We start from the raw sequence: 55,381 nt of genomic DNA, 5'->3' as shown, positions 1-55,381 counted from the left end.
GGCAGCTTCTGGAACGTGACCCGTTCCTCGACGGCCGCACGCAGTGGTGTGAACAAGGTTTCCCCCGCCTCGGCGAGACCGCCACCGATGATGAGCGTGCGAGGGTCCAGCAGGGTGAGCGCGGTGACGAGTCCCGCGGCGAGCGCGTCGACGGCGTCCTCCCACACGCGAAGGGCCGCGGGGTCGCCCGAGGCCACGGCCTTCGCGCAGTCCGCGGCGTCCGCGTCGGGGTCGCCGGACGCGGCGGCCCAGGCCCTGGACACCGCGGAGGCCGAGGCGAGGGTCTCCAGACAGCCGCGCTGCCCGCAGCCGCAGTCCGGGCCGTCCGGCCGGACCACGACGTGGCCGATCTCGCCCGCGTAACCGTGGGCTCCGGCCTCGATGGTGCCCGCGATACCGATGGCGCCGGCGATCCCGGTGCCGAGCGGTACGAACAGGAAGCGGTCCGCGTCCCGGCCCGCGCCGATCCGTCCTTCGGCGAGGCCGCCGGTCCGGACGTCGTGACCGAGTGCGACGGGCACGCCGCCGAGCCGCTCGCCGAGCAGCTTCCGCAGGGGGACGTCGCGCCAGCCGAGGTTGGCGGCGTACACGGCGATCCCGCGTTCCGCGTCGACGATGCCGGGCACGGCGACCCCGGCGGCGACGGCGCCCTCTCCGAAGTGCTCCTCGCCGTGGGCGTACAGATCCGCGGCGAAGCCCAGGATCGTCTCCACGACGGCCTCGGCGCCGCGGTCCCGGCCGGTGGCCCGGCGTGCCTCGTGGAGCAGGGTGCCGTCGGCCCCGACCAGAGCGGCCTTCATTCCTGTGCCGCCCACATCGAGGGCGATGACGTGTCTCACGGAGACAGTTTCGCCCGGCGACCCCTAAAAGGTCTAGTCCACTATCGAGGTTTGTTGAGCACCCATACAAAACGGCCCTGCTAGATTGCCGAGTCGCCGCACGGGTGGTGTAGACCTTCTTGTGGTGCAGACCTTCGTCCGGAGGTCGTACAGGATCGCGGGCCCGTCACAGGAAACAGTGGCGCCCGCGCCGAAGGATGTAGGGATGGGCAGGGCTGTGCAGCGGCGCTTGGTTGGTCTGACCGCGGTGGTGGCCGCACTCGGTATGACGGCGACGCTGTCGGGGTGCGGTTCGGGCAGCGGGGACGGCGACGTCACCCTGAAGCTGGTCGCGGCCGACTACGGCACGGGCGCGGAGAACAGTTCCGAGAAGTACTGGGACGACGTCGCCGGAAAGTTCGAGAAGGAGAACCCCGGCATCAAGGTCGACGTCAGCGTCTACTCCTGGAAGGACGTCGACCGCAAGGTCGCGGAGATGGTGAAGGCCGGCGAGGCCCCCGACATCGCGCAGATCGGGGCGTACGCCGACTACGCGAAGGCGGGCAAGCTCTACACCGCCGACGAGACGATAGCCATCCGCACCTCGGCCAACTTCCTGCCCTCGCTCACCGACGCGGGCGAGGTCGGCGGCAACCTGTACGGCCTCCCGTTCGTGGCCAGCACCCGGCTCCTCTTCTACAACAAGGGCCTCTTCGCCAAGGCCGGTCTCGGGGCCCCGCAGACCTGGGACGACATCCGCAACGACGCCACGGCGCTCGACAAGCGCGGTGTGACCTACCCCTTCGCGCTGCCCCTCGGCCAGGAGGAGTCCCAGGCCGAGACCCTGATGTGGCTGCTCAGCGGAGGCGGCGGCTACACGGACGAGGCCGGCAACTACGCCATCGACTCCGAGGCCAACATAGCCACGCTCGAGTGGCTGAAGGACAACCTCGTCGGCAAGAAGCTCACCGGCCCCGTCCCGCCCGGGAAGCTCGACCGGGCGAAGGCCTTCGACGCCTTCACCGACGGTGAGGTGGGCATGCTCAACGGCCACCCGACCCTGATGCAGGAGGCCGAGAAGAAGGGCGTGCAGGTCGGCATGGTCCCGCTCCCCGGCGTCGACGGGCCGACCAAGGGCTCGATGGGCGTCGCCGACTGGATGATGGGCTTCAAGCAGAACGGCCACCGGGTCGAGATCGGCAAGTTCCTCGACTTCGCCTACCAGGACGACAACGTGCTGGCCTTCGCCGACCAGTACGACCTGCTGCCCGTGACCAGCAGTGCCTCCGCCGCGATGGAGGCGGACGACAAGCACAAGTCCCTGCACGAGTTCCTGTCGGCGCTGCCGAACTCGCAGCTCTACCCGTTCGGCAAGACGTCGTGGGCGCAGGCCAGCGAGACGATCAAGGAGCGGATCGGTTCCGCGGTCGAGCCCGGCGGGAATCCGGAGAGCGTCCTCGTGGACATCGCGACCAAGGCCCGGCAGGCGGAGAGCGCGGAGTAGGGCTGCCCGGTCCGCGGCCGCACCGGACCCTGGGTAGGTTGGTTCATATGACCGCCGCCGGCCCCACCGACCCGCTCCCCGACCAGCAGCGCGCCGTGCTGGCCCTGGAGCGGCGCTCCTGGCCGGGCCCCGGTGCGAAGGAGCGGGCGATCCGCGAGGAGCTGGGGATCTCACCGGTCCGCTACTACCAGCTGCTCAACGCACTCCTCGACGACCGACGGGCGCTGGAGGAGGACCCGGTCACCGTCAACCGCCTCCGACGGGTCCGCGAGGCGCGGCGCGACCGCCGCTGAGCGGGACCGCCGAGGGCGGGCAGCCGGGCGGCGGGGCGGTCCGCCCGCTACGCTCACCCGCATGGGCAACCCGGCACACCCCCTCCCGACCCCGTCCACCCAGGCCGGCCGCGACGGCCTCGCCGCACTCCTCGCCCGCCCGGACCGCGCGGTCGTCGCGCTGGACTTCGACGGCACGCTGGCCGACATCGTCCCGGACCCGGAGCAGTCCCGCGCCCACCCCGACGTCGTCCCGGCCCTGTCCGCCCTCGCGCCCCGGGTCGCCGCCGTCGCCGTGATCACCGGCCGGCCGGCGGACACCGCCGTGCGGTACGGCGGCTTCGCCGGGGCGCGGGGCCTGGACCACCTCGTCGTCCTCGGCCACTACGGAGCCGAACGCTGGGACGCCGTCACCGCCGCCGTCCACGCCCCCGACCCGGACCCCGGGGTGGCGGCCGTCCGCGCGGAGCTCCCCGCCGTGCTCGCGGAGGCCGGTGCGGACAGCGGTACCTGGATCGAGGAGAAGGGCGACCGCGCGGTCGCCGTGCACACCCGCCGGGCCGCCGACCCGCAGGCCGCCTTCGAGGCCCTGCGCACCCCGCTGGACGATCTGGCCGCGCGCCACGGCCTGATCGTCGAACCGGGCCGTCTGGTCCTGGAGTTGCGTCCGCCCGGCATGGACAAGGGCGTCGCGCTGGAGGCGTACGTCGAGGAGACCGGCGCCGAGACGGTGCTCTACGCCGGTGACGACCTCGGCGACCTCGCCGCGTACGCCGCCGTGGAGAGGCTGCGCACCCGGGGGATCAACGGGCTGCTGGTCTGCAGCGGCACCGGGGTCCCCGAACTGGCGGACCGCGCCGACCTGTTGCTGCCGGACCCGGCGGCGGTGGCGGAGCTGCTCGCCACGATCGCGCGGCAGGCGGCCGACGCCGGTTCGTGAGCGTCAGCTCCGCAGCGCGTCCAGCTGGTCCAGGAACCACTGCTGCGGCGGCAGCGCGGTCGCCGCGTCCGCCAGGCGCTTCGACCGGGCGCTCCGCTCGCCGGGCTCCATCGTGAGTGCCTCGTGCAGCGCCGCCGCCGTGGCCGAGACGTCGTACGGGTTGACCACGAGGGCGTCCTCGCCCAGTTCCTCGTACGCGCCCGCCTCGCGGGACAGCACGAGCGCGCAGCCCTGGTCCGAGACGACCGGGACCTCCTTGGCCACGAGGTTCATGCCGTCACGGATCGGGTTGACCAGGGCCACGTCCGCCAGCCGGTACGCCGCGAGGGAGCGGGCGAAGTCGTCGTCGACGTGGAGCAGGACCGGGGTCCATCCGGCCGTGCCGTACTCCGCGTTGATGCCGTCGGCGACGCGCTGGACCTCGGCCGTGTAGTCGCGGTAGACCGCGAGGTCCTGCCGGGAGGGGTAGGCGAACGCGATGTGGACCACGCGCTCGCGCCACTCGGGGCGCTCCTCCAGCAGGGCGCGGTAGGCGTGCAGCCCGCGGACGATGTTCTTGGAGAGCTCCGTGCGGTCCACCCGCACGATCGTCCGCCGGTCGGCGCCGACCTGCTCCCGGAGGATCTCCATGCGCTCGTCCACGTCCGCCTCGCGTGAGCGGCGGCGCAGGAACTCCGCGTCGGCGCCCAGTCCGTGCACCCCGATCCGGGTCCGGCCCGTGCCGCCGAGGATCTCCGTGCAGCAGCCGATGAAGGCGTCCGCCCAACGACGGGTCAGGAACGCGGCGCGGTCGGCGCCCAGGATGCCCTTGAGCAGCTGCTCGCCGATGTCGTCGGGCAGCAGCCGGAAGTAGTCGACGGGCGCCCAGGGGGTGTGCGAGAAGTGCCCGATGCGCAGGTCGGGGCGGAGCTCGCGCAGTATGCCGGGGACCAGGGAGAGGTGGTAGTCCTGCACCAGGACCGCGGCGCCCTCGCCCGCCTCCTCGGCCAGGGCCTGGGCGAAGGCCTGGTTGTACGCCTCGTAGGAGGCCCACTGCCGGCGGAACTCCGCGTCGAAGACGGGCTCCACCGGGGTCTGGTAGATCATGTGGTGGACGAACCAGAGCACCGAGTTCGCGATGCCGTTGTAGGCGTCGGCGTGGACCGCGGCGTCGATGTCGAGCATCCGGACGCCGGGCTCGGACACCCCGCGGCGCACCGCCTCGCGGTCGCCGTCGCTGAGGGCGGCGCACACCCACAGCTTGTCGTCGACGGCGCTGAGGCCGGAGACGAGCCCGCCGCCGCCCCGTTTCGAGTCGAGCGTGCCGTCGTCACGTCGTGTGTACGACACCGGGCCGCGGTTGGACGCGACGAGAACCTGGGCGGCGTGCTCGGAGACCATGTACCCGAACCTAGCCCGTTCGGGAACCCTCCAAACGTGAAGTGGGCACCGGGCCCCGCGCGAGGAACCGCTACGCCGCGTCCCGGGCCGCGTACTCCGCGATGTCCCGCATCGGCGGCCGTTCCTCGGTGTCCACCGCATGGGTGTGCGGGACGAACCCGTCGGGTCCACGCTCGAACTGGGTGATCTCCGGCCGCACGAGCGGTCCGCGGGAGAGCCGCAGCTGCGCCGTGCGGTAGATGGTGGCGGCCATCCTGCCGAGGGCCTGGCCGTCCTGATGGCGGTGCCTGCGCACGCCGACGTCCACCTGCGCGAGCGCGTCCAGGCCGACCGTGTGCAGCGCGTCGACGAGCAGACCCAGTTCCACTCCGTACCCGACGGGGAAGGGGAGCCGCTCCAGCAGGGAGCGTCGTACCGCGTACTCGCCGCCGAGCGGCTGGACGAAGCCGGCCAGCCGCGGCCAGTGCAGGTTGAGCAGCGGGCGGGCCACCAGTTCCGTCACCCGGCCGCCCTGCCCCGCGGTGTCGCCCAGCGGGCGGTCGTACATGGCCTTCACGAACTGGACCTGGGGGTCGGTCAGCAGCGGACCGACGATCCCGGACACGAAATCGGCGGAGAAGTCCTTCAGGTCGGCGTCGACGAAGCAGACGATCTCCCCGGTGGTCACCAGCAGCGAACGCCACAGGACCTCGCCCTTGCCGGGGAGCGCGGGTATCCGGGGGAGTACGGAGTCCCGGTGCACGACCCGGGCGCCGGCCCGGCGGGCGACCTCGGCGGTGGCGTCGGTGGAGCCGGAATCGATCACCACCAGTTCGTCCACGAGCCGGACCTTCTCCATCAGCTCGCGCCGGATCACCGTCACGATCTCCCCGACCGTCGCCTCCTCGTTCAGCGCGGGCAGGACGACGCTCACACGCGAGCGGTTCGGATCCTTCGCCCGGGCGGCCGTGAGGCGCTCGATCGGGCGGTCGGCAGCTGACCAGGAACGCCTGGTCAGCCAGCGTTCCACCTCTTCCAGCACGGTCGATACTCCCTGTATGTGATCCATCTCGCGGTTCGGACGACTATCTCAACCGTCCAGTGCTTCGGTTACAGTCTTGAACAACGCGGATGACCCTCGCATGTCGGGGTCGGTCCGCGAATAAACGCCCGGATCCATGGTCCGGTGCCATAGCGCTCATCCAGAGGGACTGAGGGAACGGCCCGTTGAAGTCCCGGCAACCCTCCTGCCGACCGCGAGGTCACGGTGGGGAAGGTGCCAATTCCGTCTTGCGGCGAAATACGTCGCGAGGAAGATGAGGAGAAAGGGCCTCCGCCATCATGGCCGTGCAGACAGTTGCAGAGAACACCAATTCTTCCGCCGTGGACCTCGGTCCCGCCGCCGCGCTTTCCTGTCGCGAATGCGGCGAGCGTTTCGAGCTCGGCCCCATCTTCGCCTGCGTGTCCTGTTTCGGGCCGCTCGAAGTGGCGTACGACCTGCCGAGCGGCTCCCCCGAAGAGCTGAAGAAGCGCATCGCCGAGGGTCCGGACAACATCTGGCGGTACGCGCCGCTGCTGCCCGTCCCCTCCGATGTCGCGGACAAGCCCAACATCAACCCCGGCTTCACGAAGCTGGTCAAGGCCGACAACCTCGCCCGCGAGCTCGGCGTGACCGGCGGACTGTACGTCAAGGACGACTCCGGCAACCCGACGCACTCCTTCAAGGACCGTGTCGTCGCCATCGCCGTCGAGGCGGCCCGCGCCTTCGGGTTCACCACCCTCTCCTGCTCCTCCACCGGCAACCTGGCGGGTGCGGTGGGTGCCGCCGCCGCCCGCGCCGGCTTCCGCTCCTGCGTGTTCATCCCGCACGACCTGGAGCAGGGCAAGGTCGTCATGGCCGCGGTGTACGGCGGTGAGCTCGTCGGTATCGAGGGCAACTACGACGACGTCAACCGCTTCTGCTCGGAGCTCATCGGCGACCCGCTCGGCGAGGGCTGGGGCTTCGTCAACGTCAACCTGCGGCCGTACTACGGCGAGGGCTCCAAGACCCTGGCGTACGAGATCTGCGAGCAGCTGGGCTGGCAGCTGCCCGACCAGCTCGTCATCCCCATCGCGTCCGGCTCACAGCTCACGAAGATCGACAAGGGTCTCCAGGAGCTGATCAAGCTCGGTCTCGTCGAGGACAAGCCGTACAAGATCTTCGGCGCCCAGGCCGAGGGCTGCTCCCCGGTCTCCACCGCCTTCAAGGCCGGCCACGACGTGGTCCGTCCGCAGAAGCCGAACACCATCGCCAAGTCCCTGGCGATCGGCAACCCGGCCGACGGCCCGTACGTCCTGGACATCGCCCGCCGCACCGGCGGTGCCGTGGAGGACGTGAACGACGAGCAGGTCGTCGACGCGATCAAGCTGCTGGCCCGCACCGAGGGGATCTTCGCGGAGACCGCGGGCGGGGTGACGGTCGGCGTGACGAAGAAGCTGATCGAGGCCGGTCTGCTCGACCCGTCCCTGACCACCGTCGTCCTGAACACCGGCGACGGCCTGAAGACGCTGGACGCGGTCGCCCCGACGACCGGCCTGTCGGCCACGATCCGGCCCAGCCTGGACGCGTTCCGCGACGCGGGCCTCGCTGCCGCCAACTGACCACCCGAGACCCGAGGAAGGCACCCACATGAGCGTCAAGGTCCGTATCCCCACCATCCTCCGCACCTACACGGGCGGTCAGTCCGAGGTCCCGGCCGAGGGGGCGACCCTCTCCGAGGTCATCGCGTCCCTGGAGCAGAACCACCCGGGCATCGGTGCCCGCGTCCTGGACGACCAGGGCAAGCTGCGCCGCTTCGTCAACGTGTACGTCAACGACGACGACGTGCGCTTCGAGGGCGGTCTGGACGCGGTCACCCCGGACGGCGCCGGCGTCTCGATCATTCCCGCCGTCGCCGGCGGCTGACGGCGGGACGTCACGGGCCGCCGTCGCGGTCCGGCCGCACGGTATTCACGCGATGGCCCTCTCCACGGCAAACGGAGGGGGTCATTCTGCATGGTTGAGCGCGGTACAGTTGGGGAAGTCCCCGCAGTTGCCCGCGCGATCCACATATGAGAATGCGCCCTGCCGCGACAAGAAGTAGCCAAAGTGCGTGAACGCCTTGAGGCATAAGTCGCCTTTGTCAGGCCCGACTTGCCCTGGAATCGTATGAATTCCCCCTATCCGCGTGGTCGCGTGCGCCCAGAATTCTCGTCCGATTGACCTGTTGCAGAGGGCAGTTGGGCAGATACATTCGGCCGCGGTCGACGCGTTCCGGCGCACGCCACCCTCTCCTGTCGGAGGGTGAGTTCTGACCCGGGACCGCGAAGTGCGGTCTCGTGCAAGGGCCAGTAATAGGGGAGTTGGGCATGGCTCAGGGCACCGTCAAGTGGTTCAACGCGGAGAAGGGGTACGGCTTCATCGCGGTCGACGGTGGTGCGGATGTTTTCGTCCACTACAGCGCGATCCAGATGGACGGGTACCGCACCCTCGAAGAGGGTCAGCGAGTTGAATTCGAGATCTCGCAGGGCCAGAAGGGGCCGCAGGCGGACATGGTCAAGCTCGCCGTCGGCTGAGCTCGGCGCGGTCGGCCACCGACACCACTCACACACGCGAGGCCCGTACTCCTACCGGGGGACGGGCCTCACGTGCGTCTCCGGGCCCCCGTCGTGACCTGCGGCGGAGTCCCGAGGTTGTCCACATCCCGAAGAGGACGCTTGCACTCGCAGGGGTCGAGTGCTAATCATTGGCGTTAGCACTCTCCAGGTGAGAGTGACAGAAACTTGGACCGGGCCGGTGAGGCCCGCACGCGTGGTGGGGCAAGGAACCACCACGCACGCAGGCCGTCCGTCGCGGGCGCCTCTCGGTCCGGAGAATCCACCCCTGTCCGGGAGGACCACTTCACATGGCCAAGATCATCGCGTTCGACGAGGAGGCACGGCGCGGTCTCGAGCGCGGGATGAACCAGCTCGCCGACGCCGTCAAGGTCACCCTCGGCCCCAAGGGCCGTAACGTCGTCCTCGAGAAGAAGTGGGGCGCGCCCACGATCACCAACGATGGTGTTTCCATCGCCAAGGAGATCGAGCTCGAGGACCCGTACGAGAAGATCGGTGCGGAGCTGGTCAAGGAGGTCGCCAAGAAGACGGACGACGTCGCCGGCGACGGTACGACCACCGCCACCGTTCTCGCCCAGGCGCTCGTCCGCGAGGGCCTGCGCAACGTCGCCGCGGGTGCCAACCCGATGGCTCTGAAGCGTGGCATCGAGAAGGCCGTCGAGGCCGTCTCCGCCGCTCTGCTGGAGCAGGCGAAGGACGTGGAGACCAAGGAGCAGATCGCTTCGACGGCCTCCATCTCCGCTGCCGACACCGAGATCGGCGCCAAGATCGCCGAGGCGATGGACAAGGTCGGCAAGGAAGGCGTCATCACCGTCGAGGAGTCCCAGACCTTCGGTCTGGAGCTGGAGCTCACCGAGGGTATGCGCTTCGACAAGGGCTACATCTCGGCGTACTTCGCCACCGACATGGAGCGTATGGAGACGTCGTTCGACGACCCGTACATCCTGATCGTCAACTCCAAGATCAGCAACGTGAAGGACCTCCTTCCGCTGCTGGAGAAGGTCATGCAGTCGGGCAAGCCCCTGCTGATCATCGCGGAGGACGTCGAGGGCGAGGCTCTGTCGACGCTGGTCGTCAACAAGATCCGTGGCACCTTCAAGTCCGTCGCCGTCAAGGCCCCGGGCTTCGGTGACCGCCGCAAGGCCATGCTCGGTGACATCGCCATCCTCACCGGTGGCACCGTCATCTCCGAGGAGGTCGGTCTCAAGCTGGAGAACGCCGGCCTGGACCTGCTCGGCAGCGCCCGCAAGGTCGTCATCACCAAGGACGAGACCACGATCGTCGACGGTGCCGGTGACAGCGACCAGGTTCAGGGTCGCGTCAACCAGATCCGTGCCGAGATCGAGAACTCCGACTCGGACTACGACCGCGAGAAGCTCCAGGAGCGTCTCGCGAAGCTGGCCGGCGGCGTGGCCGTCATCAAGGCCGGCGCCGCCACCGAGGTGGAGCTCAAGGAGCGCAAGCACCGCATCGAGGACGCGGTGCGCAACGCCAAGGCCGCCGTCGAGGAGGGCATCGTCGCCGGTGGTGGCGTGGCTCTGCTCCAGGCCTCGGCCGTCTTCGAGAAGCTCGACCTGACGGGCGACGAGGCCACCGGTGCCAACGCCGTCAAGCTCGCGCTGGAGGCCCCGCTCAAGCAGATCGCCGTCAACGGTGGTCTCGAGGGTGGAGTCGTCGTCGAGAAGGTGCGCAACCTGCCGATCGGTCACGGCCTCAACGCCGCGACCGGCGAGTACGTCGACATGATCGCCGAGGGCATTCTCGACCCGGCGAAGGTCACACGCTCCGCCCTGCAGAACGCCGCGTCCATCGCCGCGCTCTTCCTCACCACCGAGGCCGTCATCGCCGACAAGCCGGAGAAGGCCTCCGCGGCCGCTCCGGGCGGCATGCCGGGCGGTGACATGGACTTCTGATCCTCGGATCAGTCGCTCCAGGCAGTACCCGCAGTATCCGTGCGACGCCGGCCCCCGGGAGGAATCCCGGGGGCCGGCGTCGTGCTGCCCCGGGGAGGACGTGCCGGATACTGATCGCTCCTGTCCTCAGCGAGAAGGAGCGTGGCCCATGACCGACGATTCCCGTACGGGTCCGCCTCGTTCCGGCGGGGAGCGAGAGACGCTGCGGGCCTTTCTCGACTACCACCGCGCCACCCTCGCCATGAAGTGCGAAGGGCTGGACGACGAGCAGTTGCGGCAGCGGTCGATGCCCCCTTCGACGCTCTCCCTCCTCGGTCTGGTGCGCCACATGGCAGAGGTGGAACGGGCCTGGTTCCGCCGGGTGTTCGAGGACCACGAGGCGCCGATGGTCTGGTCGGACCGCATCGACTTCCAGGCCGCGTACGACGCGAGCGCCTCCACGCGCGCGGAGGCGTTCGGCGCCTGGGAGGCCGAGGTGGAGCACTCGCGCCGCATCGAGCGGCAGGCCGACTCCCTGGACCTGACCGGGCTCCAGCCGCGCTGGGGGCAGGAGGTCTCGCTGCGCATGGTGATGGTGCACGTGCTGCTGGAGTACGGACGCCACAACGGTCACGCGGACTTCCTCCGGGAGGGCGTCGACGGAACGGTGGGCGCCTGAGCACACCCGGCGGTGCACTGACAGGGGACCGTCAGCGCGTGCCGGTGCCGCGCGCCTTCGTGATGCCCCGCGCCCGCTCGGTCCGCTCGGACCGGGGGACCAGGCCCGCCCGTACGGTCGCCATCCGGTCCCGCACCCCGTCGGTGGGGACGGTGCCGGGGGGACGGGCGGCGATGCCCGTGCTCTCGCCCCGGCAGATCCCGCAGAGCCCGCCGCGCAGGGCGTCGGCGCTTCCCGGCGCACGGCACTCGGCGCATTCCAGGGTGCGCAGCACGACGGTCGGCGGCCGGGGCGCGAAGCGCTCGGGGGGCAGCTTGTCCACGAGCCGGCGGCGCACGAGGGACGCGGCGTGGTGCACGGTCGCTGGCAGGCCGTGGGTGAGGGCGCGCAGGGTCTCCTCCTCGGTGGCGCCCCGCTCGAACCACTCGTCGACCAGCGGTTGCAGGCTCAGGCAGTCCGCCGCCGACAGGCTCAGCGAGGGCGCGGTGCGGCCGAGGGCGGCCAGCAGGACGAAGGCGCGCGAACGGGTCGGCCGTCGCGTCTCCCGGGGTGCGTCACCGCGTGCGAAGGCGGCCCACCAGGCGTCGTCCCGCGCGGTGCGGGAGAAGAAGGTCCGGGTCACCCAGAGCATGACCTCGTCGGTCGCGACGCATTCGCTGCCGCGCCGCAGATGTCCGGCGGCCTGCAGCCGGTTGAGCGCGGTGCGCAGCGCGCACTGCCCGTACGGGAGCCACTTGGCCAGGGTCTTCACGGAGATGTCGGAGCCGTCCGGCAGCCGGTCGATGTAGGAGGCGACGGCGGCTTCACGGGGCGGCAGATGGGAGAAGTCGCGGCTCTCGCGCGGGCGCTGGTCCGGGGCGGAACGCTTGCCGTAACCGGGGTTCGCCATGGGGTGCGTGGACTCGTACGGGGCGCAGGGGGCGGCACTAAGCTGGTCGACAGCCATCAGATCGGGTTCCTTTGGTCGATCTCGTTGGTCAGACCCCTGTCAGGTGTTCCCGCACCGGCGGGGGTCGTCTGTTGTTCGGCACGCTAGAACGTCGCGACGGTCCGTGGCAAGTCGGTCACAAACGGTCAACTGGGCAGGTGGGGAGGGTGGGTGGGAAGAGTCCCTCCACCCATTCCTCTGGAAGAGCGCTCGGAGTCCAGGGCTTGAGCCCCGGCTCCGTGGCTAGGCGGGGAGCCGGTCGAGTCCGAGCGGTGCGGGTGGTGGCAGAGGGGCTGCCGCCTCGGCCCGGAAGGACTGGAGGAGGTAGCCGACCAGCCTCCGGGAGGCTGCGGGCCCGTCCTCACCGGCTCCGGTCGCCGCACCGCAGTTGGCCAGCATCAGCAGCGTGATGTCGTGCACGTCGAAGTCCTGGCGCAGCCGCCCGCAGTCCTTGGCCCGCCGGATCAGCAGGGCGAGGCCCTCCTCGGCGCGGCTGCGCTCCTCGGCGAAGCCGACGTGGTCGGGGAACTGGGACAGGAACGCCTCCGTGAAGCCCCGTTCCGCCGCCTGCATCATGCAGACCTTCTCGACGACCGAGCAGAAGCCGCGCCACGGGTCGGGGTCCTCCAGCCCTTCGTCGAGGACCGCGGCGCAGTGGGCGAGCTGCTCGGAGAAGGCCTCGGTCACCAGCGCGGCACGTGTCGGGAACCGCCGGTAGAGCGTGGCGACCCCGACCTTCGCGCGCCGGGCGATCGCCGCCATGGGCACGTCGATCCCGTGGAGGGCGTACGCCTCGCGGGCCGCGGCGAGGATGCGCTCACGGTTCTCCCGGGCGTCGGAGCGCAGGGCTTCCGGAGGTTTCCGATACGTCTGATCAGCCATGTTTCTCACTTCGGTCCAAATGGAGGGTGTCATCCACTTCCCCGTCTAGCGTGGGACGTATGGACGATATGCGCGCGGCGCTCTACGACAGGTACGGCCCTCCCGAGGTGCTCCGCGAAGGCCGGGTCCCCGTTCCGGAACTCCAACAGGGCGAGGTGTTGGTCCGCGTCCACGCGCTGAGCGTCAACGGCGGTGAGCTGTACGGCCGGGCCGGGCGGGTCCGCCTGGTGACGGGCAGCCGCTTCCCCCTGCGCACGGGGATGGATTTCACCGGCGAGATCGCCCGAGTCGACAGCGCGGTGAAGGGGCTGCACGAGGGCGACCGGGTGTGGGGGATCCTGGGCCGCACCTTCGGGAGTGCCGCCGAGTACGTCGCGGTCCGGCCCCGCCAACTGTCCTACGCCCCGGCGAACATCTCGCTCGTCGAGGCCGCGTCACTGCCCGCCGGGACGACCGCCATCACCGCGCTGGAGACCAAGGCCCGGCTGAAGGCGGGCGAGCGCCTGCTCGTACGCGGCGCCAGCGGCGGAATCGGCAGCGTCGCCGTCCAGCTCGGCAAGACGCTGGGGGCCCGTGTGACCGCCCTGGCCGGTGGGAAGAACCTCGACTTCGTACGTGAACTGGGGGCCGACGAGGCGTTCGACTACAGGACCACCGGGCCGGAGGACCTTGGCCGCTTCGACGTCGTCCTCGACACCGTCGGCACCGAACACCGCGCCTTCCGTAAGCTTCTCGCCCCCGGCGGACGCATGGTCTCGATCGCCTTCGACATCGACCACCTGGCCGCGAGCCTCTCCTATCTGCTCGCCTCCACCGCCCACGGACCGCGCCGGGTCCGCTTCTTCAGCGGCAACCCGAAGCACGACCTCTTCGCCAAGCTCACCGCCTACGTGGAGAGCGGCGCGATCCGCCCCGTCGTGGACACCGTCCACCCGCTCTCCGACATCGCCGCCGCACACCGGGCGCTGGAGGCGGGGGGAGTACGGGGGAAGCACGTGGTGCGGGTGGTGTGAGGCGTGCGGGTCACGCTCGGCGAGCCGCGCGAGCCTCGCCACGCGGTCGGTTACGGGCGCTTGAGGTCGGTGACGAACGCTGACCAGGCGGCCGTCCGGAACACGAGCGCCGGGCCGCCGGTGACCTTGGAGTCGCGGACGGGGACGATGCCGGGGTTGCCGGTGGCGACTTCGAGGCAGTTGCCACCGCTCCCGTCGCTGTAAGAGGACTTGTGCCAAGTGGCCACTTCGAGACAGTTGCCGCCGTCGCCGCCACTGTATGAGGACTTATGCCAGGTCGCCGCGGCGAGGTTGTAGTCAATGCTGCTGATCTTCATGGGGCGTAATCCTCCGCAACCGACTCGATCAAGGCCAGGGACGCATCAGGTGACAATGCGCTGGCCACCAGCAAATCGTAGGTCAGTTCGTAAGACTGCACCTGTGCCGGATCGTCGAGCAGTTGGCCGGAACCGAGCCCGTCCAGGTAGGCGAGGGGTGGCGCATCCGGAAAGGTCATGAGCTTGAGTGGCCCGCCCATCGCCGGATGCCCGCCCGCGCAGAAGGGCAACACCTGCACGATGACGCGTCTTTGTCGCATCAACCGCGTGAGGTGGGCGAGCGCGTCGCTCATGACTCCAGGGCCGCCGACTGTTCGTCGCAGCACTGCCTCGTCCAGGACTGCCCAAACCAGGGGGGTTGTTGGATGCGCCAGCAGACTCGCACGCTCGATCCTCGCCTCGACCAGATCGTTCACCTCATTCTCAGGTGTAGTCGGCCGATAGCCCAGGAAGACGGCTCGTGCGTACGCCTCTGCCTGCAGTAGCCCAGGGATGAGCAGCGGCGAGAACTCCTTGATCGTCTGCGCTGCGGCCTCCGCCTCAGCTGCTTCCGCGAAGTGGTCCGGGTACTTCGACGCCTTCAGCGCCGCGCAGTTCCGTACGAAGAACCCGTCCCCGCCCAGGACCTCGTCCAGTCGCGCGGCCTGGTCCGCCTGCATCCGGCGGGTGCCGGCCTCCAGTTGTCCGATGAAGGAGCCGCTGACGAACAGGGGCGCCCCCAGGTCCTCCTGTGACAGGCCTGCCGTCTCTCTCCGGTGGCGGAGTTCCGCGCCCAGAAGGGCGCGGGGCGAGGCGGAAGGGTCCAGCTTCTTCGGTCCGGGCAAAGCGACTCCCCGTGGCACACGTGCGGATGTTGGAACTGCACCTCTTCCACGGTAGCGACGAATTGGCCACGCTGAGTAGGCATAGCCACTACTCAGCGTGGAAATGGGGAAGATCATGATGACGGCTACGGAACGGCGCCAAGAGGCAGCGGGCAGAGTGCGTGCGGCAGAGGACGCGGTGGCACTGCTGCGGTCAGGGCTCGCAGGGGTCGGCGTGAAACTCCCCTCGCTGCGGATCGACCCGGTGTCGTGCGCGGGCAACGAGCCCGCACCGCTCGTCGACCTCGGCCGGTGCTCGATCGAGACGGCGCTGCGCCTGAGTGTGCAGCTGGAAGCGGCGGCGGCCCATGACAGTTGAAGGACTGGAGCCGTGTATGCCGGAGCCCGGGACGTTCGCGGTGGACGGCCGGGACGGCCGGGTGGGGCGGGTCATGGGCCGCGTCGGGCCCTATGTGCAGCTACGCCCGCCGGGTGGCGGTGCGGAGTGGGACTGCCCGCCGGAAGCCGTCCGGCCGGCCTCGCCGGGGCTCGTGCTGCGGGCCCGGGTGACGGAGATCAACCGCGAGGGCAGGCTGCCGTCCTGAGCGGGAGCCGCCTGCCATGAGGTCCGCCCCGGCGGTCACGCCGGGGTGACCGCCGGGGTCGGGGACTGCCGCTCCCCGGTCCGGGCGAGCCGCTGGTGGAGTACCGCCAGGGTGGTGTGAGCCGGCGGGAGGACCAGGGCGCCGGTGAGCAGCAGGGCGGTGGCGATCGGGGCGAGGACTCCGGCGACGTAGGCACCGTAGGCGTTGTCCGGACCCCACTCCAGGAACAGGGAGGCCGCCCAGGAGCGCGTGGGCCGGGCGGCGGCCTGGAGCAGCAGGTACAGGCCGACGGTGAGCCCGCCCAGGGGCAGCGCGACGGCCAGGGCGCGGAGCCAGGAGGCCGCCCGGCCCCAGGTGAGCGACCAGGAACGGCGCAGCGCGGCCAGGGGTCCGAGGCCTTGGTTCGCGGAGGCCGCCGGTGCCAGGGCCCAGCCGAACCGGAGCAACAACGTCAGGGCCAGGCCCAGCAGAGGCGGGCCGTACTCCAGCAGCGGGTTCAGACGGGGGTACTCCCACAGCGGGACGAGCACGGTGTACTCCCGGAACGTGGTGGTGGTGAAGTACAGCTGCACCAGGATGCCGAGCACCAACGGGGCCCACACGAGGACCCCGCGCACCGCGTACACCCCCAGGACCGTACGGAAACGGCCTCGCGGGCCGCTCCCTCCCGGTTCGGCCGCAGCTCGGACGCACGCCGTCTGGAGCGCGGTGCACGCCAGGTGCAGCAGCAGGATCAGGAACGGCAGGCAGGCGAGCAGGATGAGCCACATGGTGTTCACGCGGCGACCGTCGGGGGCGTAGGAGTCCTCGTCGATACGGGCCTGTATCGCGCCCAGCCGTATCTCGTCGAACTCGGGCCAGGCGGCGACGAACCCCACGACGGTCAGCAGCAGTCCGCCCAGCGCGACCAGGCCGGTGACGCGGGCCGCCCGACCGTAGAGGCGGCCCCCGTCGCGGCGCATGACGGCGAGTGTGGTGCGGACGATGCCGGGCTCAGCCGTGTACGCCCCCTCCGCCGGCCGCTCGCCTCCCGGGGCCGTTCGGTGCGTGCTGCCTCCACGTGTCTGGCCGTTCGTCATGTCTGGAGAGATGCGTGAGAACGGGTGGCCGGTTCCTCGGGCTCGACGAGCGCGGGGACACCTGCGGTGAGGTCACTGCGAGCGTCACACGATCGTGGGACGCTGAGGGGAGCGGCGGACCGCCGCGAACAAGTCGATCTACGCTCCCGCGTACGGCCACAGGAGGAGGGACCTGCGATGACCGCCGCGATGGTCGAAAGCGATCAGGGCTCTGAGGGCCGCCCGTGGGACTACCTGCTGCGCACCTGGCAGGAACTGGACGTGCCCGAGGGATGGCGCGCAGAGATCGACGAAGGGCAGATCGTCTTGGTACCGCCGCCTCATGCGCACCACAACGGCATCGCCGCGAAGGTGCAGCGAAGGCTCTACACGAATCTGCCGGAGGAACTGGAGATCTACCAGACCCTCGGTGTCCACGTAGCACCCCTCGACAAGCTGTACGTCCCGGACCTCGTCGTGATGCCGGCAGAACTCATCGAGGCCGCCGATCCGGAGACCAGTGCGCCGATGGACGCATCGGAGGCCTTGCTGATCGTCGAGATCACCTCCAAGGGCAACGCCCGGGAGGACAGGACGAAGAAGTACCGCGCCTACGCGCGGGCCGGGGTCCCGATGTATCTGCTGCTGGACAGGTTCGACACCCGTGGGGCGATGGCGACGCTGTTCACCGAGCCGAACGAGGACGGAACGTACAAGCGTTCCGACCCCGTGCCCTTCGGGAAGCCGCTCCTGCTGCCCGCGCCCTTCGACGTCACCCTGCCCACGGACGGCTTCCCGGCCCGATGATCCGGCCTCAGAACCATGGGGCCGCGGCGTCCCGCAGCGCTCTGACGGACTCGGCGAGCGAGGCGACCGAGGCCAGCGCGCCGGAGACGGTGAAGAAAGCGTTCCGCACGCGGCCCTGACCTGCTTCGCTCCCGTCGGGCAGGGCGTCCTCCACCTCGGCGAGTGCCGACTCAGCGGCTGTTCCCTCCGCTGCTGACAGTTCGTCCGGGGCCAGGTCACGGATGCGGGCGCGGAGAGCCTCGACGGCCTCTCGCAGGCGTACGATCTCGGCCGACTCCCCGGCGTCCGCCGGCCCGGGGCCGCCGGTGAACGAGGCGCTGCTGCGGTCGCCCGTCTGGGCGTTCCCGGTGAAGGTGCCGTGGCCGCTCACATGGATCCCGCGGTCCTGCCCGGCCGGTGTGCCGGTCATGGCGTCAACTCCTCTGGTTGGAAGCGGTGGTACCGCCGCCGGCCGTCGGGCCGACCTGCGGTTGTGGCGTCGTGACGTTCCGGTGGTCCGCCCGGCTGTGGTCGCCCGTCTGGACGTTGCCGTGGAGCGTCCCGTGGACGTGCACCGAGCGGTCGAAGAGGACGGTGGTGCGGGCGTCGTACTCACTCGTCCGGTAGCCCGCATCGCTCAGGCTGAGGCGTACCGCTGTCACCGTCCTGGTCTGGACGCTCTTGAGGAAGCGGTGGACGTCCATCTCCTGGAACAGCTGCTGGTAGTGGGGTTCGGCGGCCAGTTCGCGGACGGAGTAGGCGGGGCCGTGGTCGACCGGGCGGTCGGTCTTGCACATGCGGTCGTACCAGAACGTGGATCGGGCGGTGCGGGTCTTCGTGCGCGAGGAGGCGCTGAGATCGGCCGGGGCGTCGGCGACCATGGAGAACGCCGACGTGAACGCCGAACCGATCAGGTCCGTCCAGTCCTTGGTGTCCCTCGGGGGAAGGATGTCGTCGATGAGGTGGTAGGCGCGCGCGATCGGCGGCAGCAGGAAGGCCCGCGACTCCAGGAACAGCAGGCCCCCCTGCATCTGCACACGGCTGAAGACGGTGAGCACCACCTCGTCGCCCCAACTCCCCACCCGCACGGTCAGGTAGTGGCGCAACCGTTCCTCGGCGAACACGTCGAGGCTGTCCGGCCACCATGTCTCACCGGCCGGTCCGTCCTGCGATGTGCGGAGCATGTCGGCGGCCTCCCGGCGGGCCGCCGGGGCCATGGCGTGGAAGGGGGTGCCGGGGCCCGATCCGCTCCAGTCCGAGGAGGGGCCCAGGCGCTTCCCGCTCTTCATGACGTAGTCGTCCACCTGGAGCCCGCGCAGCCGGTCGCCCGGGTAGCTCTCCCCCTCGCCGAACCGGAGCAGCTCACGGCGTATCCGGGCGTGGACCTCGGGGACGTTGAAGGCCGCCCGGCGGTCGGTGACCCCGTCTCCCCTCTTCTCCAGGTCCGGCACCAGCTCGATGGCGAACGACCAGTGGTCCAGCTCGATCCCGGCGCCGACGAAGGGCGCGTAGTCGCTGTAGACGACGTCGGGGTCGGCCTGCTGGGCGCGGATCTCGGCGAGCCGGGCGGCTGCCGCGGGCGGGTCGGGGTGTTCGGTGCCGCGGCCGACGGCGAGGGCGTACAGGCGGTGTTCCATGCGGTAGCGGTACACGGAGGCGACGGCGGTCCAGCCGGCGAGGACCAGGAGAATCGCGACGAGGTGCCTGCTCTCGCCGGCGAAACCGCTGGCCAGGGCGTTCAACGCCGCCTGGGAGAGCCTGATCACGTTCCACAGGGCCCACACGAGGACGAGAAGCAGCAGGAGTGTGACGACCCCCTGACCGGACCGGGACCCAGGGTCGCCGTCCGGCTCCCGTCGCCTGCCCAGCGTGTCCTTCAGCCGGCGTAGGGCTGTCCTGACCAGTTGGACGAACAGGACCAGCAGGAGGGGCACGATCGACCCGGCCGGGCTGACGGGGAGCATCAGCACGGGTGGGACGAGCAGGAGAAGCGCACGTGTCGCCACCTCCCTGCGCGCCAGGAAGCACTCCTTGAGCACTGCGGCCAGATCCATCCCGTACGACGGGGGCGGGAGGCGGTGCGGGTTCTCGGCGAGCTCCTTGATCACGGCGTCCCGGAACCACCGGTCCAGGTGCGCGGCGCCCCGCAGATAGTCCGTGGCGCTCCCGGGCCGGTTCCCGGCCTGGGAACGGACCAGTTGCCGCAGTGTGCTGCCGGGGCCCGACGGCGGAGGGGCCGGTCGGCGTGGTTCCGGGACGGGGGAGGGTGGTGGGCCCTGAGGATCGGTCATGGGAACCGGCTTTCCGACGGGACGGAGTTCGGTGAGGGTGGTGCGGGGCGGGGCTTCGTCGACGCCCCGAGATGACGTCAGAGCTCGGCAGTGTCGCGTTCCGGCAGCCCGTGGTCCATGGCGATCGGTTTCCAGAGCGTGAGGAACTCTTCCTTGGAACCGGTGGCGAGTTCGCTGCTCCGCACACCCTTGTCGTAGGAGGGGGTGTGCGGGACGGCGCCGGGCGAGCAGCCCTGCGCGTCGTCGGCCCAGTCGGCGAACGCCCGGTCGGCGTCCGCCGAGTGCTGCCAGCCGGTGCGCAGACTGTCCGTCGCGCGTGAACCCGAGGGGAGCGCGCCCACGTCGAGTGCGCTGAGGTTGGTGATCAGCTCCTCGCGGCGGACGGCGGCGTCGGCCAGGGTCTGCCCGGCGGTGTCGACGGAGTCGTCCGAGGCGCAGGCCTCCACGGCGTTGACGGCGTCGACGACCTGCTGACGGTCGGCCTCGCTCCGCTCCAGGAGCGCGTCGACGGCGGCGGCCTGCTCCTCGCCCGAGGCGGCGGGCGGGTCCGACGGCTCGGACTCCGACGCCGAGGAACCGGTCAGGGCCCGCGACGGTGACCCGGAGGGCGAGGAGCCGGCGGCATGGCCGGACTCGGAGGGAGAGGGGCGGAGGACGTGGGCGACGGTCAGGATCACGGCGGCGACCACCAGCCCACCGCCCACCGCCAGCAGGAGGTACTTCCTCGGCAGGGAGGGGCGGCCGTCGCCCGGGCCGGGGCTCGGTTCAGGGGCCGGTCCGCCGGAGTGTTCCGTACCGGCGTCGGACGCGTGTACCCAGCCGCCCGCGCCTCCGCGCGCGTGCTCGTCCCAACGCATCGGTCCCGTGCTGTGGTTCTCGCTCATGAGCGCCCCCCGACACCGCAAGAGGGGCAACCATCCCACGCGCGACCGGGGGAGCCAACGGGGCTGCTGGGAATTGGCCGAAGACGGCCCTGCCCGGGTACGCCGGCCGCGGCTCCGCGCACGCGTACGGCGGGGCCGGCTCCAGGGGAGCCGGCCCCGCCTCTGTTCGTGGAACTGCCGGGATCAGACGATGCGATAGCTGTCGTAGTAGCCGCCGACCTGGGCGTGGTAGCCCGGATCGCTCGCATGCTTGTGCTTGTCGAACTCCGGGGAGTCCTTGATCTGATCCTTGGTCAGGTCGACGAAGACCGTCCGGTTCTCCGTGTCGATCCTCTTGACCGTGCCTGCCGGGAGCAGGACGTCCTTGCCGAAGATCCAGACACCGGTGTCGACGACCAGATAGGCGGAGCCCACGTCGTCGGAGTGCTTGTCGACCTTGCCGATGCTTCCGTCCGTCGCCTCGACCGAGAATCCGGTCAGATCGGCGCCCGCGGTGTGACCGCTCGAAGGCTGGTATCCCCACAGGTTGTCGCTCATAATCGGCTCCTTCCTCGACGGTTCATCCGGCGCGGCGAATCCCGTCGTGATGAGGACGAGTGCCGCTCGGTTATCGGCTGCCCGGTCATTTCCCGTGTATGCGCCGGGAATTCGGAGAACACGCAAAAACGCGGGTGGCGCACGGTCCGAAGACCGTGCGCCACCCGCGTCAATGCTGGTCGAGGCCGTTTACCAGCGGTACCAGCGGCCGCGCTTGCCACCGCTGGCTGCCGGACGCACGAAGAATCCGACGAGCCACACCACGAGCACGATCACTGCGATCCACCAGAGTGCCTTGAGGGCGAAACCGGCACCGAAAAGGATCAGGGCGAGCAGAAGAACAAGAAGCAGGGGAACCATAGTTATCAACCTCCGTGACCTCTGGTGCCCTGCAATCAATTGCCTACACACACGTGTGCGTACGGAAAATGACGCGTACTTCTTGTGATCGTCCGTGTCTGCGGAGTCACCGTTCCGGCGGCGCCGCCGGGCGGGTCAGACCCCGGCGGGCTCCTTGGCCTGGCTGTCGCCCGAGGCGGCTGCCGGGCCGCTGGCCGCGACCGTGGAGGGGGCCGGTTCCTGGGAGACGTTGAACTCGGCGAGCAGGGACTTGCTGAAGCCGAAGAAGTACGTGGCGACGAAGCCGGCGACGTAGCCGACCAGCAGACCGCCCGCGTAGATCGCGATCGTGGAGCCCAGGCCGTGGTTGCCGTCGAGCAGCGGGAACAGGGCCCACCCGGACGGGCCGATCGCCGTGGATCCGACCGAGTCGCCGAGCTGGTTGAACAGGCCCACGAAGCCGCCGCCGAACGCGCCGCCCACACAGGCCGTGATGAAGGGGCGGCCCAGGGGGAGCGAGACACCGTAGATCAGGGGCTCGCCGACACCCAGCAGGCCCGCGGGCATGGCGGACCTGATGGTCCTGCGGATCGACTCGTTACGGGGGAGACGGAGGTAGACCGCGGCCGCCGCACCGACCTGGCCCGCTCCGGCCATGGCGAGGATCGGGAGCAGGACCGTGAAGCCCTGCTGCTCGATCAGCGTCGTGTGGATGGGGATCAGCGCCTGGTGCAGGCCCAGCATCACCAGGGGCAGGAAGAACCCGCCGAGCAGGAAGCCCGCGCCCGCGCCGCCCGTGGAGAGCAGCCAGTCCGCGAAGGTGCCGATGGCGGAGGAGACCTCACCGGCCACGTACATCAGGCCGAAGATCGTGACGAGGCCGGAGATCAGCACCGTGAGCGTCGGCGTGACCAGCACGTCCAGAGCCTCGGGCACCCAGCGGCGGCACCACTTCTCGACGTACACCGCGAGGACCGCCGCACCCAGGGCGCCGAGGACGCCGCCCTGGCCCGGGGCGAGGGTCTGGCCGAAGGCGTCGATGTTCGCGACACCGGGGAAGACGATGATCGCCGCGACCGCGCCACCGAGGATCGGCGTACCGCCGAACTCCTTCGCCGTGTTGTAGCCGACGAAGACCGCGATCAGCGCCATGAAGCCGGAGGCCATCGCCGCGAGGGCGGGGGTCACCGAGGTCAGCCAGCCGAGGTTCACCAGCAGCCCGTTGAGGCCGGCGATGATGCCGCAGCCGATCAGGGCGGGGATCAGCGGGACGAAGATGTTCGCGATCCTGCGCAGGAACAGCTTGAAGGGCGTCGAGTTCTTCGCCTTCTGCCGCGCCTTGAGGGCGGCGCCCTTGTCGGCCAGTTCCTCGGCGGTGTGGACGGGCGCGGGCGTCTCGGACGACGCCCGGCCCTCCTCGACCAGCTGCTCGAACTCCGGGGTGACGCGGGCGACCGTGCCCGGCCCGAGGACGATCTGGTAGGTGTCGTCCTCGACCACACCCATCACGGCGGGGACCGCCTTGAGTGCCTCGTCGTCGACGAGGGAGCGGTCGTGCAGACCCAGCCGGAGCCGGGTCATGCAGTGGGCGATCGACTCGACGTTCGCAGCGCCACCGACGAGCGGCAGGATCGCGGCGGCAGTGGCGCGGTTCTTGTCTTCAGTAGCCATGGTGCGTGGTGCCTTGCTGTGCGAGGAGTGGTGCGTCAGGTGGTGCGGACGCCCGCGAGGGCGGCCCGGAGGTGGCCGTGGGAGTCGGCCAGGAGCGTGGCGGCGGTGGGGCCGTCGACCCCGCCGAGGATGGTGAGGATGGCGTTCTTGACCTCGCCGTCGGTGGCGGCGAGCGCCGTCTCGATCTCCTCGTCGGAGGCGCCGGTGGCGAGGGAGACGATCCGGCGGGAGCGGGCGCGCAGCTTCTCGTTGGACGCGCGCACGTCGACCATGAGGTTCCCGTAGGTCTTGCCGAGCCGGATCATCGTGATCGTCGAGAGCATGTTGAGGACGAGCTTCTGCGCCGTCCCCGCCTTGAGGCGGGTGGAGCCGGTGAGCAGTTCGGGCCCGACGACGATCTCCAGACCGTGCTCTGCCGCGGCGGCGAGTCCGGAGCCCGCGTTGCAGGAGAGCCCGATGGTGAGCGCGCCCTTGCCACGGGCGTGCTCGACGGCACCGATGGCGTACGGGGTGCGGCCGGAGGCCGAGATCCCGACCACCGTGTCGTCGGCGGTGAGGCCCAGGGCGTCGAGGTCGGCGGCGGCCAGCTCCTTGCTGTCCTCGGCGCCCTCGACGGCCTTGACCATGGCGGAGGGGCCGCCCGCGATCAGGCCGATGACCTCGGACGGGTCGGTGTTGAAGGTGGGCGGGCACTCGCTGGCGTCGAGCACCCCGAGGCGCCCGGCGGTGCCGGCGCCCGCGTAGATCAGCCGGCCGCCGCGTGCCATGCGCTCGGCGGTCGCGTCGATCGCGGCGGCGATCTGCGGAAGCTTCTCGGCCACGGCGGCGGGGACGGTGGTGTCCTCGCCGTTCATGATGCGGGCTATCTCCTGCGTCGGCAGCTGGTCGATCTCGGCGAGCTCCGGCCTGAACGCCTCGGTGGTGAGGGTGTCGAGCTGCGCGCGCAGTGCGCCGTAACCGTCGGGGGTCGGGGCGTCGGCGTTCGCGTCGGTGGTGGAGGTCATGGACAGCGGCTCTGCTTTCTCGGGCTCGTGCGGTTCGGCGGGGACGGGACCGGGCTGCCGGGGTCAGCGGCTGCGCGGGGTGTGGCGGTGGGCGAGCGCCTCGTAGGAGGCGGACAGGGCGGGCGCGGCCGTCTCGTACGTCCGCTGGGCCACCCCTATGAAGAGGCAGTCGACGACGAGGAGCTGGCTCGTGCGGCTCGACATGGCGGCCGGCCGCAGCTCGCTCTCCCGGGCGGTGGACGTGGTCAGCACGTGGTCGGCGTACTGCGAGACCGGCCCGTCGGGGCGGCCGGTGATCGCGATCGTCGTCGCGCCGCGGTCGAAGGCGACCCGGAGCGGCTCGATGACGTCACCGGTGGAGCCGGAGTGGGTGATCGCGATGGCGACGTCACCGGAGCGGAGCTGCACCGCGTTGGTCACGGCGAGGTGCGGGTCCATGTGGGCATGGGCTATCAGCCCGATGCGGAGCAGCTTCTGCGCGAGGTCCTGGCCGACGAGGGAGGACGCGCCGACGCCGTAGATGTCGACACGGCGGGCGGTCGCGGCGGCGGCCACGGCGGCGCCGAGCTGCACGGTGTCGAGACCGGCGGCCGTGTCGGCGAGGGTCTGCTGCTCGTCGTAGGCGAGCTTCGTGACGACGTCCGCGATGGGGTCGTCGACCGCGATGTCGGCGGTGACGGCGGGCGCCCTGCCGGACTGCTGGTGGGCGGCGAGTCCGGCGAGCGCGAGACGCAGGTCCCGGTAGCCCGGGTAGCCCAGCAGGCGGGCGGTGCGGACGACCGTCGCCTCGCTGGTGCCGGTCAGTTCGGCGAGTCCGGTGACGGTGAGGGCGGCGCACCCGGCGGGGTCACCCGCGACGGCTTCGGCGACCCGCTGCATGGAACGGGTCATGGACGGAGCGAGGGTCCGCACCTTGGCAGCGAGGGCCGCAGGGGCGGGCGGGGAGTCCGGGTTGAAACTTTCCTTCACATCATTGGTCACATTTGAAAGATATTTTCACCGAGGAATCCCGTCAACCCCCCTTTGGTCCCTACCTCTGGAGGATCGGGCTCGGCCGTTCGGGCGGCTTCGGGCGGCGGGGGACAATGGGGCCATGGAGTTGAACAGCCTGGAACAGGAGCTGCACACCGCGCGTGCGCTGGTGATGGCCGACCTCGTCGCGGGCGATGTGGCCGATGCCGGGATCGTCTCGATGGTCGAGGACGCGATAGTCCACCGCCGGTGGTGGGTGGAGCAGTGGCCCGAGGGCGTGTCCTTCGTCACCGGTCTCGTGGCGCAGGACGTCCAGGACGCGCTGCTCGAACAGCACGGACGCTGGCCGCTGTGCCCGGTGTGCACGGAGGAGGGGCCGCACGCCCTGGACGTCGAGCCCGAGCTCGGTCCCGATCCGCACTGGGTCTGCACGAAGGCGACGGTGTCCGTCGCCCCGGTGGGTTCGCTCGCCGAGGTGCTCGGCCGGTGACCGTCTACATCGACCCGCCCACGTGGCCGGGGCACGGCCGACTGTGGTCGCACCTGGTCAGCGACGTGTCGTTCGAGGAGCTGCACGCCTTCGCGGCGGCCATCGGCTGCCCGCCCCGAGCCTTCGAGCGCGACCACTACGACGTGCCCGAGGCGCATTACGCCGACGCGGTGCGCGCCGGGGCCCTGGAGGTCGGGTCGAAGGAGATCGTGCGCCGGCTCACCGACGCCGGGCTGCGGCGGCCGAAGGGGCGGCCCGCTCCCGGGCGGCGGCCCGCCTCGAACTGACGGGCCGCCCCGGGCTGACGGGCCACCACGGCGCCCGCGTCCCGCTACAGGCCCGCGCCCCGCTCCACGGCGACAGCCTGCTCGGAGCCGGTGTGCCGCTCCCCGCCCGGGTGCGCCGGTGCTCCGGCGATCCGCCGGGACGGGGCGCCGCCGCGCAGCCGCAGCGAGACCGTCACGGCCACCAGGCCCAGCACCAGCATCGCGGCGCCCGCCCAGGCGGTCGCCCGGAACCCGAAGTCCGCGTCGATGACCGCACCGCCCAGCCAGGGGCCGCTCGTGTTGCCCAGGTTGAACGCGGCCGTCGTCGTCGCACCCGCCAGCGTCGGGGCGACCCCCGCGACGTTGAACATCCGGGCGTTGAGTGCCGGGGCCGTGTAGAAAGCGGAGAGCCCCAGCAGGAACGCCAGGACCACGACGGCGATCTGGTTCGACGCGAAGAGCGCCAGCGCCACCAGGAAGACCGTCGAGGCGCTGATACCGCTCAGCAGCACCCCGAACAGGTGCGCGTCCGCGACCCGCCCGCCGATCGTCGTACCGATCAGCGCGCCGACGCCGAACAGCCCGAGCACCCACGGGACCCAGCCCGAATCCAGCCCCGCCACGTCCGTGAGCAGCGGCGCGAGATAGCTGAACGCGCAGAACACGCCGCCCGCCGCCAGGGCCGTGATCACGATGGACAGCCACACCTGGCGGTCCCGGTAGATCGCGACCTCACGCTTGAGCTGCGGCTTCTCGTCCGGCAGCGGAATGCGCGGGATGCGGGTGACGACACCGACGAGGGCGATCGCGGACGCGGCACCCACCGCCCAGAACGCCGAACGCCAGCCGAAGCTCTCCCCGAGGAACGCCCCCAGGGGGACCCCGAGGACGTTCGCTATCGACAGTCCGCCGATCATCACGGCCATCGCCCTGGCCCGCGCGTTCACCGGCACCATCGCGATGGCGACCGCGGCGCCGACGGCCCAGAACCCCGCGCACGCCAGGGCGCTCACCACCCGGGAGACGAACAGCACCTCGTACGTCGGTGCCAGCGCGCCCGCGACCTGGCCCAGCCCGAAGACCGAGATGAGCGCGATGAGGGTGGTGCGGCGGGGCAGCCGGAGCGTGGCGACGGCGAGCAGCGGGGCGCCGACCACCATGCCGATCGCGAAGGCGGATATGAGGAGTCCGGCCTTCGGTATGGACACGTCCATGTCGTCCGCGATGGGCGGCAGCAGTCCGGACAGCATGAACTCACTGGTACCGAGGGCGAATACCGAGAGGCCGAGGATGTAGACGGCCATCGGCATACGGGGACGGCTGGAAGCAGAGTCGGGCATGACAGTGGCCAACAGTGCTCCAGTCCCTGTCATTCCCTTGTCTCACCGGCTGAGAAGCTCCAGTTCGGTGGTCAGGTTCTGCCGCGCCCTCGGTTCCCACTCCCGCACCCCGTGAGGAGTACGGAACAGCCGGGGCAGTTCCAGCAGCTGTCGCAGGACGGCGGAGCGCCCCTCGCGGAACGCGTCGTCCGGGACGAAGCCGTACTCCTCGCGCACCTGGGCCGCGTACGCCGCGTACTCCTTGGGCGCCGAGGCGAGGATCGCGAGATCCGCGTCGCAGAGGACCTCGCCGTTGGTGTCCCCGTCGGCCGGGTCGTGCGTGACGGTGAGCCGGACCAGCCGGGCGACCTCGGCCGTCGCGGCCCCGGAAACACCGGCTTCGGGCAGGGCGCGCTCCGCGAGAGCCGCGCTGCGCTCCTCGTTCTCGGAGCGGTCGGGGCGGTAGACGGCGTCGTGGAACCAGACGGCGAGGCGCACCAGCTCCGGGTCGGAGGCATGGCCGGCCAGGGTGTCGACGCGGTCGAGGACCTGCGTCAGATGGGCGGTGGTGTGGTAGCGCCGCTGGGGTTCCGCCCAGCGGTCCAGGAGGTTGTCCGCGTAGGGCGTCGGATCGGGGCCCGCTCCGCCGCGTACCGCGAGCAGGGTCTCGCTCCAGCGGTCACGCAGGGCGCCGCCGGGCCGCGGGTCGCCGCCGGGCCGCGGGTCGTCGGAGGGGCCGGTCTCGGAGGTGGCGCTGTCGCTCATACGCCGAGGGTAGGGCGTGCGCCCGGTGCGCCCTGCGTTCCCCGGCCGGGGAACGCAGGGCCCTGTGTCCGTTCAGCGACCGGGTGCCGTGTCCAGGGCCAGCGCCGCGTACGTCGCCAGCCAGTGGTCCGAGGAGAAGTCCCCGGAGGAGACCGTCGGCAGCCCACGCGTGAGATGGGCCTCGGCCGAGGCCAGGAGCGCGGTGCGGGCCGGGCCGTCCGGGAGCGCGCCGGCGATCGTGCGGAGGGCGGCCGCCCGGCTCAGGGTGAGACCGAGGAGGTGGCCGATCTGGGGGTCGGCGTGGTCGGAGACCACCGGCGGGTCCAGCAGCGTGGAGTCGGGCGCCGCGGATACCAGGGCAGGCAGGAACGCGGCGATCCAGGCGCGGAACTCCGCCACCGGCAGCACCCGGCGCATCGCGTCGGCCTCGGCCAGCGCGGGGGAGAGGAAGTCCTGGCCGGAGGGCTCCCAGTGGGCGGGGGCGTCGTGGTCGTCGGTGAACCAGGTCCGCAGCCGGTCGGCCGCCGCGTCCAGGACCGGCGCGGGCAGCCCGGCTGCCTCGCCCGCGTCGAGGATCAGGCCCAGACCGAACGCGCTGTTGTTGTGGACGCCGTGCCGGACCGGGTACGTCGCCTTGGGCAGCCAGGCGGCCAGCAGGTCGCCGACCGCGGCCACGCCGGGGGCCAGGGCGTCGGCCCAGCGGTCGCCGTCGGGTGTGGCGAGGGCCCGGCACTCCCCGGCGAGCGCGATCAGCCAGGCCCAGCCGTAAGGGCGCTCGAAGTGCGTCCGGCCCCGCAGGTAGGCCGCCTCGACGTCGATGTTCTCGCGGGTCAGGTGGGTGTCGAGCACCTCGCGGATACGGGTGGTGAGGGTCGCCGGGAGGTCGCCGGTGGCGGAGAAGCGGCGCATGAGGCGGACGAGCAGCCAGTGCATGTGCACCGTCGAGTGCCAGTCGTAGCCTCCGTAGAACGCGGGGTGCAGCGTGCGGGGCGCGACGAGTTCCTCGGGCCCGGCGTAGAGGTGGGCGGGCGCGTTGGGGTACTCGCGTACGACGTTGGCGAGGGCCAGTTCCGCGAAGGGGACGGCGTACGCGGCGGGGAGCGCGGGGGACATCGGGGTCACTCCAGAGGGGTGGGGTGGGGCGGCGGCTCGGGTCAGGGGTGCTTCGGGCGAGGCGGCGGGCGCGGCCCGGGTCAGAAGGCGAAGAGCGCCATGATCACGACGTTGCAGACCAGCAGGGCCGCCGCAGTGGGGAGCTGCGCCTTGATCGGGCCGTACTGGTCCTTGAGTTCGAGGAGCGCGGCGGGGACCAGGTTGAAGTTGGCGGCCATCGGCGTGACGAGCGTGCCGCAGAAGCCGCACAGCATGCCGATCGCGAGGACGGCGGGCGCGTTGCCGTTCATCTGCTCGATCAGGACGGGCCAGCCGATCGCGGCCGTCATCACCGGGAACGCGGCGAAGGCGTTGCCCATGACGATGGTGAACAGCGCCATCCCGCCGCAGTAGACGGCCACCGCCACGAGCCGCTGACCGTCCGGCAGCACCGCCTCGGTGATCCTGCCGACCTGGTCACCGACACCGGCGGTCTGGAAGATCGAGCCGAGGACGGAGAGCAGCTGGGGGAGGAGGAGCGCCCAGCCCATCGATTCGAGCATGTTGCGGCCGGAGTGCAGCGGTACGGAGACCTTGCGTTCGCGCAGCAGCACCATGCCCACGGCCAGCGCGGCGATCGCGCCGACGCCCAGGCCGAGAATGGTCTCGTACCCCGGCTCCAGGACCGGTTCGCCACCGATCTTCCAGTTCTTCACGAGCGTCGCGCAGATCATCGCGACCACGGGGATGGTGAGGGCCGGGAGGAACAGCTTGTTGCCGAAGCGGGCGGCCGAGGCGGCGCGCTTCTCGCGGGGCGGCGTGTGCGACTCGCCCTTGCCGGTGAGGCCGAAGCCGCCCAGGACGATCAGGACCAGGACGACGACGCCCAGCGGTTCGGCGGGGAGGGACTCGTCGACGACCCCGGTGGAGTAGAAGAACGCGGCGCCCAGCAGGCCCCAGAAGGCGGCGGAGCCGAAGCGCTTCGGGTTGGTGCGGTCCATGGCCATCTGCGCGGCCATGACGAGGAACACCGCGCCGACCAGCCAGAAGAAGTACTCGGACTTGATCACTTGGCGTCCTCCGTGCGGGTCCCGGCGTGCGCCGCCAGGTCGTTCTCGGCCGCGGTGACGGCCAGTTCGCGCTCCAGCTGCCGGTCCAGGTTGAGCAGGCGGGCCCCGTGGATGAGGAAGGCGCAGATCGCGGAGGGGATCGCCCACAGAGCCAGGTGCAGCGGTTCGAGGTGCTGGTCGTACGTCGAGTTCACGAAGCCGGTGATCAGCAGGATGGACCCGATGGCGATGAAGCAGTCCTCGCCGAAGAACACGCCGATGGTGTCGGCCCCGGACGCGTGCGAGCGGACCTTCTCCCGCAGCTTCTGCGGAAGCGGACGGCCCGCCTTGGCCTCGGCGGCCGCCTCGGCCATCGGGGCGATCAGCGGCCGCACGCTCTGCGCGGGGCCGCCGATGCTGGTGAGCCCGACGGAGGCGGTGAGCTGCCGTATCAGCAGATAGAGGGTCAGGAACCGCCCGGTGGTCAGCTTGCCGAGCTTGCCGATGAGGGTACGGGCCTGTTCCTGGAGCCCGTAGCGCTCCAGGAGCCCGATGACGGGCAGCGTGATCACGAAGACGGTCACCGAACGGGCGGAGGCGAAGCTGTTGCCGAACGAGGCCAGCACCTCCTGCGGCGAGAGCTTGCCGAGCAGCCCCGTGATGATGCCTGCGGCACCCACCACGAGCAGGGGATTGCGGCGGGTGGCGAATCCGAGGATCACCACGAGCACGCCGAGGAGAACGATCACGCGTCGGCCTTCTTCCGCGCAGGGACGTGGCGGTGCACGGTCCTGGTCAGACGGGGGTGTCAACGCGAGACCCTAGAGTCTTGTTCAACAATTTCACAAGGGTGTGAGCTACATCGATCGGAATCCACAGTTCCGTAGGGTGTGAAGGTGGGTAGTTTGCCCTTATATCGGCGTGAATGCGGGGAAATATCGGCCCGTCAGGAGCCGGAGCGCCGTGCGTGGATCATGGAACGATTCCCGGCTACCGCTCGGTGAGCCGCTGTGCGTAGGCCTCCGCCAGCTGGCGCCGGGAGTCCTCCAGGTAGAAGGCGAGCATCCGCTCGGCGCCCGCCGCGTCCCCCTTGGCCAGCCGGTCCGTGATCTCGCGGTTGCGGGTGAGGTAGGGCTCGTGGAAACGGCGCGGGTCGGCCATCACATGGAAGGCCAGCCGCAGTTCGGCGAGGACGTTGCGCATCAGCTCGTCGGTGCGGGCGCTGTTCGCCAGGCCGGCCAGTGCCTGGTGGAAGCGGATGTTGGCGGTCGAACAGGCGGGCCAGTCGTCGCGGAGCGCGGCCTGCTCGCCCGACGACACCGCCGCCTCGACCGCGCCCAGGTCGAACGGCGGCTCGCCCAGGGCCCGCAGGGCCGCGCACTCGACGAGGAGCCGCACCCGGTAGATGTCGACCAGGTCGTCCACGGCCAGGACGCGGACGAACACGCCCCGGTTGAGGCGGTGCTCCAGGAGGCGTTCGTGGGAGAGCAGGCGGAACGCCTCGCGCAGCGTGTTGCGGGACACGGCCAGCGCGCCGCTGATGCTCTCCTCGGAGAGGCGGCTGCCCGGCGGGAAGTAGCCCTCGGTGATCCGGTCCCGCAGGACGGCGGCGACCCGCTCGGCCGTCCCCGACCGCTCCAGGGAGGTGCTGTGCGCCGCCAGTTCCGAGAGGTCCGGTGTGCCGCCGTTCCGCCCGCCGCCCGATGTCCCCGCCATGTGCCCTGTCCCCTGCCTCACGCCTGTCACGCCTGTCACGCCTGCCGCGCCTGCCGTACCGTCGCTCCTGCCGCGCGTCCGCCGTGCCTGATGTCCCGTCGGCCGTGCGCGGCGCGCCGTGCTCAGTGAACCGTACGAGGGTCTCGCCCGGTGGGCGGGCTCTTGTCAGATTGTTGAACAATCGCTAGCGTGCGCCCGTGACGGATCTGACGAGTGTGACGCCCCCGGTGCGGCCGATGGACCTCAACGCGGACCTCGGCGAGGGGTTCGGACGCTGGACCCTCACCGAGGACGAGGCGCTGCTGGCCTGTGTCACCAGCGCCAATGTCGCCTGCGGCTTCCACGCGGGCGACGCCTCGGTGATGCGGCGGGTCTGCGGGACGGCGGCGGAGCGGGGGGTCCGCATCGGCGCCCAGGTGTCCTACCGCGACCTCGCCGGATTCGGGCGCCGCTCCATGGACGTACCGGCGGCCGAGCTGACCGCCGAGATCGCCTACCAGATCGGCGCCCTGCGGGTGTTCGCGGAAGCCGCCGGTTCCACGGTCTCGTACGTGAAGCCGCACGGCGCCCTCTACAACCGGGTCGTCCGGGACGAGGAGCAGGCCGCCGCCGTCGTGGCGGGCGTGCTGCTGGCGGGTGGCCGGCCGGCGGTCCTCGGGCTGCCCGGGTCGCGGTTGCTCGCCCACGCGGAGGCGGCGGGCCTGACCGCCGTCGAGGAGGCCTTCGCCGACCGTGCGTACACCCCGCAGGGCACGCTCGTGCCACGCGGTGAACCGGGAGCCGTGGTGCACGACGCGGACGAGGTCGTGCGCCGCAGCGTCGGCATGGCCCTCGACGGGTCGGTGGCCGGGGTGGACGGCAGCCGGATAGCGGTCAGGGCGCGGTCTCTCTGCGTGCACGGCGACACCCCCGGTGCGGCGGCGCTCGCCCTGCGGGTCCGCGCGGCGTTGGAGGAAGCCGGCGTCCGTGTGCGGGCGTTCGCATGAGCGGCGTCAGGGTGCTGGAGGCCGGGCCCCGCGCCCTGCTCGTGGAACTGCCCTGCGGTGAGGACGCGGAGGCCTTCCACGCGGAACTGCTCCGCCGGCGGGCCGCCGGCGAGCTCCCCGTACGCGAGATCGTCCCCGGCGCCCGGACCGTGCTGCTGGACGGGGTCGAGGACCGCGCGCTCGCGGGGCGGCTGAGGTCGTGGACCGTGCCGCCGCTCGACAGGGGGGAGGGGGAGGCCGTCGAGATACCCGTCGTCTACGACGGACCCGACCTCGCCGACGTGGCCGAGGCCTGGGGGGTCGCCGTCGACGAGGTGCCCCGCCTTCACGCCCGCACGGAATTCCGGGTCGCCTTCTGCGGGTTCGCGCCCGGCTTCGGATATCTCACGGGACTGCCGGGGCACCTGAGCGTGCCGCGCCGGACGACGCCACGGACCCGGGTGCCGGCCGGTGCGCTGGCCCTCGCCGGCCCGTACACCGGGGTCTATCCGCGTACGTCGCCCGGCGGCTGGCAGCTCATCGGGCGGATGCCCGGGCCCGAGGCGCTCTGGGACCCGGGACGCGAACCCGCGGCCCTGCTCGGCCCCGGGACCCGGGTGCGCTTCGTGCCGGCGGAGGTGCGCGGATGAGCGCGGGCATCGAGGTGGTCCGGGCCGGCGCGCTGACCACCGTGCAGGACGAGGGCCGTACCGGCTGGGCGCATCTCGGCGTGCCCCGCGCCGGAGCGCTGGACGGCCCGGCCCGCCGGCTGGCCAACCGGCTCGTCGGCAACGCCCCGGACGCGGCGGTGCTGGAGACCACGCTCACCGGGTGCGCGGTCAGGGTGACCGGGAACCGGCCGGTGTGGGCCGTCGTCGGCGGGGCGCCGTGCCGGGTCACCGTCGACGGCCGCCCCGTCGCGTGGGGCTCACCCGTGCGCGTGCCCGGGGGAGCGGTGCTGGACGCCGGCCCCGCGGTGCACGGGGTGCGCGGATACCTGGCGTTCGCGGGTGGCCTGGTGCCCGAGCCCGTGCTCGGCAGCCGATCCGCCGACCTGCTCTCGGGGCTGGGCCCGCCGGTCCTGCGCGAGGGGCACGTCCTGCCGCTGGGCAGGCCTGGTGACACCCCCGGCGTCGACACGGTGCCGTGGCCCGGCGTCCCCGCCGAGCTGGTGCTGCCCCTGCACCGGGGTCCACGCGACGACTGGTTCACGGACCGGGCGCTGCGCACCCTCACCACGGCCGTGTACCGGGTCTCCGAACGGAGCAACCGCATCGGTCTGCGTACGGAGGGCCCCGCCCTGGGCCGTGCGCGGGGCGGCGAACTGCCCAGCGAGGGCATGGTGCTGGGCGCCGTCCAGGTGCCGCCGGACGGGCTGCCCGTGGTGTTCCTCAACGACCATCCGACGACGGGGGGTTACCCGGTCGTGGGCGTGGTCGCGGCATCGGCGCTGGCGGGGGCGGCGCAGGCGGTCCCGGGGACGCCGGTGCGGTTCGTCGACGCGTGACGGGAGCCTCGGGGGAGGCACGCCGGGGCCGGGCCGCCTTCACGTTACCGAAGCGTAACTTACCGGTGAGTTACCTCAGGTAACGCCTCGGTGCTAGCTTGCGCTCACCCTTCATCGGAGCAGTGCGAGGAGTGAGCCGTGAGTCCGCGCAGGATCGCCCGTTCGAGCTCGATCACGAACGCCCCCCACCGTCCTGAACCCCGTCGGCGGGGACGCCGCACGGGTCGCCTGCTCGCCGCCTCGGTGGCCGCCGCCGCGTGTCTGGCCGCATCGGCCGTACCTGCCTCGGCCGCCGGTTCCGCCGGGTCGGAGCCGGTGGTCTCCCGGGGCGTGACGATTCCCGCCTTCTACACCCCGCCGGCACGGCTGCCCGCCGCCGACGGGTCCCTCGTCCGCACGGAGCCGCTGCCTCTCGGGCTGAGCCTTCCCGGCCTGGACGGCCGCCGGCTGCCCGGCACCGCGACCCGGCTGATGTACAAGTCGACCGACGCGGGCGGCGGGCCCGTCGCCGTCACCGGCGCGTACATCGAACCGGCCGCCTCGTGGAAGGGCGGCGGTCCCCGCCCCCTGGTGGCGCTGGCCTCGGGGACGATGGGGCAGGGCGACCAGTGCGCCCCCTCCCTGTCACTCCAGCACCCGCTGACCGTCGGCGAGGGCACGGTGTCCATCGGCTACGACAACATCGCGGTGTACCGCTTCCTCGCCGCCGGTGCCGCCGTCGTCGTCACCGACTACGTCGGCCTCGGCGCGACCGACCGGCTCCACACCTACGTCAACCGGGTCGACGAGGGCCATGCCCTCCTGGACGCGGCGCGGGCGGCCCGCTCCGTCGCGGGCGCGTCGGTCACCGCCGCCTCGCGTGTCGGCCTCTACGGCTACAGCCAGGGCGGTGGGGCCAGCGCCTCGGCCGCCGAACTCCACTCCGCCTACGCCCCCGACGTCAATCTGGCGGGCACCTACGCGGGAGCCCCGCCCGCCGACCTCACCGAGGTCATGAAGGGCATCGACGGCAGCGCCCTGGCCGGCGCGCTCGGCTGGTCGATCAACGGCTTCGTCCAGTCCGACCCCTCCCTGAAGGCGATCGTCGACGCGCACACCAACGACGTCGGCAAGGCCGCGCTGAAGGACACCTCGACCATGTGCGTCGGCGACGCGATCCTCGGCCACGGTTTCACCGACAGCAGGAGGTGGACCGCGGACGGCAGGCCGATCGCCGACGTCATCGCGGCCGAACCGAAGCTCCAGGAGGTCCTCGCCCGGCAGCGCATCGGCAACCTGAGGCCGACGGCCCCGGTGCGGCTGGCGACCGGGGTGCACGACGACATCGTCGGCCACGAGCAGGCCAGGCAGCTGGCGGTGGACTGGTGCCGCAAGGGTGCCGACGTGACGTACGAGGCCGTCCTGCTGCCCAACCTCGGCGACAAGATCCTCACCAACCACCTCGCGCCCTACCTCACCGACCAGGGCGCCGCCATCTCCTGGATGACGGACCGGCTCTCCGGCAAGAAGGCGTACTCCAACTGCTGGTCGATGCCGGTCCAGCCCTGACGTCCCCACCCCGTGACCCCCGAGGCCGCGGCGCGTCCGCCCCACGGACGCCGCCGCGGTCCCGCGTTTCCGCGCGGACACGTTCGGAGGGAGAGCTGCGCCCCGGGTGACCGACCCGTAGTCTGGTTATTGGACTAGACCTGTAGTCCGACAGCCGCTCCGAGGGAATGGAACACCATGAGCAACCGTGCAGTCCTGGAGGTGATCGCTCTCGACGCGGAGGACGCGGTCGCGGCGCAGGCGGGCGGTGCTGACCGCCTCGAACTGGTCACCGACATGGCGGCCGACGGTCTGACGCCCCCGCTCAAGGTCTTCGAGAGCATCCGGTCCGCCGTCGACATCCCGCTCCGGGTCATGCTCAGGGTCGCGGACGGGTTCGCGGCCGGAGACATCGATGTCCTGGTGGACAAGGCCCGCACCCTGCGCGCCGCGGGCGCCGAGGAGTTCGTCCTCGGTTTCCTGGACCAGGACGGGCACGCCGACCTGGTCGCCGTCGAGCGGCTCGTCGCCGAGCTGAACGGCTGCCCGTGGACCTTCCACCGCGCCATCGACCGGGCCGCCGACCGCGACGTGCTGCGCAAGCACCTCGCCGACCTGCCGGGCCTGGACACCTACCTCACGGCCGGTTCACCGAGCGGCGTCGACGCCGGCATGGACGTCCTGCTCGACGAGGCGGCGCGCGCCGAGCAGCCGGGCTACGAACCGCAGATCATGGTGGGCGGCGGGCTGCGCCTGGACCACCTGCCGCGGCTGCGCGCCGCCGGTATCGAGGCCTTCCACATCGGAGGGGCCGCACGCCCCGGCGGCTGGAGCGGCCCGGTGGACACCGCGGCCGTACGGGAGTGGCGCACGGCCCTCGACGGCTGACGGGCGTCCGGGCCGCGGGTCCGGCCGGCCGGGCAGCCGGGGGCGTCCGGGCGAGGGCAGGGGTCACCCGTTCCCCTGCATCGGCGTGCCCCCGGGGCGGGGCCGGTCTTGAATGCTGCTGAGTGTTCCAGTTGCCCGGCCCCGTCCCGGAGTCCACATGTCGCACCAGCAGCCCGCCCACGGCTCCGGCACTCCCGTGCGCCGGGCGGGGGTGCTGCAGGCGACCGGGTCGTGGTGCGCGCGCCACTTCGTGGTCGTCATCGTGCTGTGGATCGCCGCGCTCGTCGCGCTCCAGGCCGTGCAGCACGCGTACGGGGGCGACTACTCCGACAACTTCGCGATCCCCGGGACCCAGTCGCAGGACGGCCTCGACGTCCTGGAGAAACACGCCCCCTCGGCCGGCGGCTACAGCAGCCAGGTGGTGGTGCACGACGCGGACAAGTCCCTCAGCGGGCTGAGCAGCCAGATGTCGACGGTGGTCGGCAGCCTGCAGAAGCTCCCCGACGTGCTCTCCGCGCAGAACCCGCTGACCGCGCCGAGCAGCACCGGCGGACCGGACGTGGGCCCGCTCTCCGCCGACGGGAAGACGGCGTACATCACCGTCCGGTTCAGCGAGCAGCCCTCCAGCCTCGGCTCCGGATACCTCGACGGCGTGGACTCCGCCGTGCGGCCGCTCCGGTCGGCGGGTGCCGCGGTGGAGTACGGCGGCTCGCTGGGTGAGCTGGCCCGGCCCAAGGCGAACGACCGCGTCAGCGAGGCCATCGGTTTCGGGGTGGCCGTCCTCGTGCTGCTGATCGGCTTCGGCAGCCTCCTGGCGGCCCTGCTCCCCCTGATCACGGCCCTCATCTGCGTCGTCTGCGGCCTCGGGCTGCTGGGGCTGCTGGCAGCGGCGACGACCTTCGCCACCGTGTCGCCGACCCTGGCCACGATGATCGGGCTCGGCGTGGGCATCGACTACGCCCTGTTCCTGGTCACCCGGCACCGCCAGAACCTCATGGACGGCCGGGATCCGGTGGCGGCCGCGGGCGCGGCCACGGCGACCAGCGGACGGGCCGTGCTGCTCTCCGGATGCACGGTGATCATCGCCCTCTGCGGACTGTGGGTCTCCGGCATCGGCTTCATCGGCAAGCTGGGCGTCGCGGCGGCCGTCACGGTCGTCACGGCGGTGCTCGGGGCCCTCACCCTGGTCCCGGCCATGCTCGGGCTGACCGGGCGGTACATCGACCGGATCCACGTCCGCAAGCCGGTCGCCGAGGTGGAGCCCGGCCCGGAGCCCGGGGCGGGGGCCGGGGCTGAGCCGGGCCCGGATGGGAGCGCGCGGCCCGGCCGGGAACCGACGACCGAACGAGGTCCGACGACGCACGGCACCTGGCACCGGTACGCGCAGCGGGTGGAGCGCCGCCCGTGGTGGTTCCTGGCCGCCGGGGTGGTCGTCCTGGCCGTCCTCGCCTTCCCCGTCCTCTTCATCCAGCTCGGGCACATCGGGGACGGCGCCGACCCCAGGTCCTTCACCGACCGGCGCGCCTACGACCTCATGTCCTCGGCCTTCGGCCCCGGGTCGAACGGCCCGCTGACGCTCGTGATCGACCAGAGCGAGGTGCCGCAGAGCGACCGGAGCGCGCTGGAGAGCCAGGTCCAGCAGTCCCTGGCCAAGGTGCCGGACGCGGCCTTCATCACCCCGCTCACCGCCACCCAGGACGGGGACGTCCTCACGGCGACCGCCTACTCCGTCGCCGCGCCGCAGGACGAGCGGACCACGAGCCTGGTCGACCGCCTGTCGGACGACGTCCTGCCCGCCGCGGTCCACGGCACCGCGGCGGACACCTATGTGACCGGCACGACGGCCGCCCAGGTCGACTTCCTGGACATCGTCTCCAGCAGGCTGCCCCTGATCATCGCGGTGGTGGTCGGCCTCGCCTTCCTCGTCATCCTGGCCGTCTTCCGCGGGCTGCTCGTCGCGGTCAAGGCGGCCCTGCTCAACGTCCTGTCGATCGCCGCCTCGTACGGAGTCGTGGTGGCCGTCTTCCAGTGGGGCTGGGGCGGTCCCGCGCTCGGCGTCTCGGGCGACGTCCCGATCGAGAGCTACGTGCCGATGATGATGTTCGCCATCGTCTTCGGCCTCAGCATGGACTACGAGATCTTCCTGCTGACCCGGATCCACGAGGCGTGGCTGGCCACGAACGACCCCAGGGCGAGCGTCGCGCACGCCCTGGAGATCACCGCACGGGTCATCACCTGCGCCGCCCTGATCATGGTCAGCGTCTTCGCGGCCTTCATCATCAGCGACAACATCGTCGTCAAGATGCTCGGACTCGGCCTCGCGGTCAGCGTGCTGATCGACGCCACCGTCGTACGGCTGCTGCTGGTGCCCGCGGTGATGACCCTGCTCGGCCGCGCCGCCTGGTGGACGCCGCGGTGGCTGGACCGGGTCCTGCCGCACCTCGACGCGGAGGGGTCCGGGACCACGGGCGGGGCGAAGGCGTCCGGGAACACATGACACGGGCGTACGCCCGGTCAGTCCAGCGGCGGCGCATGGCCCGAATCCAGCACCCGCAGGGCGCGTGAGGCGTCGAACGGCAGGATCGTCACCGCGACGTGCGGCAGCTGACCCAGCGCCCGGGCCATCTTCTCGCCGGTGCCCCGGTGGAGCAGCTTGCCCAGGGCGTTCGCGTACATCCGCCGCGGCACGAGCACCGTCAGCGACGTCTCCCCGTCCGCCGTGGTGCGGACGGCCAGTTCCCGCATCGCGTGCCGCAGCCTGCGGTCCGGGCACGCGACGAGCTCCAGGGGCACCGACGTCGCCGACGTCCTCTCCCAGGCGGCCGACAGCCGCCGGGCGTGCGCCTCGTCGATCGCGAAGTGCACCGCCCGTACCGTGTCGGGCCGCAGCTCGTGGGCGTACCGCAGTCCCTTCAGCGCCGCCAGGTCCAGCGTGTCGACCAGGACGAACACCTGATGCCGGCGGTCACGCGGCCGGTCCGTGCCCAGGGGCAGCCGCTCCAGCGCGGCGGCCTCGTGCCGGTACTCATGGTTGATCCGGGTCAGCGCCCAGACGCCGAGCGGGAAGATCACCACGACGAGCCAGGCGCCCTCGGTGAACTTGGTGACCGCGAAGATCAGGACCACGGCCGCGGAGATGACCGCCGCGAGCGCGTTGAGCGTGATCTTCACCCTGCGCAGCGGCTCGCGCCGCCGCAGGTGGTACGCGGTGAGACCGGACCCGGCCATGGTGAAGGCGGTGAACACGCCGATCGCGTACAGGGCCACCAGTCTGTCCACGCTGGCGCCGGTCGCCAGCAGCAGCGCCAGCGAGATGACGGCGAGCGAGATGATGCCGTTCGAGAAGGCGAGCCGGTGACCGCGCCGGGTCAGCACCCGGGGCAGGAACCGGTCCTGTGCGACGAAGCTGGCCAGGAAGGGGAAGCCGGTGAAGGGGGTGTTGGCGCCGGTGTAGAGGACCAGCGCCGTCGCCAGCTGCACGAAGACCAGTCCCGCGGTTCCCAGCGGCCCTCCGCCGAACACGAGCCGTGCCTCCTGCGCGATGACGGTCGGGGTGCCGTCGGTGTACGGGACGGCGTGGGTGAAGTGGGCCAGCGTCGAGACGCCCAGGACCAGTACGGCGAGCACGCAGCTCATGGCGACCAGGGTGCGCCGTGCGTTGCGGCCCTGCGGTTCACGGAACGCCGAGATGCCGTTCGAGATCGCTTCGAGCCCGGTCAGGGACGAACCGCCGTTGGCGAAGGAACGCAGCACGATGAAGAGGGAGGCACCGTACAGCCAGCCGTCTTCGGGAGTGCCCAGCGGGACCACACCCGCGGCGTGCAGATCGGCGCGCGGCAGCTCCCCGGCGATCCCGCGCACGGCCGCCACGAGGAGCACCAGCCCGACGGCGGCCATGAAGAGGTACGCGGGGAGCGCGAACATCCGGCCCGCCTCGCGGATGCCGCGCAGGTTCCCGTACGCGAGCAGGACGATCACCGCGACCGAGACCGGCAGCTGGAGATGGTCCAGGCCCGTCCAGTTGTCACCGGCCAGGTGGGCCAGCGAGATCAGGGCGTTGGTTCCGGCGGAGACCTGGACCGCGACGGTGACGATGTAGTCGACGAGCAGGGCCACGGCCGCGATCTGGGCGACGTTCGGCCCGAAGTTCTCCCGGGCGACCACGTAGGAGCCGCCGGCCCGGGTGTAGATGGTGACGACGTCGCTGTAACAGAGCGTCAGGAGCAGGAGGACCAGGAGGATCGCACCGGTCAACGGCATGATCATGGTGAAGGCGGCAGCCCCCACCACGGGCACCAGGACGCGCAGCATCTCCTCGGAGCCGTACGCCGACGAGCTGATGCAGTCGGAGGCCAGCACCCCGAGCGCCGTCCGGTTGTCCAGCTTCTCTTCGCTGATGTGCTCGGTGGTGAGCGGCTTCCCGAGGAGACGCCGCTTGACGCGGTACGCCGGCCGGTCGAGGGTCATGCCCTCATCACAGCGGGCGCCCGCCCGTGGGCCGGGCAGGCGCCACGGGCGGGCACTCGTCCGGCGTCAGCCGAGTTGTTCCGGCAGCGGCGAGGCGTGCAGCACGACCAGACCCGAGACCGCACGGGTCAGCGCGACGTACAGGCGGCGCAGGCCGGTGCGCTCGTCGGGTTCGCCGTCCACCACGGCCGCCGGTTCGTCCAGCACCACGTAGTCGTACTCCAGCCCCTTCGCCAGCGACGCCGGGACGAGGGTCAGCCGGGACTGAGCCGTGGTCTCCTCACCGGGGGAGAGGCAGCTGTGACCGGCCGCCGCGAGGGCCGCGGACAGGGCCGGGATCCGGGCGTCGGCCGCGATCAGGCCGATCGACCCCTCCTGGCGCAGCGACTCCTCGCACGCCGCGACGACCGCGGCGTCCAGCTCCTCCGCGGCCGCCACCTCCCGCACCACCAGGGAGCCGGGCGTCTCACGCACCGACTCCACGGGAGCGAGACCGGGCGAGATCGCGGGCAGCAGCCGCGACGCGTAGGCGATCACCTCGCGCGGCACACGGAAGCCGGCCGTCAGCTCCTCGACGACGGCGTCCGGCTTGCCCAGGTGGAACAGCGCCTGCTCCCAGCTCCGCGTCGACCACGGTGTCGTGCCCTGTGCCAGGTCGCCGAGCACCGTCGCCGAGCCGGTCGAGCAGCGGCGGCCCACCGCGCGGTACTGCATCGGGGACAGGTCCTGGGCCTCGTCGATGACGACGTGGCCCAGCGAGTGCGTCCGGGCCACCAGGTCGGCCGCCTCGTCGATCAGGACGGCGTCCGCCGCCGTCCACCTCGCCGCCTTCACGCTGCGGGCCGGCCGGGCCATGAGGACGTGCTTCTGCTCCTCGTCGGTGAGGACCCCGTCCGCGTGCGCGGCCAGGAAGTCCGCGTCCGTCAGGAGCCGCAGCACGAGCTTCGCCGGGTCCACGGCCGGCCAGATCGCCTTGACGGCCGCCTTCACCGCGGGATTGCGCGCCACCGCGTTCTGCACCCGGTCGTCCGGCGCCTCGCCCGCGGCCTCCATCTGTACGAGCACGGCGTGCGCGATGCGCTGCGGCAGGGCCTCGTGGGCGGCGCCGTACCGCATGTCGCGGGCCAGCAGCTCGGAGACCATCTCCTCGACCGCGTACGCCGGGACGCGCCAGCGGCGGGAGCCGCGCACCACCACGACCGGCTCCGCCGGGGGCGTCACATGGGAGCGGATCGCCCGGCGCAGCACGTCGGCCATCCTGGCGTCGCCCTTGATCACGGCGGCGGCCGACTCGTCGGTGCCCCGCACCTCGACGCGCGCCGCCACCAGGTCCTCGACGGTGGCCTGCTGCACTTCCAGCTCGCCGAGCGCGGGCAGGACCTGCTCGATGTAGTGGAGGAACGACCGGTTCGGGCCGACGACGAGGGTGCCGGTGCGGGCGAGCCGCTCGCGGTGCGCGTACAGGAGGTAGGCGACACGGTGCAGACCGACGGCGGTCTTCCCGGTGCCGGGGCCGCCCTGGACGCAGACCGTCCCGCCGAGCCCGCTGCGGACGATCTCGTCCTGCTCGGGCTGGATCGTCGCCACGATGTCGCGCATCGGCCCGACACGGGGCCGCTCGATCTCCGCCTGGAGGAGCTTGCTGGTCCGCTCCTCCTCCGCCGGGTCGCTGAGCCGCTCGTCCTCGTACGCGGTCAGCTCGCCCCCGGTGTAGCCGAAGCGGCGCCGGCGGTCGACGTCCAGCGGGTTGTTCCTGGACGCCTGGTAGAAGGGCTGGGAGACCGGGGCACGCCAGTCGATGACCATGGGATCGCCGTGCGCGTCGTGGACGTGGCGGCGTCCGATGTAGAACTGCTCGCCCTCCGCGCCCTCCGTCTTCTCCGCGCCGACCGCGTGCAGGTAGTCGAGGCGGCCGAAGAACAGCGGGGTGTGGGAGAGATCGGCGAGCGCCTTGATGCGGTCGTCGATCTGGGCCTGCAGCACGGCGGCGTTGACCCAGTTCGCCGTGACGTCACGGATGTCGAGGGCCTGCACGTCCTCGCGCATGGCGCGCAGCGCGGCACGGGACGCGGCGAGGTGGTCCCGCTCCTTGACCAGTGGATTGCTTGACTCTTCGTGCGCGGGCACGGTGTTGCCTCCGGCTTTTCGACGCAGGACGGCGGACAGGGCTCACCGCCCGGTCCGCTCGGGGACGTTCACACACGGATGCGCACGCGCGGGTGGGCGCGTGCGGCAGTAGTCGTCGGCCGGTTTCCGTCCGGTCGGCGGCGCTCCCCCGGCTGCCGGCCGCTCGGAAGGGCTGGCCGGTACCACGGTTCGGGAGGCGGGCAGACCGGCGATTGTAGCGATCGCGGCACCCGGGGGCGAACGAATTGACGCGGTGCCGTGTCCGTCCCGTAGGGGACGGCATGCGACCTGGGGCCTACCCCCGGCCGTCCGCGCTTCGGCCCGCAGGCCGATGCCGGGGCGCCGGCGGGCGGAGCACCATGGAATGCATGAGCAGCCTTTATCTGAACCCGGACAGGACCGGCCCCGCGCACGGCGCGACCGCGGCGACCGGTCACCCACGAGGCCACCGCATGGGAAACGCGGTGCGCGCCGTCTCCGTGTTCGCGCGCACCGCGTTCGGTGTGGCCGTGCTCGGTGAGTACGCGGAGGAGGCGGGCGTCGTACGCCACCGCTGAGCCCCCGGCCGGCGACCCTGTCAGCTCTCCGTCAGCAGCTCGTCCGCGTCGACGATCCGGTACGCGTAGCCCTGCTCGGCCAGGAACCGCTGGCGGTGCGCCGCGAAGTCCTGGTCGATCGTGTCCCGGGCGACCACCGAGTAGAAGCGGGCCTCGTGCCCGTCCGCCTTCGGCCGCAGCACCCGGCCCAGCCGCTGCGCCTCCTCCTGGCGCGAGCCGAACGTCCCCGACACCTGGATCGCGACGGTCGCCTCCGGCAGGTCGATCGAGAAGTTCGCGACCTTCGACACGACCAGCACGCTGATCTCGCCCTCGCGGAACGCGTCGAACAGCTTCTCGCGCTGCGCGTTGCTCGTCTCACCCTTGATGACCGGGGCGTCCAGGTGCTCACCGAGCTCGTCGAGCTGGTCGATGTACTGCCCGATGACGAGGGTCTGCTCGCCCTGGTGCTTGCGCACGAGTGCCTCGGTGACCTTGCGCTTCGTGTCGGTCGTCGCGCAGAACCGGTACTTCTCCTCGGCCTCGGCCGTCGCGTACGCCAGGCGCTCCGAGTCCGTGAGGTTCACGCGGACCTCGACGCAGTCGGCGGGCGCGATGTAGCCCTGCGCCTCGATCTCCTTCCACGGCGCGTCGAACCGCTTGGGCCCGATGAGCGAGAAGACGTCCGACTCGCGCCCGTCCTCGCGCACCAGCGTCGCGGTGAGGCCGAGGCGGCGGCGGGCCTGGAGGTCGGCGGTGAACTTGAAGACCGGCGCGGGCAGCAGATGCACCTCGTCGTAGATCACGAGCCCCCAGTCGCGGGAGTCGAACAGCTCCAGGTGCGGGTAGATCCCCTTACGGCGCGTGGTCAGCACCTGGTACGTCGCGATGGTGACCGGCCGGATCTCCTTGCGCGTACCGCTGTACTCGCCGATCTCGTCCTCGGTCAGCGAGGTCCGCTTCACCAGCTCGTGCTTCCACTGCCGGGCGGACACGGTGTTGGTGACCAGGATCAGCGTGGTCGCCTTGGCCTCGGCCATGGCACCGGCCCCGACCAGCGTCTTGCCGGCACCGCAGGGGAGCACGACGACGCCCGAGCCACCGTGCCAGAACCCGTCGACGGCCTGCTTCTGGTACGGACGCAGCGCCCAGCCGTCCTGGTCGAGCTCGATCGGGTGCGCCTCGCCGTCGACGTAACCGGCGAGGTCCTCGGCCGGCCAGCCCAGCTTCAGCAGCGTCTGCTTGATCTGCCCCCGCTCGGAGGGGTGCACGGCCACGGTGTCCGGGTCGAGGCGTGCCCCGACCAGCGGCTGGACCTTCTTCGAGCGGAGGATCTCCTCCAGCACCGGCCGGTCGTTGGACGTCAGCACCAGTCCGTGCACCGGGTGCTTGGACAGGGTGAGGCGGCCGTACCGCGCCATCGTCTCGGCGATGTCGACGAGGAGTGCGTGCGGCACGGGGTAGCGCGAGTACTCGACCAGGGCGTCGACGACCTGCTCGGCGTCGTGCCCCGCGGCACGGGCGTTCCACAGGCCGAGCGGGGTCAGCCGGTAGGTGTGGATGTGCTCGGGTGCACGCTCCAGCTCGGCGAAGGGCGCGATGGCACGACGGCAGGCCTCGGCCTGGTCGTGGTCGACCTCCAGGAGCAGCGTCTTGTCACTCTGGACGATGAGGGGTCCGGTCACGCGCGTCGGCCCTTTCCGGCGTGGGGTGGCCGCCCGGGTGCGAACGGCCAAACGTCCAGTGTGCCGCATCGCGGGCGTGAGCGGGCGGGGCCCTGCGCGGCCCGGTGTCCCGTCGCCGCCCGTCAGGACCGCCGCGCCGGACCGCGATCCGGCAGCCGCCCGGCCCGTAGCGTGGAGGGATGGACGACACGGAGCCGGACCGGGGCGCGGACCACGACGACCGGGGCTACCCGGCCCGCCACGCCCCGCGGTGCTCCGGCCTCGGTGAGCTGGACGCCCTCGTCACGCGGTGCCGGGCCTGTCCCCGGCTGGTCGCCTGGCGGGAGGAGGTCGCCGAGGTGAAGCGCGCCGCCTTCCAGGACGAGGAGTACTGGGGGCGGCCCGTGCCCGGGTTCGGACCCGCGGACGCGACGGTGGCGGTGGTCGGGCTCGCGCCCGCCGCGCACGGCGGCAACAGGACCGGCCGCATGTTCACGGGTGACGCGGCCGGTGACTTCCTCTTCGCCGCGCTGCACGACGTGGGGATCGCCTCCCAGCCGTCCTCCGTCCACCCCGGGGACGGCCTGACCCTGCGCGGGGTGCGGCTCACCTCGCCCGTGCACTGCGCGCCCCCGGCCAACAAGCCCACTCCCGGGGAACGCGACACCTGCCGGGCCTGGCTGTCGGCCGAGCTGGACCTGCTGAGCCCGGGGCTGCGCGTGGTGGTGGCCCTCGGTGGTTTCGGCTGGCAGGCCCTGCTTCCGGTGCTGGACGAGGCGGGCTGGCGGGTGCCACGCCCGCGGCCGGTGTTCGGCCACGGCGCCCATGCCGTGCTGCCCGCCACGGAGCGCAGACAGGAGCTGCACCTGCTGGGCAGCTACCACCCGAGCCGACGCAACACGTTCACGGGCCGGCTCACCATGCCGATGCTCGTCGACGTGCTGCGTGAGGCCGCCGCCCTCGGCGGGCTGCCGGCCGGCCGGTCCGTCGCTCCGTAGAGCCGCCCGCCTGCCCGCCCGTCAGCTCGTCTGCTCGTCGGCGAGTTCCGCGACGCCCGTGATCCGGTGCAACGGATACGTCCGGACCTCGTCGGCGGTGTGGTCGTAGGCCGTCACGAAGCCGCCCTCCACCTTGACCGGGGCGATCACCCGCTGGCTGGCCGCGCCGTCCGCGTTGACGTAGCCGATCCAGACCGCCGAACCGGTCATCGCCGCCGCCTGCACCGTGGCCAGGGTCTCGGCCGGGGTCGTACGGGGAAGGGCTCCCGCCGGCCCGGTGTCAGCGCTCTCCCTGTGGACGGCCCTGGCCGCCGTGTCACCGGCCCTGACGGCCCGAACCGCGGCGGACAGCAGCGTGGCGTCCGGGACCGGAGGGCCCTCGGGGACGGGCACGGGCGGCGTACGCGGCGGGGTGCGGCGGGCGCCGGCCCGGGTGATCAGCACGTCGCCCTCGGCGGACTCGGCGGCCGGGGCGTACCCCATCTCGCGGAGCCCTTCGAGGAGCGACCCCGGGTCGGCCTGCGCGGCCAGCACGGTCGGTGCGAGCCTGCGCAGCCGCAGGGTCGCCGAGCGCTTGTCGGCCAGGATCTCGTTGAGCACGGCCTCGTCGTCGCAGCGCACGTAGGCGGAGGCGGCGCCGATCCTCAGATGGCCGTGACGGCGTGCCACGTCGTCGATGAGGTAGCTCAGCGGCTGCGGCACGGGGGTGCGGCTGTGGGTGGCGAGGAACGCGTGGAGGTCGGTCGCGGCCCGCCCGGCGTCGAGCGCGCGGCGCACGGAACCAGGCGTGAAGCGGTAGACCGTCGCGCCGCCCTTGGACTCCACGTCCGCGAGCACCGAGAGCATGTCTGCGAGCGGGCGTTCCAGCGGGCCGGGGGCGACCGCCGTCAGGTCGGCCTGGAGCAGCACGTGGTCCAGGGGCTCGGGGAGCAGCGGGGCGAGCCGGGCGGCGGCGGTGTCAGGACCCTCGTCGAGGAGCGCCCGGGCCTGGGAGGAGAGGGCCCCGCGTCCGGTGACCCCGAGCAGCTCCGCCTCGTTGGCCGTCCACAGGGCGATCCGGGAGCGCAGGTCGGAGGCGTCGCCGGGGGCCGCCGGCGCGGTCGCGCGCAGCGGACGTTCCCAGCGGAGCCGGGCGAGCAGGGTCTGCGGGTCGGGTGCGGTGCCCGGCGGGAGCGCGGCCAGCAGGGCCAGGACCCGGTGGCGTACCTCGGGCGCGGCCGAGCGGTCCAGGTCGGGGCCGAGCGCCGACAGGGCCCGGCCCTTGGAGTCCTGACCGCCGATCAGGCCCGCGGTGCGGGTGGCGGCGAGCCAGGCGGTGACGACGTGGGTCCAGCGGTCCTGGGCGGGCAGGTCCAGCCACTCGTCGGACGCGGGCGTCGGGGCGTACCGCTCGTCGGTCCCGCCGTCGGAGGCCACCAGGCCCGCCGCGTAGGCGAGTTCGATCCAGAAGGCGGCGACCGGCTCGGTGACGTCGAGCGCCGCGGCGGCACGCTTCAGGTCGCGCACGCTCAGGCCGCCCGCGCGGAGGATCGCGGGGCCGCCGTCGTTCCACAGCTTCAGCAGTTCCTCGAGGGTGGACAGCGCCGTGAAGCCCTGACCGGCCGCCGCTCTGTCCACAGCCTGGGGATCCCGTTCGGCCGCCGCCACGAGTTCGGGGGCGAGGGGCTCGGGCACGCGGTGTGCGCGGCCCGCCCGCAGGTGCAGCGCCGCCTCGCGCGGCAGGACGACGGTGCGCGTCGACACGGGCAGCAACAGCCCGCGGTCGCGCAGCCATTGCACGGGAGGGGCGGGGTTCGGGGTGACCTCCCCGTACGGCGGTCCCCAGACCAGCCGGTCGAGCACGGAGAGCGCCTCGACCGGCGCGGTGTCCAGCAGCTCCGCCATCCTGGTCCGGTCCGTGAACAGCCCGGTCAGCGCGGTGACCGCGGACACCGGGTCGTGGGTGGCCGACAGCCCGGCGGCGGCCAGGATCTCCTGCAGCCTGCCGGGCGACATCCCGGCCGTGGCCTCGGCGACGGTCGGCCCGAGGCCCGTGGGGGAGGGGTGCTGCGGGGACGGGGCGAGCAGCTCGCGCGCGGTGCGTACGAGGTGCAGTGCCGTGTCCTCGCCCCAGACCAGGGCCTGTTCGCGCAACGTCGCGAGGGCGCCGGGCAGTGCGGCGGTGATCGTCGCACCCGCGTCGTCGCGCCCTTCGCCGTCGTCCTGGCCGTCACCGGTGAGGAGCGCGAGCAGCGTGCCGTACGGAGCGGGGTCCGGCGCCACGGCCAGTGCCTCCGCGGTCTGGAGGGCGAAACGGTCGAGGTGCTCCAGCGCTCGGACGACGGAGGCGCGCGTGCCGGCGCGCGTCGCCAGCTGGGTGATGTCGTTCGGCACGGGGCTGAGCAGGTCGGGGCGCGCGCGCAGCAGCCCTGCCAGCGATTCGTCGCCCCGGGCGCGCAGAGCTTCGGCGAGCGTACGCGGTGGTGTGGTCGTCCCCATCCGTCCCACGGTAGCCGCTGGAACGCTACCGTCGGGGCAGGGCGGGTGACGGGAGAACCATCGCGTGGGCATCGAGAGCGACCAGCTTGTCTTCGACTATCTCAGCCGGGTCGGTGACCTGGCGCAGCAGCAACAGCTGTCCTCGGGCGCCCGGATGAGACTCGTCGCGACGCTCCGGGGCGAGATCGACCGGCAGCGCGGCACCGACGGTTCGGACTCCCCGGCCGTGGTCCGGCGCATCCTCGGCAGGCTCGGCGCACCCGGTGAACTCGTCTCCGCGGCGGCCGAGTCGGGCGACGGGGCGGTGCCGCTGCCGTCCCCCCGGGCCGACGCCGCCGCGGGCGCGGCGGACCCGCGCGGGGTGCCGCGGGCGCGGCGGGGGATGCTCCGGAAAGACGCGTCACGCAAGGGCGCGTCGCAGAGTGCGGAGGAGCCCTCGCCCCCCGGGTCCGCAGGTCCCGGACCGGAGGCCGCGCGGCCCGTACCCGAGGAGCGTGGCGCCGGGGAGCCGGTGACGGACTGGCCCTCGGCGTCGGCCCCGCACATGGCGGGCCTGGACCAGGCGCCGTCCGGGGGCGAGCCCGAGTGGTGGCGGATCGAGCCCGGGCCCTTCGGGGAGGGCGGCCGGGGGCCCTCGGGCATGTCGGGGGCGACGGGGCCGGGTACGGCGGTGCCGGGGTTCGTCGGCGGGCTGGAGAGCCCGGAGCTGTTCGGGATGCCGAGCGCGCCGAAGGCGCCGGGGCCGCGTGCCCCGGTGGAGGCGGAGCCCGGACCGGAGGAGGCGGCCCCGAAGGCCGCGGAGCCCGTCCCGCCCGCGCCCCCGCGCCGCCCGAGGCTGCGGCTGCGCCGCCCCCGCCGGGCCGTCGTGGACACCGGGGCGGCGGCGCGGCCCCGGCTCTCGAACCCGTTGCTGCTGCTGGCCGCCGTGCTGCTCGTGGCCGGGGCCGTGCTCGGTTCGTGGCTGGCGCTCGCGGGCGGCTGGCTGCTGGCGTACAGCTCGCGGAAGTTCTCGCGGGCGGAGGCGAAGTGGGTGGCGATGGGCCTGCCCGGCGTGGTGGTGGCCGGCGCCTTCGTCTGGGTGTGGGGGCGCATGGACGGCCGCTGGGGCGAGCCCCTCGCCGAGGGTGCGGTGGGCGACGCGATGACGGAGGCCTGGCCGGTGGTGGTGCGGGTGGCTGCGGTGGCGTCGGCGCTGTACCTCGTGTGGCGGTCCCGCCGGCTGCCCGGCTGAGGACGCGGCGGGCACGCGCGGCAAGGGAGTGTACGTTCGTACATCTCAGGGGTACGATCGTGCGCATGCCGACGGACTACTTCGCCAACGATCCGCGCACCAACCACGAACGCATGCTCGCGGGCGACCTCTACATCGCCGACGACCCCGAGATCGCCCGGCAGCAGCAGCGGGCGATGCGTCTCATGGCCCGCTACCAGGGCGCCGAGGACGCGGACACCGCCAGGGCGATCCTCGCCGAGCTGCTGGACTCCGTGGGCGAGGGCGTCGACGTGCGCCCGCCGCTGTACGTCGACTACGGCAGCAACATCACCATCGGGGCCCGCACGTTCGTCAACTACCACCTCACCGCGCTGGACGTCGCGCGCATCACCATCGGCGAGGACTGCCAGATCGGCCCGAACGTCCAGCTCCTCACCCCGACCCACCCCGTGGAACCGGGGCCCCGGCGCGACAAGCTGGAGGCCGCGCTCCCCATCACGATCGGTGACAACGTCTGGCTCGGGGGCGGCGTCATCGTCTGCCCCGGGGTGACCATCGGCGACAACTCCGTGATCGGCGCGGGCGCGGTGGTCACGAAGGACATCCCCGCCGACGTCGTCGCCGTGGGCAACCCCGCCCGCGTCGTCCGCGGCGTCTGATACTCCTGTCCCATGGCCACCGGACGTACCGATCCGCAGCGGCGCGAGCGCATCCTCGCCGCCACCCTCGACCACATCGCCGAGGAGGGCGTCGCGGGCGTCTCGCACCGCAAGATCGCCGTACGCGCCGATGTTCCGCTGGGCTCCATGACGTACCACTTCGGCGGCATGGACGATCTGCTGCGGGAGGCCTTCACCCGCTTCGCCGATCACATCGTGGCCGTGTTCGAGCTGTACCTGGGCCGGGTCGACACCCCCGAGCAGGCGCGTGAGGCCGTCATCGACCTCATCCACGTGCTGTCCGAAGGACCCCGCCGGGACCTCGTCCTCACCCAGGAGCTCTACACGCTGGCCGCGCGGCGCGACGAGTACCGCGAGCTCACCCACGCCTGGATGAACCGCAGCCGCCGCCTCCTGGAGCAGCACTTCGACCCGGACACCGCCCGCACGCTGGACGCGCTGATCGAAGGGCTGGCCCTGCACCGGTCGCTCGACACCGAGCCGCAGAGCCGTGAGCTGACACGGCTGGCGGTGCGGCGGATGACGTCCGGCGGCTGAGCGGACCTCTCACCTGGCCGCGGCGGCGCCCGTCGTACGACCCCGAAACCGCCTGTGGGGCGCGGACCTGACCCCGCGCCCCACAGGCACACCCGCCCGCTACCCGGTCGGACCGGCCGGGGCGGGAGCCCAGGGCGCTCCGGGCACGACGAGCGGCGAACCCGTGACCGGGTCGGGGACGACGACGGCCTCCAGACCGAAGACCTCCCGCACCAGCCCGGCCGTGACGACGTCACCGGGCCGTCCCTCGGCGACGATGCGGCCCTCCTTCATGGCCACGAGGTGGTCGGCGTACCGGGCGGCCTGGTTGAGGTCGTGCAGGACGGTCACGACGGTCCGTCCGCGGGTGCCGTCCGCCGCCGGGGCGGCGAGCCGGCGCACCAGGTCCAGGACCTCGACCTGGTGGGCGATGTCGAGGTAGGTCGTGGGTTCGTCGAGCAGCAGCAGGTCCGTGTCCTGGGCGAGCGCCATCGCGATCCACACGCGCTGGCGCTGGCCCCCGGACAGCTCGTCCACCGGCCGGTCGCCGAGCGCCGTGACGTCCGTGCGCTCCATGGCCTCCGTCACCGCGCGCTCGTCCTCGTCCGACCACTGCTGCCACCAGCGCTGGTGCGGCTGGCGGCCCCGGGCGACCAGGTCCGAGACGGTGATCGCCTCGGGGGCCACGGGCGTCTGCGGGAGCAGCCCGACCGACTGGGCGATCGTGCGGGTGGGGATGCGCGAGAGCTCCGTGCCGTCCAGGAGCACCGACCCGCCGGCGGGCTTCAGGAGCCTGCCGAGGGCCCGCAGCGTCGTGGACTTGCCGCAGGCGTTCGGGCCGACGATGACCGTCACGCAGCCGTCGGGAACGGCCAGGTCCAGCTCGTGGACGACGGTGCGGTCGTCGTAGGCCAGCGTCAGGGAGCGTGCCGCGAGCCTGGACGTGGCGCCGTTCTCGGTACGGGTGGTCGTCATGCGTTGCCTCCAGCGCGGCCGCCGTGGCCACGGATGATCAGCCAGATCAGATACGGGGCGCCGACCGCCGCCGTCAGCACGCCCACCGGCAGCTCGGTGGGGGAGAAGAGCCTGCGGGCCAGCAGGTCCGCGAACACGACGATCACGGCGCCGAGCAGGGCCGAGCACAGCAGCGGGATCTGTGCCGTACGCGTCATCCGGCGGGCGATCTGCGGGGCGAGCAGGGCCACGAAGTCGACCGGTCCGGCCGTCCCCGTCGCCACGGACGCCAGGACCACCCCGAGGGCGACGAGCCCCAGCCGCACGCGCCCGAGGCGGACGCCCAGCGCCGTCGCGGTGTCGTCGTCCATCGAGACGGTGCGCTGCGCGCGCGCCGCCCACAGCACGGCGGGCAGCAGGACGAGGAGCGCCCAGCCGATCGGCGCGGCCTCCTCCCAGCCCCGGCCGTTGAGGGAGCCCGTCATCCAGATCTGCGCCTGCTGGGCGACCAGGTAGTCGCCCTTCGTCAGGAACAGGGTCGTCACCGACCGCAGGGCGATCGCGAAGCCGATCCCGATGAGGACGAACCGGGTCGCGTGGAGTCCGCCGCGCCACGCGAAGGCGTACACGAGGGCCGCTGCGGCGACCCCGCCGACGACCGAGAGGTAGGGCAGGACGGTGTAGGAGGTGAGGCCGAAGGTCATCGCGCCGACCGTGAGCGCGCTCGCGCCCTGGCTGATGCCGATGATGTCGGGGCTGGCGAGCGGGTTGCGGGCCACGGTCTGGATCAGTGCCCCGGCGATCCCGAACGCCGTGCCCACCAGGAGCCCGACCACCATGCGGGGCAGCCGCAGCGTGCCCACGACTAGTTCGTCCGGTGACGGCTGCCCGAGGACGACCCGCACGGCCTCCGCCGGCGCCACGAAGCTCTCGCCGACGCAGAGGTACGCGACACAGACCGCCGCCAGGACGACGGTCAGAGCCGCCGCGACGAGCCCCGCCCGCCGGTGGACGAGGAAGCGGCCCCGCTTCCCGATCCGCACGACCCGGTAACCGGCGGGCCGGACCGGAGTGCGTACGGGCACTGCCGTGTCCGCGCTCATGCGGGCACCGCCTTCCGGCGTACGAGGGTGACGAGGAACGGGACGCCGATCAGGGCCGTCATGACGCCCGCCGGGACCTCGCCGGGCGGGAACAGGACCCGGCCGACGACGTCGGAGACGAGGAGCATCGCCGGGCCGACGAGTGCGGCCATGGGGAGCACCCAGCGGTGGTCGCTGCCCACGAGCGCGCGGGCGATGTGGGGGACGGCGAGGCCGACGAAGGCGATCGGCCCGGCCGCCGCGACGCCCGCGCCGGTGAGCACGGTCGCCCCGATCCCGCCGACGATCCGGACCGCCGCGACGTTCTGCCCCAGGCCCTTCGCGACGTCCTCGCCGAGTGCCAGCGCGTCGAGTCCGCGCGCCACGGACACCACGAGGACGGTGCCGATCAGGAGGAACGGCCAGATCTGCTGGGCGACCTGGGCCTCGCGTCCGGCGATCGAGCCCACCTGCCAGAAGCGGAACTCGTCGAGGGCCGAGGCCTTCGTGGTGAGGACCGCCATCGTGACCGACACCAGCAGCGCGTTGATCGCGGCCCCGCCCAGCGCGAGCTTCACCGGGGTCGCGCCGCCACGGCCCCGGGAGGCGATGGCGTACACGGCCACGGATGCGACGGCGGCCCCGCCGAAGGCGAACCACACGTAGCCGGTCAGGGTGTGGATCCCGGCGTACGCGATGGCCAGCACCACGGCCACCGAGGCACCCTGGCTGATCCCGAGGATCCCGGGGTCGGCGATGGGGTTGCGGGTGATGCCCTGGAGCACCGTGCCGGCGAGGGCGAGCGCCGCGCCGACCATCAGCCCGATCACGGTGCGCGGCACCCGCATCTGCCGGATCACCTCGGCGGCGTCCGAGTGCCCGCCGTGCAGCAGCGCGTCGAGGACCGCGGACGGCGCGATGCTCCTCGCCCCCACGGCGAGGCTGAGCAGGACGGACAGCAGCAGGGCGACGACGGCCGCGGCGGTCGCGAGCGCGCGTCTGGACAGGCGTGGAGCGGCGGCTGCCATCGGGACCAATCGGGGTGGGCGAGGACCGGGGACCGGCACGGAACGGGGCATTGCGAGGTAAGGCTTGGCTAAGTCTATGTGCGCGCCGCAGGCACCGGCAGGGCGCCTCCGGGCCCCGCCCTCAGGCCCGCTCCCGGCGCGTCTCCACCTCCCGGGCGGTGACGGGTGCGTGCACGCCGTACACGTCACCGGCCCGCAGAAGGGCGGGCGTGCTGTGTGCACCGCGCTCGGCGACGAAGGAGACCGCCGTCAGGGAGTCCGGCTGCCAGAACGTGCGGTAGTACGGTGCGTTCCCCGGGTACTCCGGGATCTCCACCAGCGGCACCCCGCGGCGGTCCAGGAGCCGGCGCAGCTTCTCGAAGCGGAGCCGGGGCGTGAAGCGCCCGTAGCGTTGGCGCAGCACCTCGCCGGGGACGGTGGGGTCGCGGCGGGCGAGCCGGTGCACCTGGAGGCCGAAGTGGTGTCCCTCCCACGGGTCCCGGGCGTGGGCGCGGTGGAAGTGGAACTCCGTGAGGCCGTAGTCGCGGGACATGGCCCGTCCGCCGAAGGTGCTCTCGGCGAAGTCCGGGCCCAGGACGGCCGCGACCCGGTCGGGGGAGTCGGTCGGGCGCAGGCCGAGCACGGTACCGGTGGTGACGGCGTGGACGTAGAACGCCAGGGAGTACGGGGTCAATGCGGGTTCCTCGGCGGGGGCGGGGCAGGGTGTCGTGAGTCTGCACGCCGACGGCCCGTTCCGGACCGCCGGGGCCCCGCCGCCCGGGGGCCGGACACCGGGGCCGGGGCGGTCGGCACAATGGGGAGCATGTCCTCACACACCTTGACGGTCGGCTTCGACCTCGACATGACGCTCATCGACTCCCGGCCCGG

56 protein-coding genes and 1 riboswitch (2 of these 57 running past the window's edge) are annotated in these 55,381 nt (G+C 72.1%); of the genes, 26 read left to right on the top strand and 30 right to left on the bottom strand.

The window, feature by feature from the left end:
• A protein-coding gene (locus IA22_RS0116515; protein WP_030124005.1) for an ROK family protein crosses the window boundary here: on the bottom strand, positions 1-839 show its 5' portion. The gene continues 94 nt to the left of window position 1, outside the view; 839 of the gene's 933 nt are visible here — the first part of the coding sequence; its start codon is at positions 837-839; the stop codon falls past the left edge of the window.
• Between the two features lie 205 nt (positions 840-1,044).
• On the opposite strand from IA22_RS0116515, the gene IA22_RS0116510 reads away from it, so the two are divergent.
• From IA22_RS0116510 to otsB, 3 genes are all read left to right on the top strand, one after another.
• On the top strand, positions 1,045-2,322 hold the full coding sequence (locus IA22_RS0116510) for an ABC transporter substrate-binding protein (protein WP_014154860.1): 1,278 nt from the start codon (positions 1,045-1,047) through the stop codon (positions 2,320-2,322).
• 47 nt (positions 2,323-2,369) lie between these two features.
• Positions 2,370-2,615 carry a DUF3263 domain-containing protein gene (locus IA22_RS0116505; RefSeq protein WP_014154859.1) on the top strand — a complete coding sequence of 82 codons (246 nt, stop codon included), beginning with the start codon at positions 2,370-2,372 and terminating at the stop codon, positions 2,613-2,615.
• A gap of 61 nt (positions 2,616-2,676) precedes the next feature.
• On the top strand, positions 2,677-3,534 hold the full coding sequence (otsB, locus tag IA22_RS0116500; protein ID WP_030124004.1) for a trehalose-phosphatase: 858 nt from the start codon (positions 2,677-2,679) through the stop codon (positions 3,532-3,534).
• A 3-nt stretch (positions 3,535-3,537) separates the two neighbouring features.
• Here the strand turns inward: otsB and IA22_RS0116495 are convergent, their stop codons facing one another.
• Positions 3,538-4,914 (bottom strand): alpha,alpha-trehalose-phosphate synthase (UDP-forming), encoded by a 1,377-nt coding sequence (locus tag IA22_RS0116495; protein ID WP_014154857.1) that lies wholly within the window; start codon positions 4,912-4,914, stop codon positions 3,538-3,540.
• A 70-nt stretch (positions 4,915-4,984) separates the two neighbouring features.
• A complete protein-coding gene (locus IA22_RS0116490; protein WP_014154856.1) occupies positions 4,985-5,935 on the bottom strand; it encodes a glucosyl-3-phosphoglycerate synthase in 951 nt (316 codons plus the stop codon).
• Positions 5,936-6,088: 153 nt separating this feature from the next.
• A riboswitch (SAM riboswitch) is annotated at positions 6,089-6,216 on the top strand.
• A gap of 18 nt (positions 6,217-6,234) precedes the next feature.
• Between IA22_RS0116490 and thrC the strand changes: the two genes are divergently transcribed.
• From thrC to IA22_RS0116465, 5 genes are all read left to right on the top strand, one after another.
• Positions 6,235-7,533: a threonine synthase gene (gene thrC / locus IA22_RS0116485; protein WP_014154855.1), complete on the top strand. Its 1,299-nt coding sequence runs from the start codon at positions 6,235-6,237 to the stop codon at positions 7,531-7,533.
• Between the two features lie 28 nt (positions 7,534-7,561).
• Positions 7,562-7,837 (top strand): MoaD/ThiS family protein, encoded by a 276-nt coding sequence (locus IA22_RS0116480; protein ID WP_014154854.1) that lies wholly within the window; start codon positions 7,562-7,564, stop codon positions 7,835-7,837.
• 443 nt (positions 7,838-8,280) lie between these two features.
• Positions 8,281-8,487 (top strand): cold-shock protein, encoded by a 207-nt coding sequence (locus IA22_RS0116475; protein WP_003967346.1) that lies wholly within the window; start codon positions 8,281-8,283, stop codon positions 8,485-8,487.
• Between the two features lie 329 nt (positions 8,488-8,816).
• A complete protein-coding gene (groL, locus tag IA22_RS0116470; protein WP_014154853.1) occupies positions 8,817-10,439 on the top strand; it encodes a chaperonin GroEL in 1,623 nt (540 codons plus the stop codon).
• Positions 10,440-10,587: 148 nt separating this feature from the next.
• Positions 10,588-11,097 (top strand): DinB family protein, encoded by a 510-nt coding sequence (locus IA22_RS0116465; RefSeq protein ID WP_015578201.1) that lies wholly within the window; start codon positions 10,588-10,590, stop codon positions 11,095-11,097.
• Positions 11,098-11,128: 31 nt separating this feature from the next.
• Here the strand turns inward: IA22_RS0116465 and IA22_RS0116460 are convergent, their stop codons facing one another.
• Positions 11,129-12,043, bottom strand: coding sequence for a hypothetical protein (locus IA22_RS0116460; RefSeq protein WP_015578202.1), 915 nt, complete (start codon positions 12,041-12,043; stop codon positions 11,129-11,131).
• Positions 12,044-12,268: 225 nt separating this feature from the next.
• Positions 12,269-12,907, bottom strand: a complete 639-nt coding sequence (locus IA22_RS0116455) for a TetR/AcrR family transcriptional regulator (RefSeq protein WP_030124003.1) — start codon at positions 12,905-12,907, stop codon at positions 12,269-12,271.
• Positions 12,908-12,966: 59 nt separating this feature from the next.
• Here IA22_RS0116455 and IA22_RS0116450 point away from each other — a divergent pair, with 59 nt between their 5' ends.
• Positions 12,967-13,920 (top strand): NAD(P)-dependent alcohol dehydrogenase, encoded by a 954-nt coding sequence (locus IA22_RS0116450; protein ID WP_030124002.1) that lies wholly within the window; start codon positions 12,967-12,969, stop codon positions 13,918-13,920.
• Between the two features lie 50 nt (positions 13,921-13,970).
• Here the strand turns inward: IA22_RS0116450 and IA22_RS0116445 are convergent, their stop codons facing one another.
• On the bottom strand, positions 13,971-14,237 hold the full coding sequence (locus IA22_RS0116445; protein ID WP_030124001.1) for a DUF397 domain-containing protein: 267 nt from the start codon (positions 14,235-14,237) through the stop codon (positions 13,971-13,973).
• Positions 14,234-15,061: a helix-turn-helix domain-containing protein gene (locus IA22_RS0116440; protein ID WP_015578206.1), complete on the bottom strand. Its 828-nt coding sequence runs from the start codon at positions 15,059-15,061 to the stop codon at positions 14,234-14,236. Before IA22_RS0116440 ends, IA22_RS0116445 begins: the two co-directional genes overlap by 4 nt.
• 157 nt (positions 15,062-15,218) lie before the next feature.
• On the opposite strand from IA22_RS0116440, the gene IA22_RS0116435 reads away from it, so the two are divergent.
• Positions 15,219-15,419: a hypothetical protein gene (locus IA22_RS0116435; RefSeq protein ID WP_245229575.1), complete on the top strand. Its 201-nt coding sequence runs from the start codon at positions 15,219-15,221 to the stop codon at positions 15,417-15,419.
• Between the two features lie 16 nt (positions 15,420-15,435).
• Entirely contained in the window at positions 15,436-15,645 is a 210-nt protein-coding gene (locus IA22_RS0116430; protein WP_014154845.1) for a hypothetical protein, read from the top strand.
• A gap of 35 nt (positions 15,646-15,680) precedes the next feature.
• On the opposite strand, the gene IA22_RS0116425 is transcribed toward IA22_RS0116430, so the two are convergent.
• On the bottom strand, positions 15,681-16,607 hold the full coding sequence (locus IA22_RS0116425; protein WP_245229574.1) for a hypothetical protein: 927 nt from the start codon (positions 16,605-16,607) through the stop codon (positions 15,681-15,683).
• 294 nt (positions 16,608-16,901) lie between these two features.
• On the opposite strand from IA22_RS0116425, the gene IA22_RS0116420 reads away from it, so the two are divergent.
• The gene (locus IA22_RS0116420) at positions 16,902-17,510 is read left to right on the top strand and encodes a Uma2 family endonuclease (RefSeq protein WP_014154843.1); all 609 of its coding nucleotides are present in this window, start codon (positions 16,902-16,904) and stop codon (positions 17,508-17,510) included.
• Positions 17,511-17,517: 7 nt separating this feature from the next.
• Here IA22_RS0116420 and IA22_RS0116415 read toward each other — a convergent pair whose 3' ends face one another.
• From IA22_RS0116415 to IA22_RS0116380, 8 genes are all read right to left on the bottom strand, one after another.
• Positions 17,518-17,919, bottom strand: a complete 402-nt coding sequence (locus IA22_RS0116415; protein WP_030123997.1) for a DUF5955 family protein — start codon at positions 17,917-17,919, stop codon at positions 17,518-17,520.
• Positions 17,920-17,923: 4 nt separating this feature from the next.
• Complete coding sequence (locus tag IA22_RS0116410; protein ID WP_030123996.1) at positions 17,924-19,780, bottom strand: hypothetical protein; 1,857 nt, start codon at positions 19,778-19,780, stop codon at positions 17,924-17,926.
• A 77-nt stretch (positions 19,781-19,857) separates the two neighbouring features.
• Positions 19,858-20,664, bottom strand: coding sequence for a hypothetical protein (locus IA22_RS0116405; protein ID WP_030123995.1), 807 nt, complete (start codon positions 20,662-20,664; stop codon positions 19,858-19,860).
• Positions 20,665-20,847: 183 nt separating this feature from the next.
• Positions 20,848-21,201 carry a PRC-barrel domain-containing protein gene (locus tag IA22_RS0116400; RefSeq protein WP_014154839.1) on the bottom strand — a complete coding sequence of 118 codons (354 nt, stop codon included), beginning with the start codon at positions 21,199-21,201 and terminating at the stop codon, positions 20,848-20,850.
• A gap of 189 nt (positions 21,202-21,390) precedes the next feature.
• On the bottom strand, positions 21,391-21,561 hold the full coding sequence (locus IA22_RS0116395; RefSeq protein ID WP_014154838.1) for a DUF5670 family protein: 171 nt from the start codon (positions 21,559-21,561) through the stop codon (positions 21,391-21,393).
• 135 nt (positions 21,562-21,696) lie between these two features.
• The gene (locus IA22_RS0116390; RefSeq protein ID WP_030123994.1) at positions 21,697-23,211 is read right to left on the bottom strand and encodes a PTS transporter subunit EIIC; all 1,515 of its coding nucleotides are present in this window, start codon (positions 23,209-23,211) and stop codon (positions 21,697-21,699) included.
• Positions 23,212-23,246: 35 nt separating this feature from the next.
• Entirely contained in the window at positions 23,247-24,215 is a 969-nt protein-coding gene (gene murQ / locus IA22_RS0116385) for an N-acetylmuramic acid 6-phosphate etherase (RefSeq protein ID WP_014154836.1), read from the bottom strand.
• Between the two features lie 63 nt (positions 24,216-24,278).
• Complete coding sequence (locus IA22_RS0116380; RefSeq protein ID WP_014154835.1) at positions 24,279-25,196, bottom strand: MurR/RpiR family transcriptional regulator; 918 nt, start codon at positions 25,194-25,196, stop codon at positions 24,279-24,281.
• A gap of 112 nt (positions 25,197-25,308) precedes the next feature.
• Between IA22_RS0116380 and IA22_RS0116375 the strand changes: the two genes are divergently transcribed.
• Entirely contained in the window at positions 25,309-25,677 is a 369-nt protein-coding gene (locus IA22_RS0116375; protein ID WP_014154834.1) for a hypothetical protein, read from the top strand.
• Positions 25,674-25,964: a DUF4031 domain-containing protein gene (locus tag IA22_RS0116370; protein ID WP_014154833.1), complete on the top strand. Its 291-nt coding sequence runs from the start codon at positions 25,674-25,676 to the stop codon at positions 25,962-25,964. Before IA22_RS0116375 ends, IA22_RS0116370 begins: the two co-directional genes overlap by 4 nt.
• Before the next feature lie 44 nt (positions 25,965-26,008).
• Here IA22_RS0116370 and IA22_RS0116365 read toward each other — a convergent pair whose 3' ends face one another.
• The 6 genes from IA22_RS0116365 to IA22_RS0116340 all read right to left on the bottom strand — a co-directional run bounded on the left by IA22_RS0116365 (position 26,009) and on the right by IA22_RS0116340 (position 31,884).
• Complete coding sequence (locus IA22_RS0116365; protein ID WP_234318687.1) at positions 26,009-27,253, bottom strand: Cmx/CmrA family chloramphenicol efflux MFS transporter; 1,245 nt, start codon at positions 27,251-27,253, stop codon at positions 26,009-26,011.
• A gap of 72 nt (positions 27,254-27,325) precedes the next feature.
• Positions 27,326-28,027 (bottom strand): HD domain-containing protein, encoded by a 702-nt coding sequence (locus tag IA22_RS0116360; protein WP_030123993.1) that lies wholly within the window; start codon positions 28,025-28,027, stop codon positions 27,326-27,328.
• Positions 28,028-28,099: 72 nt separating this feature from the next.
• Complete coding sequence (locus IA22_RS0116355; protein WP_014154830.1) at positions 28,100-29,140, bottom strand: DUF2891 domain-containing protein; 1,041 nt, start codon at positions 29,138-29,140, stop codon at positions 28,100-28,102.
• A gap of 80 nt (positions 29,141-29,220) precedes the next feature.
• Positions 29,221-30,189, bottom strand: a complete 969-nt coding sequence (locus IA22_RS0116350; RefSeq protein WP_030123992.1) for a DUF979 domain-containing protein — start codon at positions 30,187-30,189, stop codon at positions 29,221-29,223.
• Positions 30,186-30,917: a DUF969 domain-containing protein gene (locus IA22_RS0116345; RefSeq protein WP_014154828.1), complete on the bottom strand. Its 732-nt coding sequence runs from the start codon at positions 30,915-30,917 to the stop codon at positions 30,186-30,188. Before IA22_RS0116345 ends, IA22_RS0116350 begins: the two co-directional genes overlap by 4 nt.
• Positions 30,918-31,158: 241 nt before the next feature.
• A complete protein-coding gene (locus IA22_RS0116340) occupies positions 31,159-31,884 on the bottom strand; it encodes a GntR family transcriptional regulator (RefSeq protein ID WP_014154827.1) in 726 nt (241 codons plus the stop codon).
• A gap of 236 nt (positions 31,885-32,120) precedes the next feature.
• Here IA22_RS0116340 and IA22_RS0116335 point away from each other — a divergent pair, with 236 nt between their 5' ends.
• The 6 genes from IA22_RS0116335 (at position 32,121) to IA22_RS0116310 (ending at position 39,268) form a co-directional block, all read left to right on the top strand.
• On the top strand, positions 32,121-32,870 hold the full coding sequence (locus IA22_RS0116335; protein WP_015578217.1) for a LamB/YcsF family protein: 750 nt from the start codon (positions 32,121-32,123) through the stop codon (positions 32,868-32,870).
• Positions 32,867-33,499: a 5-oxoprolinase subunit B family protein gene (locus tag IA22_RS0116330; RefSeq protein WP_030123991.1), complete on the top strand. Its 633-nt coding sequence runs from the start codon at positions 32,867-32,869 to the stop codon at positions 33,497-33,499. The genes IA22_RS0116335 and IA22_RS0116330 overlap by 4 nt, the downstream gene beginning before the upstream one ends.
• Positions 33,496-34,356: a 5-oxoprolinase subunit C family protein gene (locus IA22_RS0116325; protein WP_030123990.1), complete on the top strand. Its 861-nt coding sequence runs from the start codon at positions 33,496-33,498 to the stop codon at positions 34,354-34,356. The genes IA22_RS0116330 and IA22_RS0116325 overlap by 4 nt, the downstream gene beginning before the upstream one ends.
• A gap of 138 nt (positions 34,357-34,494) precedes the next feature.
• Complete coding sequence (locus IA22_RS0116320; protein WP_030123989.1) at positions 34,495-35,904, top strand: lipase family protein; 1,410 nt, start codon at positions 34,495-34,497, stop codon at positions 35,902-35,904.
• Between the two features lie 177 nt (positions 35,905-36,081).
• Positions 36,082-36,771: a copper homeostasis protein CutC gene (locus IA22_RS0116315; RefSeq protein ID WP_014154822.1), complete on the top strand. Its 690-nt coding sequence runs from the start codon at positions 36,082-36,084 to the stop codon at positions 36,769-36,771.
• Positions 36,772-36,928: 157 nt separating this feature from the next.
• A complete protein-coding gene (locus IA22_RS0116310) occupies positions 36,929-39,268 on the top strand; it encodes an MMPL family transporter (protein WP_030123988.1) in 2,340 nt (779 codons plus the stop codon).
• 17 nt (positions 39,269-39,285) lie between these two features.
• Here the strand turns inward: IA22_RS0116310 and IA22_RS0116305 are convergent, their stop codons facing one another.
• Positions 39,286-41,238, bottom strand: a complete 1,953-nt coding sequence (locus IA22_RS0116305) for an APC family permease (protein ID WP_014154820.1) — start codon at positions 41,236-41,238, stop codon at positions 39,286-39,288.
• Positions 41,239-41,304: 66 nt separating this feature from the next.
• On the bottom strand, positions 41,305-43,365 hold the full coding sequence (locus IA22_RS0116300; RefSeq protein ID WP_014154819.1) for a HelD family protein: 2,061 nt from the start codon (positions 43,363-43,365) through the stop codon (positions 41,305-41,307).
• Positions 43,366-43,733: 368 nt separating this feature from the next.
• On the opposite strand from IA22_RS0116300, the gene IA22_RS0116295 reads away from it, so the two are divergent.
• Positions 43,734-43,922, top strand: coding sequence for a hypothetical protein (locus tag IA22_RS0116295; RefSeq protein ID WP_030123987.1), 189 nt, complete (start codon positions 43,734-43,736; stop codon positions 43,920-43,922).
• A 20-nt stretch (positions 43,923-43,942) separates the two neighbouring features.
• On the opposite strand, the gene IA22_RS0116290 is transcribed toward IA22_RS0116295, so the two are convergent.
• Positions 43,943-45,586 (bottom strand): DNA repair helicase XPB, encoded by a 1,644-nt coding sequence (locus tag IA22_RS0116290; protein WP_014154817.1) that lies wholly within the window; start codon positions 45,584-45,586, stop codon positions 43,943-43,945.
• A 179-nt stretch (positions 45,587-45,765) separates the two neighbouring features.
• On the opposite strand from IA22_RS0116290, the gene IA22_RS0116285 reads away from it, so the two are divergent.
• Positions 45,766-46,563 carry a uracil-DNA glycosylase gene (locus IA22_RS0116285; protein ID WP_014154816.1) on the top strand — a complete coding sequence of 266 codons (798 nt, stop codon included), beginning with the start codon at positions 45,766-45,768 and terminating at the stop codon, positions 46,561-46,563.
• 21 nt (positions 46,564-46,584) lie between these two features.
• Here the strand turns inward: IA22_RS0116285 and IA22_RS0116280 are convergent, their stop codons facing one another.
• Positions 46,585-49,041: a helicase C-terminal domain-containing protein gene (locus IA22_RS0116280; RefSeq protein WP_014154815.1), complete on the bottom strand. Its 2,457-nt coding sequence runs from the start codon at positions 49,039-49,041 to the stop codon at positions 46,585-46,587.
• A gap of 64 nt (positions 49,042-49,105) precedes the next feature.
• On the opposite strand from IA22_RS0116280, the gene IA22_RS0116275 reads away from it, so the two are divergent.
• From IA22_RS0116275 to IA22_RS0116265, 3 genes are all read left to right on the top strand, one after another.
• Positions 49,106-50,272: a hypothetical protein gene (locus tag IA22_RS0116275; protein WP_030123986.1), complete on the top strand. Its 1,167-nt coding sequence runs from the start codon at positions 49,106-49,108 to the stop codon at positions 50,270-50,272.
• Positions 50,273-50,337: 65 nt separating this feature from the next.
• Positions 50,338-50,913, top strand: a complete 576-nt coding sequence (locus IA22_RS0116270; RefSeq protein WP_014154813.1) for a sugar O-acetyltransferase — start codon at positions 50,338-50,340, stop codon at positions 50,911-50,913.
• 12 nt (positions 50,914-50,925) lie between these two features.
• A complete protein-coding gene (locus IA22_RS0116265) occupies positions 50,926-51,471 on the top strand; it encodes a TetR/AcrR family transcriptional regulator (RefSeq protein ID WP_015578225.1) in 546 nt (181 codons plus the stop codon).
• A gap of 99 nt (positions 51,472-51,570) precedes the next feature.
• Here the strand turns inward: IA22_RS0116265 and IA22_RS0116260 are convergent, their stop codons facing one another.
• The 4 genes from IA22_RS0116260 to IA22_RS0116245 form a co-directional block, all read right to left on the bottom strand.
• Positions 51,571-52,425: an ABC transporter ATP-binding protein gene (locus IA22_RS0116260; RefSeq protein ID WP_014154811.1), complete on the bottom strand. Its 855-nt coding sequence runs from the start codon at positions 52,423-52,425 to the stop codon at positions 51,571-51,573.
• Positions 52,422-53,507 carry a FecCD family ABC transporter permease gene (locus IA22_RS0116255; RefSeq protein WP_030123985.1) on the bottom strand — a complete coding sequence of 362 codons (1,086 nt, stop codon included), beginning with the start codon at positions 53,505-53,507 and terminating at the stop codon, positions 52,422-52,424. The genes IA22_RS0116260 and IA22_RS0116255 overlap by 4 nt, the downstream gene beginning before the upstream one ends.
• Positions 53,504-54,565 carry a FecCD family ABC transporter permease gene (locus IA22_RS0116250; protein WP_403942842.1) on the bottom strand — a complete coding sequence of 354 codons (1,062 nt, stop codon included), beginning with the start codon at positions 54,563-54,565 and terminating at the stop codon, positions 53,504-53,506. The genes IA22_RS0116255 and IA22_RS0116250 overlap by 4 nt, the downstream gene beginning before the upstream one ends.
• A gap of 70 nt (positions 54,566-54,635) precedes the next feature.
• Positions 54,636-55,187 carry a hypothetical protein gene (locus IA22_RS0116245; RefSeq protein ID WP_030123984.1) on the bottom strand — a complete coding sequence of 184 codons (552 nt, stop codon included), beginning with the start codon at positions 55,185-55,187 and terminating at the stop codon, positions 54,636-54,638.
• 120 nt (positions 55,188-55,307) lie between these two features.
• Between IA22_RS0116245 and IA22_RS0116240 the strand changes: the two genes are divergently transcribed.
• A protein-coding gene (locus IA22_RS0116240) for an HAD family hydrolase (RefSeq protein WP_014154807.1) crosses the window boundary here: on the top strand, positions 55,308-55,381 show its beginning. It continues 553 nt past the right edge of the window; 74 of the gene's 627 nt are visible here — the first part of the coding sequence; the start codon lies at positions 55,308-55,310; its stop codon lies beyond the right edge, outside the window.

Origin of the sequence: Kitasatospora papulosa, from assembly GCF_000717245.1 — a bacterium.
GTDB classification, from domain to species: domain Bacteria; phylum Actinomycetota; class Actinomycetes; order Streptomycetales; family Streptomycetaceae; genus Streptomyces; species Streptomyces papulosus.
Note: the sequence above shows the minus strand (reverse complement) of the source record. Positions and strands in the feature narration are given on the sequence as shown.

Coding starts and splice junctions, on each gene's coding strand:
- IA22_RS0116510 (WP_014154860.1), top strand. CDS start 1,045: ATGGGCAGGGCTGTGCAGCGGCGCTTGGTTGGTCTGACCGCGGTGGTG.
- IA22_RS0116505 (WP_014154859.1), top strand. CDS start 2,370: ATGACCGCCGCCGGCCCCACCGACCCGCTCCCCGACCAGCAGCGCGCC.
- otsB (WP_030124004.1), top strand. CDS start 2,677: ATGGGCAACCCGGCACACCCCCTCCCGACCCCGTCCACCCAGGCCGGC.
- IA22_RS0116495 (WP_014154857.1), bottom strand. CDS start 4,914: ATGGTCTCCGAGCACGCCGCCCAGGTTCTCGTCGCGTCCAACCGCGGC.
- thrC (WP_014154855.1), top strand. CDS start 6,235: ATGGCCGTGCAGACAGTTGCAGAGAACACCAATTCTTCCGCCGTGGAC.
- IA22_RS0116480 (WP_014154854.1), top strand. CDS start 7,562: ATGAGCGTCAAGGTCCGTATCCCCACCATCCTCCGCACCTACACGGGC.
- IA22_RS0116475 (WP_003967346.1), top strand. CDS start 8,281: ATGGCTCAGGGCACCGTCAAGTGGTTCAACGCGGAGAAGGGGTACGGC.
- groL (WP_014154853.1), top strand. CDS start 8,817: ATGGCCAAGATCATCGCGTTCGACGAGGAGGCACGGCGCGGTCTCGAG.
- IA22_RS0116465 (WP_015578201.1), top strand. CDS start 10,588: ATGACCGACGATTCCCGTACGGGTCCGCCTCGTTCCGGCGGGGAGCGA.
- IA22_RS0116460 (WP_015578202.1), bottom strand. CDS start 12,043: ATGGCTGTCGACCAGCTTAGTGCCGCCCCCTGCGCCCCGTACGAGTCC.
- IA22_RS0116455 (WP_030124003.1), bottom strand. CDS start 12,907: ATGGCTGATCAGACGTATCGGAAACCTCCGGAAGCCCTGCGCTCCGAC.
- IA22_RS0116450 (WP_030124002.1), top strand. CDS start 12,967: ATGGACGATATGCGCGCGGCGCTCTACGACAGGTACGGCCCTCCCGAG.
- IA22_RS0116445 (WP_030124001.1), bottom strand. CDS start 14,237: ATGAAGATCAGCAGCATTGACTACAACCTCGCCGCGGCGACCTGGCAT.
- IA22_RS0116430 (WP_014154845.1), top strand. CDS start 15,436: ATGCCGGAGCCCGGGACGTTCGCGGTGGACGGCCGGGACGGCCGGGTG.
- IA22_RS0116425 (WP_245229574.1), bottom strand. CDS start 16,607: ATGCGCCGCGACGGGGGCCGCCTCTACGGTCGGGCGGCCCGCGTCACC.
- IA22_RS0116420 (WP_014154843.1), top strand. CDS start 16,902: ATGACCGCCGCGATGGTCGAAAGCGATCAGGGCTCTGAGGGCCGCCCG.
- IA22_RS0116415 (WP_030123997.1), bottom strand. CDS start 17,919: ATGACCGGCACACCGGCCGGGCAGGACCGCGGGATCCATGTGAGCGGC.
- IA22_RS0116410 (WP_030123996.1), bottom strand. CDS start 19,780: ATGACCGATCCTCAGGGCCCACCACCCTCCCCCGTCCCGGAACCACGC.
- IA22_RS0116405 (WP_030123995.1), bottom strand. CDS start 20,664: ATGAGCGAGAACCACAGCACGGGACCGATGCGTTGGGACGAGCACGCG.
- IA22_RS0116400 (WP_014154839.1), bottom strand. CDS start 21,201: ATGAGCGACAACCTGTGGGGATACCAGCCTTCGAGCGGTCACACCGCG.
- IA22_RS0116395 (WP_014154838.1), bottom strand. CDS start 21,561: ATGGTTCCCCTGCTTCTTGTTCTTCTGCTCGCCCTGATCCTTTTCGGT.
- IA22_RS0116390 (WP_030123994.1), bottom strand. CDS start 23,211: ATGGCTACTGAAGACAAGAACCGCGCCACTGCCGCCGCGATCCTGCCG.
- murQ (WP_014154836.1), bottom strand. CDS start 24,215: ATGACCTCCACCACCGACGCGAACGCCGACGCCCCGACCCCCGACGGT.
- IA22_RS0116375 (WP_014154834.1), top strand. CDS start 25,309: ATGGAGTTGAACAGCCTGGAACAGGAGCTGCACACCGCGCGTGCGCTG.
- IA22_RS0116365 (WP_234318687.1), bottom strand. CDS start 27,253: ATGCCGATGGCCGTCTACATCCTCGGCCTCTCGGTATTCGCCCTCGGT.
- IA22_RS0116360 (WP_030123993.1), bottom strand. CDS start 28,027: ATGAGCGACAGCGCCACCTCCGAGACCGGCCCCTCCGACGACCCGCGG.
- IA22_RS0116355 (WP_014154830.1), bottom strand. CDS start 29,140: ATGTCCCCCGCGCTCCCCGCCGCGTACGCCGTCCCCTTCGCGGAACTG.
- IA22_RS0116340 (WP_014154827.1), bottom strand. CDS start 31,884: ATGGCGGGGACATCGGGCGGCGGGCGGAACGGCGGCACACCGGACCTC.
- IA22_RS0116335 (WP_015578217.1), top strand. CDS start 32,121: ATGGACCTCAACGCGGACCTCGGCGAGGGGTTCGGACGCTGGACCCTC.
- IA22_RS0116330 (WP_030123991.1), top strand. CDS start 32,867: ATGAGCGGCGTCAGGGTGCTGGAGGCCGGGCCCCGCGCCCTGCTCGTG.
- IA22_RS0116325 (WP_030123990.1), top strand. CDS start 33,496: ATGAGCGCGGGCATCGAGGTGGTCCGGGCCGGCGCGCTGACCACCGTG.
- IA22_RS0116315 (WP_014154822.1), top strand. CDS start 36,082: ATGAGCAACCGTGCAGTCCTGGAGGTGATCGCTCTCGACGCGGAGGAC.
- IA22_RS0116310 (WP_030123988.1), top strand. CDS start 36,929: ATGTCGCACCAGCAGCCCGCCCACGGCTCCGGCACTCCCGTGCGCCGG.
- IA22_RS0116305 (WP_014154820.1), bottom strand. CDS start 41,238: ATGACCCTCGACCGGCCGGCGTACCGCGTCAAGCGGCGTCTCCTCGGG.
- IA22_RS0116295 (WP_030123987.1), top strand. CDS start 43,734: ATGAGCAGCCTTTATCTGAACCCGGACAGGACCGGCCCCGCGCACGGC.
- IA22_RS0116285 (WP_014154816.1), top strand. CDS start 45,766: ATGGACGACACGGAGCCGGACCGGGGCGCGGACCACGACGACCGGGGC.
- IA22_RS0116280 (WP_014154815.1), bottom strand. CDS start 49,041: ATGGGGACGACCACACCACCGCGTACGCTCGCCGAAGCTCTGCGCGCC.
- IA22_RS0116270 (WP_014154813.1), top strand. CDS start 50,338: ATGCCGACGGACTACTTCGCCAACGATCCGCGCACCAACCACGAACGC.
- IA22_RS0116265 (WP_015578225.1), top strand. CDS start 50,926: ATGGCCACCGGACGTACCGATCCGCAGCGGCGCGAGCGCATCCTCGCC.
- IA22_RS0116260 (WP_014154811.1), bottom strand. CDS start 52,425: ATGACGACCACCCGTACCGAGAACGGCGCCACGTCCAGGCTCGCGGCA.
- IA22_RS0116255 (WP_030123985.1), bottom strand. CDS start 53,507: ATGAGCGCGGACACGGCAGTGCCCGTACGCACTCCGGTCCGGCCCGCC.
- IA22_RS0116250 (WP_403942842.1), bottom strand. CDS start 54,565: ATGCCCCGTTCCGTGCCGGTCCCCGGTCCTCGCCCACCCCGATTGGTC.